The 56,294-nt window shown below is 38.4% G+C and carries 62 protein-coding genes and 5 tRNA genes (2 of these 67 cut by a window edge); 35 read left to right on the forward strand and 32 right to left on the reverse strand.

Annotation, left to right across the window (positions count from 1 at the left end; translation table 11 throughout):
* Both murB and IL355_RS17180 read right to left on the reverse strand, forming a co-directional pair.
* Positions 1-61, reverse strand: the 5' portion of a protein-coding gene (gene murB, locus IL355_RS17175; protein WP_192463336.1) for a UDP-N-acetylmuramate dehydrogenase. Its footprint begins 956 nt before the window's first position; 61 of the gene's 1,017 nt are visible here — the first part of the coding sequence; it begins with the start codon at positions 59-61; the stop codon falls past the left edge of the window.
* Positions 61-1,251 (reverse strand): pyridoxal phosphate-dependent aminotransferase, encoded by a 1,191-nt coding sequence (locus tag IL355_RS17180; protein WP_192463337.1) that lies wholly within the window; start codon positions 1,249-1,251, stop codon positions 61-63. The genes murB and IL355_RS17180 overlap by 1 nt, the downstream gene beginning before the upstream one ends.
* A 171-nt stretch (positions 1,252-1,422) precedes the next feature.
* Between IL355_RS17180 and IL355_RS17185 the strand changes: the two genes are divergently transcribed.
* Positions 1,423-2,730, forward strand: coding sequence for a PDZ domain-containing protein (locus IL355_RS17185; RefSeq protein ID WP_192463338.1), 1,308 nt, complete (start codon positions 1,423-1,425; stop codon positions 2,728-2,730).
* 48 nt (positions 2,731-2,778) lie between these two features.
* On the opposite strand, the gene IL355_RS17190 is transcribed toward IL355_RS17185, so the two are convergent.
* Positions 2,779-3,165, reverse strand: a complete 387-nt coding sequence (locus IL355_RS17190; RefSeq protein ID WP_187458444.1) for a DUF1573 domain-containing protein — start codon at positions 3,163-3,165, stop codon at positions 2,779-2,781.
* A gap of 197 nt (positions 3,166-3,362) precedes the next feature.
* Between IL355_RS17190 and IL355_RS17195 the strand changes: the two genes are divergently transcribed.
* On the forward strand, positions 3,363-5,993 hold the full coding sequence (locus tag IL355_RS17195; protein WP_192463339.1) for a valine--tRNA ligase: 2,631 nt from the start codon (positions 3,363-3,365) through the stop codon (positions 5,991-5,993).
* 75 nt (positions 5,994-6,068) lie between these two features.
* Here IL355_RS17195 and IL355_RS17200 read toward each other — a convergent pair whose 3' ends face one another.
* A complete protein-coding gene (locus IL355_RS17200; protein ID WP_192463340.1) occupies positions 6,069-6,725 on the reverse strand; it encodes a hypothetical protein in 657 nt (218 codons plus the stop codon).
* A gap of 346 nt (positions 6,726-7,071) precedes the next feature.
* On the opposite strand from IL355_RS17200, the gene IL355_RS19400 reads away from it, so the two are divergent.
* On the forward strand, positions 7,072-7,641 hold the full coding sequence (locus tag IL355_RS19400; RefSeq protein WP_192463341.1) for a TetR/AcrR family transcriptional regulator: 570 nt from the start codon (positions 7,072-7,074) through the stop codon (positions 7,639-7,641).
* Between the two features lie 264 nt (positions 7,642-7,905).
* Complete coding sequence (locus tag IL355_RS17210) at positions 7,906-8,490, forward strand: hypothetical protein (RefSeq protein WP_192463342.1); 585 nt, start codon at positions 7,906-7,908, stop codon at positions 8,488-8,490.
* 6 nt (positions 8,491-8,496) lie between these two features.
* On the opposite strand, the gene IL355_RS17215 is transcribed toward IL355_RS17210, so the two are convergent.
* Together IL355_RS17215 and IL355_RS17220 are read right to left on the reverse strand one after the other, a co-directional pair.
* Positions 8,497-8,988, reverse strand: coding sequence for a doxx family protein (locus IL355_RS17215; RefSeq protein WP_192463343.1), 492 nt, complete (start codon positions 8,986-8,988; stop codon positions 8,497-8,499).
* 6 nt (positions 8,989-8,994) lie between these two features.
* Positions 8,995-10,140 (reverse strand): hypothetical protein, encoded by a 1,146-nt coding sequence (locus tag IL355_RS17220; protein WP_192463344.1) that lies wholly within the window; start codon positions 10,138-10,140, stop codon positions 8,995-8,997.
* A gap of 240 nt (positions 10,141-10,380) precedes the next feature.
* Between IL355_RS17220 and IL355_RS17225 the strand changes: the two genes are divergently transcribed.
* The 4 genes from IL355_RS17225 to IL355_RS17240 are packed head-to-tail and all read left to right on the forward strand — an operon-like array spanning position 10,381 to position 14,477.
* The gene (locus IL355_RS17225) at positions 10,381-11,652 is read left to right on the forward strand and encodes a sensor histidine kinase (RefSeq protein ID WP_192463345.1); all 1,272 of its coding nucleotides are present in this window, start codon (positions 10,381-10,383) and stop codon (positions 11,650-11,652) included.
* Complete coding sequence (locus tag IL355_RS17230; RefSeq protein WP_192463346.1) at positions 11,652-12,353, forward strand: response regulator transcription factor; 702 nt, start codon at positions 11,652-11,654, stop codon at positions 12,351-12,353. The genes IL355_RS17225 and IL355_RS17230 overlap by 1 nt, the downstream gene beginning before the upstream one ends.
* Positions 12,354-12,402: 49 nt before the next feature.
* A complete protein-coding gene (locus IL355_RS17235; protein WP_192463347.1) occupies positions 12,403-13,671 on the forward strand; it encodes a sterol desaturase family protein in 1,269 nt (422 codons plus the stop codon).
* 44 nt (positions 13,672-13,715) lie between these two features.
* Positions 13,716-14,477 carry a creatininase family protein gene (locus tag IL355_RS17240; RefSeq protein WP_192463348.1) on the forward strand — a complete coding sequence of 254 codons (762 nt, stop codon included), beginning with the start codon at positions 13,716-13,718 and terminating at the stop codon, positions 14,475-14,477.
* 5 nt (positions 14,478-14,482) lie between these two features.
* Here the strand turns inward: IL355_RS17240 and IL355_RS17245 are convergent, their stop codons facing one another.
* From IL355_RS17245 to rsfS, 6 genes are all read right to left on the reverse strand, one after another.
* Positions 14,483-14,746: an acyl-CoA-binding protein gene (locus IL355_RS17245; protein ID WP_192463349.1), complete on the reverse strand. Its 264-nt coding sequence runs from the start codon at positions 14,744-14,746 to the stop codon at positions 14,483-14,485.
* Complete coding sequence (locus IL355_RS17250; protein ID WP_192463350.1) at positions 14,721-15,404, reverse strand: phosphatidylserine decarboxylase family protein; 684 nt, start codon at positions 15,402-15,404, stop codon at positions 14,721-14,723. Before IL355_RS17250 ends, IL355_RS17245 begins: the two co-directional genes overlap by 26 nt.
* Positions 15,394-16,197 carry a phosphatidate cytidylyltransferase gene (locus IL355_RS17255; protein WP_192463351.1) on the reverse strand — a complete coding sequence of 268 codons (804 nt, stop codon included), beginning with the start codon at positions 16,195-16,197 and terminating at the stop codon, positions 15,394-15,396. Before IL355_RS17255 ends, IL355_RS17250 begins: the two co-directional genes overlap by 11 nt.
* Positions 16,198-16,200: 3 nt before the next feature.
* Complete coding sequence (locus IL355_RS17260; RefSeq protein ID WP_192463352.1) at positions 16,201-16,815, reverse strand: LUD domain-containing protein; 615 nt, start codon at positions 16,813-16,815, stop codon at positions 16,201-16,203.
* A gap of 66 nt (positions 16,816-16,881) precedes the next feature.
* The gene (gene ftsH / locus IL355_RS17265; protein ID WP_192463353.1) at positions 16,882-18,894 is read right to left on the reverse strand and encodes an ATP-dependent zinc metalloprotease FtsH; all 2,013 of its coding nucleotides are present in this window, start codon (positions 18,892-18,894) and stop codon (positions 16,882-16,884) included.
* 9 nt (positions 18,895-18,903) lie between these two features.
* The gene (gene rsfS, locus IL355_RS17270) at positions 18,904-19,281 is read right to left on the reverse strand and encodes a ribosome silencing factor (protein ID WP_187458460.1); all 378 of its coding nucleotides are present in this window, start codon (positions 19,279-19,281) and stop codon (positions 18,904-18,906) included.
* Between the two features lie 96 nt (positions 19,282-19,377).
* Between rsfS and IL355_RS17275 the strand changes: the two genes are divergently transcribed.
* The gene (locus IL355_RS17275) at positions 19,378-20,109 is read left to right on the forward strand and encodes a biotin--[acetyl-CoA-carboxylase] ligase (protein WP_192463354.1); all 732 of its coding nucleotides are present in this window, start codon (positions 19,378-19,380) and stop codon (positions 20,107-20,109) included.
* A 5-nt stretch (positions 20,110-20,114) separates the two neighbouring features.
* Here IL355_RS17275 and IL355_RS17280 read toward each other — a convergent pair whose 3' ends face one another.
* Together IL355_RS17280 and pyrE are read right to left on the reverse strand one after the other, a co-directional pair.
* Entirely contained in the window at positions 20,115-20,507 is a 393-nt protein-coding gene (locus IL355_RS17280) for an SRPBCC family protein (RefSeq protein ID WP_192463355.1), read from the reverse strand.
* Positions 20,508-20,511: 4 nt separating this feature from the next.
* Positions 20,512-21,153: an orotate phosphoribosyltransferase gene (gene pyrE / locus IL355_RS17285; protein ID WP_192463356.1), complete on the reverse strand. Its 642-nt coding sequence runs from the start codon at positions 21,151-21,153 to the stop codon at positions 20,512-20,514.
* Between the two features lie 7 nt (positions 21,154-21,160).
* Between pyrE and IL355_RS17290 the strand changes: the two genes are divergently transcribed.
* The gene (locus tag IL355_RS17290) at positions 21,161-21,748 is read left to right on the forward strand and encodes an NUDIX hydrolase (RefSeq protein ID WP_192463357.1); all 588 of its coding nucleotides are present in this window, start codon (positions 21,161-21,163) and stop codon (positions 21,746-21,748) included.
* Positions 21,749-21,752: 4 nt separating this feature from the next.
* On the opposite strand, the gene IL355_RS17295 is transcribed toward IL355_RS17290, so the two are convergent.
* The 5 genes from IL355_RS17295 to IL355_RS17315 all read right to left on the reverse strand — a co-directional run bounded on the left by IL355_RS17295 (position 21,753) and on the right by IL355_RS17315 (position 27,631).
* Positions 21,753-23,534, reverse strand: coding sequence for a M14 family metallopeptidase (locus tag IL355_RS17295; RefSeq protein ID WP_225621310.1), 1,782 nt, complete (start codon positions 23,532-23,534; stop codon positions 21,753-21,755).
* Between the two features lie 96 nt (positions 23,535-23,630).
* Positions 23,631-24,035, reverse strand: a complete 405-nt coding sequence (locus tag IL355_RS17300; RefSeq protein WP_192463358.1) for a response regulator — start codon at positions 24,033-24,035, stop codon at positions 23,631-23,633.
* Positions 24,022-25,866: a PAS domain-containing sensor histidine kinase gene (locus IL355_RS17305; RefSeq protein WP_192463359.1), complete on the reverse strand. Its 1,845-nt coding sequence runs from the start codon at positions 25,864-25,866 to the stop codon at positions 24,022-24,024. The genes IL355_RS17300 and IL355_RS17305 overlap by 14 nt, the downstream gene beginning before the upstream one ends.
* Positions 25,867-26,111: 245 nt before the next feature.
* On the reverse strand, positions 26,112-26,567 hold the full coding sequence (gene coaD, locus IL355_RS17310) for a pantetheine-phosphate adenylyltransferase (protein ID WP_192463360.1): 456 nt from the start codon (positions 26,565-26,567) through the stop codon (positions 26,112-26,114).
* Positions 26,568-26,647: 80 nt separating this feature from the next.
* Positions 26,648-27,631 carry a D-alanine--D-alanine ligase gene (locus tag IL355_RS17315; protein WP_192463361.1) on the reverse strand — a complete coding sequence of 328 codons (984 nt, stop codon included), beginning with the start codon at positions 27,629-27,631 and terminating at the stop codon, positions 26,648-26,650.
* A gap of 208 nt (positions 27,632-27,839) precedes the next feature.
* Between IL355_RS17315 and IL355_RS17320 the strand changes: the two genes are divergently transcribed.
* The 3 genes from IL355_RS17320 to yaaA all read left to right on the forward strand — a co-directional run bounded on the left by IL355_RS17320 (position 27,840) and on the right by yaaA (position 30,323).
* Positions 27,840-28,427 (forward strand): PASTA domain-containing protein, encoded by a 588-nt coding sequence (locus tag IL355_RS17320; protein ID WP_187458469.1) that lies wholly within the window; start codon positions 27,840-27,842, stop codon positions 28,425-28,427.
* 3 nt (positions 28,428-28,430) lie between these two features.
* Positions 28,431-29,456: an RluA family pseudouridine synthase gene (locus tag IL355_RS17325; RefSeq protein WP_192463362.1), complete on the forward strand. Its 1,026-nt coding sequence runs from the start codon at positions 28,431-28,433 to the stop codon at positions 29,454-29,456.
* Between the two features lie 105 nt (positions 29,457-29,561).
* Complete coding sequence (gene yaaA / locus IL355_RS17330; RefSeq protein WP_192463363.1) at positions 29,562-30,323, forward strand: peroxide stress protein YaaA; 762 nt, start codon at positions 29,562-29,564, stop codon at positions 30,321-30,323.
* Here the strand turns inward: yaaA and IL355_RS17335 are convergent, their stop codons facing one another.
* The gene (locus IL355_RS17335) at positions 30,324-30,452 is read right to left on the reverse strand and encodes a 30S ribosomal protein THX (RefSeq protein WP_192463364.1); all 129 of its coding nucleotides are present in this window, start codon (positions 30,450-30,452) and stop codon (positions 30,324-30,326) included.
* 128 nt (positions 30,453-30,580) lie between these two features.
* On the opposite strand from IL355_RS17335, the gene IL355_RS17340 reads away from it, so the two are divergent.
* The gene (locus tag IL355_RS17340; RefSeq protein WP_192463365.1) at positions 30,581-31,246 is read left to right on the forward strand and encodes a uracil-DNA glycosylase family protein; all 666 of its coding nucleotides are present in this window, start codon (positions 30,581-30,583) and stop codon (positions 31,244-31,246) included.
* A gap of 366 nt (positions 31,247-31,612) precedes the next feature.
* The gene (locus IL355_RS17345; protein WP_192463396.1) at positions 31,613-34,162 is read left to right on the forward strand and encodes a phosphoenolpyruvate carboxylase; all 2,550 of its coding nucleotides are present in this window, start codon (positions 31,613-31,615) and stop codon (positions 34,160-34,162) included.
* Positions 34,163-34,238: 76 nt separating this feature from the next.
* Here the strand turns inward: IL355_RS17345 and IL355_RS17350 are convergent, their stop codons facing one another.
* The 12 genes from IL355_RS17350 to IL355_RS17405 all read right to left on the reverse strand — a co-directional run bounded on the left by IL355_RS17350 (position 34,239) and on the right by IL355_RS17405 (position 43,630).
* Positions 34,239-34,379 carry a hypothetical protein gene (locus IL355_RS17350; protein ID WP_192463366.1) on the reverse strand — a complete coding sequence of 47 codons (141 nt, stop codon included), beginning with the start codon at positions 34,377-34,379 and terminating at the stop codon, positions 34,239-34,241.
* Positions 34,380-34,493: 114 nt separating this feature from the next.
* Entirely contained in the window at positions 34,494-35,015 is a 522-nt protein-coding gene (locus IL355_RS17355) for a DinB family protein (protein ID WP_192463367.1), read from the reverse strand.
* 3 nt (positions 35,016-35,018) lie between these two features.
* Positions 35,019-35,783: a tryptophan synthase subunit alpha gene (trpA, locus tag IL355_RS17360; RefSeq protein ID WP_192463368.1), complete on the reverse strand. Its 765-nt coding sequence runs from the start codon at positions 35,781-35,783 to the stop codon at positions 35,019-35,021.
* Positions 35,780-36,961, reverse strand: coding sequence for a tryptophan synthase subunit beta (trpB, locus tag IL355_RS17365; RefSeq protein ID WP_192463369.1), 1,182 nt, complete (start codon positions 36,959-36,961; stop codon positions 35,780-35,782). The genes trpA and trpB overlap by 4 nt, the downstream gene beginning before the upstream one ends.
* Positions 36,961-37,650 (reverse strand): phosphoribosylanthranilate isomerase, encoded by a 690-nt coding sequence (locus IL355_RS17370; protein WP_225621311.1) that lies wholly within the window; start codon positions 37,648-37,650, stop codon positions 36,961-36,963. The genes trpB and IL355_RS17370 overlap by 1 nt, the downstream gene beginning before the upstream one ends.
* A gap of 11 nt (positions 37,651-37,661) precedes the next feature.
* The gene (gene trpC / locus IL355_RS17375) at positions 37,662-38,450 is read right to left on the reverse strand and encodes an indole-3-glycerol phosphate synthase TrpC (protein WP_192463370.1); all 789 of its coding nucleotides are present in this window, start codon (positions 38,448-38,450) and stop codon (positions 37,662-37,664) included.
* 148 nt (positions 38,451-38,598) lie between these two features.
* Entirely contained in the window at positions 38,599-39,591 is a 993-nt protein-coding gene (trpD, locus tag IL355_RS17380; RefSeq protein WP_192463371.1) for an anthranilate phosphoribosyltransferase, read from the reverse strand.
* Positions 39,592-39,634: 43 nt separating this feature from the next.
* Complete coding sequence (locus tag IL355_RS17385; RefSeq protein WP_192463372.1) at positions 39,635-40,198, reverse strand: anthranilate synthase component II; 564 nt, start codon at positions 40,196-40,198, stop codon at positions 39,635-39,637.
* A 1-nt stretch (position 40,199) separates the two neighbouring features.
* Positions 40,200-41,597 (reverse strand): anthranilate synthase component I family protein, encoded by a 1,398-nt coding sequence (locus IL355_RS17390; protein ID WP_192463373.1) that lies wholly within the window; start codon positions 41,595-41,597, stop codon positions 40,200-40,202.
* Positions 41,598-41,923: 326 nt separating this feature from the next.
* Positions 41,924-42,499, reverse strand: coding sequence for a YceI family protein (locus tag IL355_RS17395; RefSeq protein ID WP_192463374.1), 576 nt, complete (start codon positions 42,497-42,499; stop codon positions 41,924-41,926).
* Between the two features lie 29 nt (positions 42,500-42,528).
* Positions 42,529-43,161: an NAD(P)H-dependent oxidoreductase gene (locus IL355_RS17400; protein ID WP_192463375.1), complete on the reverse strand. Its 633-nt coding sequence runs from the start codon at positions 43,159-43,161 to the stop codon at positions 42,529-42,531.
* Between the two features lie 22 nt (positions 43,162-43,183).
* Positions 43,184-43,630: a MarR family winged helix-turn-helix transcriptional regulator gene (locus tag IL355_RS17405; RefSeq protein WP_192463398.1), complete on the reverse strand. Its 447-nt coding sequence runs from the start codon at positions 43,628-43,630 to the stop codon at positions 43,184-43,186.
* Between the two features lie 182 nt (positions 43,631-43,812).
* On the opposite strand from IL355_RS17405, the gene IL355_RS17410 reads away from it, so the two are divergent.
* From IL355_RS17410 to rplA, 20 genes are all read left to right on the forward strand, one after another.
* Positions 43,813-44,121 carry a rhodanese-like domain-containing protein gene (locus IL355_RS17410; protein WP_192463376.1) on the forward strand — a complete coding sequence of 103 codons (309 nt, stop codon included), beginning with the start codon at positions 43,813-43,815 and terminating at the stop codon, positions 44,119-44,121.
* 75 nt (positions 44,122-44,196) lie between these two features.
* On the forward strand, positions 44,197-45,480 hold the full coding sequence (locus tag IL355_RS17415; protein ID WP_192463377.1) for a DUF2851 family protein: 1,284 nt from the start codon (positions 44,197-44,199) through the stop codon (positions 45,478-45,480).
* Positions 45,481-45,523: 43 nt separating this feature from the next.
* Positions 45,524-45,751: a PspC domain-containing protein gene (locus tag IL355_RS17420; RefSeq protein ID WP_121848075.1), complete on the forward strand. Its 228-nt coding sequence runs from the start codon at positions 45,524-45,526 to the stop codon at positions 45,749-45,751.
* A gap of 2 nt (positions 45,752-45,753) precedes the next feature.
* A complete protein-coding gene (locus tag IL355_RS17425; protein WP_192463378.1) occupies positions 45,754-46,761 on the forward strand; it encodes a potassium channel family protein in 1,008 nt (335 codons plus the stop codon).
* A 112-nt stretch (positions 46,762-46,873) separates the two neighbouring features.
* Positions 46,874-48,943, forward strand: coding sequence for an amino acid carrier protein (locus IL355_RS17430; protein ID WP_192463379.1), 2,070 nt, complete (start codon positions 46,874-46,876; stop codon positions 48,941-48,943).
* Positions 48,944-48,958: 15 nt separating this feature from the next.
* Entirely contained in the window at positions 48,959-49,837 is an 879-nt protein-coding gene (locus IL355_RS17435) for a ComEA family DNA-binding protein (RefSeq protein WP_192463380.1), read from the forward strand.
* Positions 49,838-49,848: 11 nt separating this feature from the next.
* On the forward strand, positions 49,849-51,018 hold the full coding sequence (locus IL355_RS17440; protein ID WP_192463381.1) for an acyl-CoA dehydrogenase family protein: 1,170 nt from the start codon (positions 49,849-49,851) through the stop codon (positions 51,016-51,018).
* Between the two features lie 113 nt (positions 51,019-51,131).
* On the forward strand, positions 51,132-51,326 hold the full coding sequence (gene rpsU, locus IL355_RS17445; protein ID WP_072994512.1) for a 30S ribosomal protein S21: 195 nt from the start codon (positions 51,132-51,134) through the stop codon (positions 51,324-51,326).
* A gap of 138 nt (positions 51,327-51,464) precedes the next feature.
* Positions 51,465-52,355: a tyrosine-type recombinase/integrase gene (locus IL355_RS17450; RefSeq protein ID WP_192463382.1), complete on the forward strand. Its 891-nt coding sequence runs from the start codon at positions 51,465-51,467 to the stop codon at positions 52,353-52,355.
* 38 nt (positions 52,356-52,393) lie between these two features.
* Positions 52,394-52,696 carry a ribosome hibernation-promoting factor, HPF/YfiA family gene (gene hpf / locus IL355_RS17455; protein WP_192463383.1) on the forward strand — a complete coding sequence of 101 codons (303 nt, stop codon included), beginning with the start codon at positions 52,394-52,396 and terminating at the stop codon, positions 52,694-52,696.
* 112 nt (positions 52,697-52,808) lie between these two features.
* Positions 52,809-52,882: transfer RNA gene (locus tag IL355_RS17460), tRNA-Thr, on the forward strand.
* Positions 52,883-52,906: 24 nt separating this feature from the next.
* A tRNA-Tyr gene (locus IL355_RS17465) sits at positions 52,907-52,988 on the forward strand.
* A gap of 87 nt (positions 52,989-53,075) precedes the next feature.
* Positions 53,076-53,148, forward strand: a tRNA-Gly gene (locus tag IL355_RS17470).
* Between the two features lie 81 nt (positions 53,149-53,229).
* Positions 53,230-53,301: transfer RNA gene (locus IL355_RS17475), tRNA-Thr, on the forward strand.
* Positions 53,302-53,357: 56 nt separating this feature from the next.
* A complete protein-coding gene (tuf, locus tag IL355_RS17480; RefSeq protein WP_187458495.1) occupies positions 53,358-54,545 on the forward strand; it encodes an elongation factor Tu in 1,188 nt (395 codons plus the stop codon).
* Between the two features lie 76 nt (positions 54,546-54,621).
* Positions 54,622-54,697: transfer RNA gene (locus IL355_RS17485), tRNA-Trp, on the forward strand.
* A gap of 11 nt (positions 54,698-54,708) precedes the next feature.
* Positions 54,709-54,897, forward strand: coding sequence for a preprotein translocase subunit SecE (secE, locus tag IL355_RS17490; RefSeq protein ID WP_187458496.1), 189 nt, complete (start codon positions 54,709-54,711; stop codon positions 54,895-54,897).
* A 9-nt stretch (positions 54,898-54,906) separates the two neighbouring features.
* Complete coding sequence (nusG, locus tag IL355_RS17495) at positions 54,907-55,458, forward strand: transcription termination/antitermination protein NusG (protein WP_187458497.1); 552 nt, start codon at positions 54,907-54,909, stop codon at positions 55,456-55,458.
* Positions 55,459-55,523: 65 nt separating this feature from the next.
* Entirely contained in the window at positions 55,524-55,961 is a 438-nt protein-coding gene (gene rplK / locus IL355_RS17500; protein WP_072994518.1) for a 50S ribosomal protein L11, read from the forward strand.
* 20 nt (positions 55,962-55,981) lie between these two features.
* Positions 55,982-56,294, forward strand: partial view of a 50S ribosomal protein L1 gene (gene rplA, locus IL355_RS17505; RefSeq protein WP_187458498.1) — the beginning only. Its footprint extends 377 nt past the window's final position; only the first 313 of its 690 coding nucleotides appear in the window; its start codon is at positions 55,982-55,984; the stop codon falls past the right edge of the window.

Consider the following 56,294-nt stretch of genomic DNA (forward strand, 5'->3'; position numbering starts at 1 on the left):
CTTTGGCATCTATTCCAAAGGTATTGTAGGCTTTAAGCGAAAAATTTGATTGTATGTTCATTAGCCTTTATAACTCTTCAAAGCTTCCTTTAGTATGCCAACTGCCCTTTTAAGACTTTCTTTTTCTAGCACGTAGGCAATCCTTACTTGATTTTTTCCGTAGCCTTCGCTAGCGTAAAAACCTGCAGCAGGTGCAACCATGACCGTTTCGCCGTTTATTGAAAAATCGTTTAAAAGCCATTGGGCGAAATGGTCTGAATCTTCTATAGGCAATTGTGCAATGCAGTAAAAGGCTCCTTGAGGTCTTCCAATGGTAACACCCTCAATTTTTTCCAGTTCATGAATCAATAGTTCACGTCTGCCAACATATTCTTCTTTTACCTCATCAAAATAACTTTGAGGCGTTTCCAATGCTGCTTCGCTTGCAATTTGGGCAAAAGTTGGAGGTGATAATCGTGCTTGTGCAAACTTTATGGCTGTCTTTATAAGTGCTTTGTTCTTGCTAACCATGCAGCCTATTCGTGCACCGCACATACTATATCTTTTGGAAACAGAATCAACAACTATGGCATTTTCCTCTAAATCGGGCTCCTGTAAAATAGAATAATGCGAACGATTGTCATAGGTAAACTCCCTATACACCTCGTCTGCAATAAGAAAAATGTCATGCTTTTTAACAATGGCCGCTAACTTGGCAATTTCTTCGGGAGTGTAAAGGTAGCCAGTAGGGTTCCCAGGATTACAAATTAGAATTGCCTTTGTTTTCTCAGTAATAAGTTTTTCAAATTCTTCAATTGGAGGAAGGGCAAAATTATCATCAATCTTTGAGATAATGGGTACTACATTTACTCCCGCGGCCGTCGAAAATCCGTTATAGTTGGCATAAAAGGGTTCTGGAATGATAATTTCATCGCCAAAATCTGTAATGCTGCCAATGGTAAAAGAAAGTGCCTCCGATCCACCGGTGGTTACAATAATGTCATTGGCATCCACATGAATGTCATACTTTGCGTAGTAGGCTGCTAATTTGGTTCTGTATTCTTCTGAACCTTCCGTTCTGCTGTATTCTACAACTTCCAAATTGTGGTTCTTTACCGCGTCCAAAGCCACTTGTGGCGTTTTAATATCTGGCTGACCTATGTTGAGATGTATTACATTAATTCCTCTCTTTTTGGCTGCTTCGGCATATGGAACTAATTTTCTAATAGGGGATTCTGGCATGGAGATTCCCTTCTGGGACACTTTTGGCATAAATCTAAATTTTACACAAAAATGCTAAAACCAATCGGATAAAACTAAATTCTACCATCTCAATTCAATTACTGTAAATTGTTAAAAATCAAGCATATTTGGCTTAAAATTCCTAAATTGTTAGAGGTAGGGCGATTAATATTAGGAAAATTGAAGACTTGGAGCCTAAATATGACATTGTTGTTACTGCTAGCACCTTTGCTGGTTTGTAGTCAGCACTTTAAATTACCACAGGATAAAAGCTTTCAGAAGCTAAAATTTCAGTTGGTAAACAATCTTATTGTGGTTCCCGTTGAAGTAAACGGCACAAAGCTTCACTTTCTTTTGGATTCCGGGGTTAGCCAACCCATACTTTTTAATATCAGTAGCAAGGATTCTGTACAGATCAATAATGTGACGGAAATTACCATACGGGGAGTAGGTCATGGGGAGCCTATTAAAGCTTTAAGTTCTTCGGGCAATACTTTTAAAATTGACCATATAGTAAACCAAAGTCAGAAGTTGTATGTGGTCATGGATAAAGGAATCAACCTTTCACCTTCCTTAGGTATTACCATACACGGCATAATGGGTTATGAGTTGTTTAGGGATTTTGTTGTGGATATAAGCTACGCAAAGAGGACCATCAAATTTTTTGACCCGGAGAAGTATGAATACAAGAAATCAAAAAAAATGGAAACCATGCCATTGGCCATCAGAAATAAAAAGGCTTATGTACAAAGCACTTTGTTTTTGGACGGAATCAAAGGGTTGCCGGTTACCATGTTGGTAGATACGGGTAGTAGTGACGCTGTTTGGCTATTTGAGAATGAACATATCAAGGTACCCGAAAAACATTTTGATGTTTTTTTGGGCAAGGGGCTTAATGGGTTAGTGTATGGGAAACGGACAAAAATTAAGGGTATAAGCTTAGGAGATTTTTTGATTTCCGATGCTAAAGCAGCCTTTCCTGATGAGTTATCCTATAGCGAAATAAATAGTTTTGGTAATAGAAATGGAAGTCTTGGGGGAGAGATTTTGAAAAGATTTGATATCGTTTTTGATTATTCTAAAAATCAAATGGCCTTTAAAAGGAACAAATTTTTTAAGGAGCCCTTTTATTATAACTTGAGCGGTTTGAATCTACAGCATAACGGTATGCGCTATATTGCGGAGAGTATTGCAGACAATAGGGGTATTGTCAAGGAAGATGAAAAACAATTTGGAGATGTACAGCTCATCTTTGAGAATAAGACAAAATTAAGCCTAGTTCCTGAAATTGTCATTTCGGCTATTAGGGATGGAAGCCCTGCTCATGAAGCGGGATTGCGCCAGGGAGATGTCATTTTGGCCGTTAACGGTAAAAGGGTTCATAAATACCAACTGCAAGATGTGGTAAAAATGGTAAATGAAAAGGAGGGTAAAAGAATCAAATTATTGGTAGATCGTTATAATTCAGATTTGTTGTTCACTTTTAAACTTACCAAATTATTCCAATAAAAAACCTCGGTGTAGGCCGAGGTTTTTAAATATTCTTTAAGAAGAATTTTATTTGCCTTCAGAGGCTTTAACTTCTCCTTTTATCTTTAACACCTTGGTAGGTGTATCTGCGTTTGAAATTACGGTAATAGCTTTTCTGATAGGCCCAACACGATTGGTATCGTATTTAACCTGAATTTCACCGGTCTTACCAGGTAAAATAGGCTCTTCTGGCTTTTTAGGGATGGTACACCCACAGCTAGAACTTACTTTACTTATAATCAAAGGAGCTTTGCCGGTGTTGGTAAATTCAAACACACGAACACCATCTGAACCTTTGGTGATTTCTCCGTAATCTACGGTCTCCGTCTTAAATTCAATTTTAGCGGCTTTTTCCTGGGCGGTTAATGTAAAACCCAGTAGGCCAACAAATAATACGAGTACTATTTTTTTCATCTTGTTAAATTTAGGGAATCTCAAAAATAAATCTTTTCAGATGAACCTCCAAAATTCTTTTGTTATCTGTTAACGTTACTTATTTTTGTTTCGTATTTATAAAGTGGCATTTTTGCCATTATTAATTAACACAGAAACTTCATTGGCGGTCTTTTGTTTTTGGACCGACACATACTTGTCAAAAACCATTCCAAAATATGGATATCCCATCAAAATACGACCCCCGCAAAGCGGAAAATCATTGGTATGACTACTGGATGCAGAATAACTATTTTTTTTCAACTCCAGATGAAAGAGAACCATATACTATCGTTATTCCACCGCCAAACGTAACAGGGGTTCTGCATATGGGGCATATGCTGAACAATACATTGCAGGACGTGCTTATCCGAAGGGCAAGACTCATGGGTAAAAATGCGTGTTGGGTACCAGGTATGGACCATGCCTCCATTGCTACGGAAGCAAAGGTGGTTGCCAAACTTAAAGCGGAAGGCATTGAAAAGTCTGACTTGACACGGGATGAGTTTTTAAAGCACGCTTGGGACTGGACCAACGAATATGGAGGGGTTATACTAGAGCAATTGAAGAAATTGGGATGTTCATGTGATTGGGGCCGTACCAAGTTCACCATGGATGAGGATATGTATCAATCCGTTATCAAAGTGTTTGTTGATTTGTTCAATAAAGGATTGATTTATCGCGGACATCGTATGGTCAATTGGGACCCAGAGGCCTTGACCACACTTTCTGATGAAGAAGTTATTTATGAGGAACGCCAAGGTCTATTGTACTATTTGTCATACCCGATTGAAGGTAGTGAAGAAACGGTTACCATTGCAACAACACGTCCAGAAACCATTTTAGGTGATACGGCTATTTGTATCAATCCCAATGATGAAAGGTACTCTCACTTGAAAGGAAAAAAGGTAGTGGTGCCTATTTGCAATAGGGTTATTCCCATCATTGAAGATGAGTATGTGGATATTGAATTTGGTACGGGATGTTTAAAAATAACTCCGGCCCATGATATAAATGACAAAGCCCTTGGGGAAAAACATGGTCTGGAAACCATAGATATTTTTAATGCCAACGCAACCTTAAATTCCTTCGGGTTACATTATGAAGGAAAAGATCGTTTTGTGGTTAGAAAGGAAATAAGCAAAGAACTGGAAGAAAATGGTTTTTTGGTTAAGAAGGAAAACTATGTAAACAAGGTAGGTACCTCAGAAAGGACCAAGGCTGTCATTGAGCCACGTTTGAGCGATCAATGGTTCCTAAAAATGGAAGATTTGGTAAAACCTGCCTTAAAAGCTGTACTTGAGACCGATGAGGTAAAATTTTTCCCTAAAAAATTTGAGAACACCTACCGCCATTGGATGGAAAATATTCGTGATTGGAATATCTCCAGACAGCTTTGGTGGGGGCAACAGATTCCAGCCTATTATTTTGGGGATGGCCAAGAAGATTTTGTAGTGGCGGAAACCAAAGAGGAAGCACTAAAATTGGCACAGGACAAATCTGGGAATACGTCATTGGCCCTAGAAGACTTAAGGCAGGACGAAGATGCACTTGATACCTGGTTTTCATCGTGGTTGTGGCCTATAAGTGTTTTTAATGGTATTATAGAGCCTGATAATAAAGAGGTGAATTATTATTACCCTACTAGTGATTTGGTTACAGGACCGGATATAATTTTCTTTTGGGTAGCCAGAATGATTATTTCCGGTTATGAATATCGGGATGAAAGACCTTTCAAGAATGTGTATTTTACGGGCTTGGTTCGGGATAAGCAACGAAGAAAAATGTCCAAATCCCTAGGTAATTCACCTGATGCCTTAAAGCTCATTGAAAATTATGGTGCAGATGGAGTTAGGGTAGGACTGTTGTTAAGTTCTGCTGCAGGAAATGATTTAATGTTCGATGAGGATCTATGCCAGCAAGGAAAAAACTTTGCCAACAAGATTTGGAACGGATTTAGGTTGCTGAAAAGCTGGGAGGTGGCCGATATTGCTCAACCTGTATCTTCGCAAATTGGTATAGAATGGTATAAGGCCAAATTCAATCAGACCTTGGCAGAGATTGAGGACCATTTTTCCAAGTATAGAATTTCAGATGCCTTGATGGCCATTTATAAACTGGTTTGGGATGATTATAGTTCATGGTTATTGGAAATAATTAAGCCAGACTACCAAAAACCGATAGATAAGACCACCTTTGATTCGGTAATCGCACTTTTTGAGGATAACCTAAAATTGTTGCACCCCTTCATGCCATTTTTAACGGAGGAGGTTTGGCAGCATATTACGGAAAGAACTCCAGATGAAGCCTTGGTTGTAGCAAAGTGGCCAAGTACTGCAACGGTAGATCAAAATTTGATCCAAGAATTTGAATTTGCTTCAGAGGTAGTTTCAGGGGTACGCAACATTCGTAAAGAAAAAAACATCCCTAACAAGGAGGCGTTGCAATTATCCGTTTTAAATGAGGGCAATATTTCTGCTAAATGGGATGTGGTCATTCAAAAACTTACCAACGTTTCTGAGGTGTCTTACGTAGAGAATGGGGTAGATGGCTCCTTATCGTTTAGGGTGAAAAGTAATGAATATTTTATACCCATCTCAGGAGCTATTGATGTAGAGGCGGAAGTAAAGAAAATTCAAGAGGAGTTAAAATACACTCGTGGATTCTTAAAGTCCGTTCAAAAGAAACTTGAAAATGAGCGTTTTGTAAATAATGCGCCAGAACAGGTAATTGCCAATGAGCGCAAAAAACAAGCTGATGCCGAGGCTAAAATTGAAACCTTGGAAAAAAGTTTGGCCAGTTTGGGATAGCAACTTTATTACATTATAGATTGACCGTTGTAAATTGTATTTCTTACAAATAGGAAATTTGGTTTGCAACGGTTTTTATTGGTATTGTTGATTGTAAAAGGGTAGAAGTAGCTTTTTGTCCGCAAATCTACCGGTTGCGTTTTCCTCTATTGGTGTACGAACCAAAACGGTGTTCCATCTGCCTTCAATACCAATGTAATGTTTATTGAAGGTAGTGTTCAATTGGGTCTCAATTAAACAGTCCTCTACCACATCTAAAATATCTTTACGATACTTGGGAGTAATTTTCTTAATATCCTTGATTTTTAAGAGTATTAAAAGCTTTTCACCGTTACTTTTGGAAAAGTAAGCGATATCCTTCATGGAAATACCGTTCACGATTTCCTTGTTCATACTATTTCTAAGAAGACCAGAAATGGAGTCGTTTTCAGCAACCAGCATTTTATCATCTAATTTTTTAAAATCCGAAAGTAACAGGTTGTAATTTGGGTCTTGAATATTGGTTTTTTCATTGGTATCCTTCGATCTTGTGTAAACCCCATAGAGCGATAGAGACATTACAATGGCGAAAAGTACCGTAAGTGCAAGACAGCCGCAACCCTGCCAGAGAGGTCTTTTGGCTGGTGATACTCGTAATAGTGCATTTTTGCTATGTTCCATATCTGCTGTAAACTCTCTCCTTTTAAAATGTCTACGGCAGTGACTGCATTCGGCTGTGATGATCTTGTTCAATGGTAAAATTGGAATCTAAAAAAAGTGGAAATAGTTTCCTTTTACTATCAGCTTAGTAGAATCCTTGGATTTGCAATGTGGACATGTGGTGTTTTTTAGATAATCTTCTTTAAGAACAGATGCACGAATACCAAAGAGAAGTAACATGTTTAAAATTTAAGGTTTGGTTTAATAAATATCGGAATAAGACAAAATTAATTGAGGCAAAAGAAATGTACATCCCTGAAATTGGGGATTTCTAAGTTACCTTATGTGTCATAAGCATCGGTTAAGGTATTGCATCTATAAATCATGTACTTACTCTTAAAACCGAATCTATATTCAGTTAATTCCCTATTTTAGTCGTGTGAGACTAAAGGACAATAAGAAAAAGGAAGCTATTTTTAATGCGGCAATTGAGCTAACAGGGGAACTAGGTCTAAATAAGATTACCATGTCTGCCATTGCCGAGAAAGCTCAAGTTGCCAGTGGAACCCTCTATATCTATTTTAATAGCAAAGAACAGCTATTCAATGAGCTTTATAAACGACTTATTTCAGAAGGTACATTGGCCATTCTTCCGGCAGTAGAACACTTGCCGATCAAACAACAGTTGTCTACCATTTGGTCCAATGTACTTGAATTTCGCACCTCCAATGCAGCCGAGGTGGCCTTTATGCATGAATTTAGGTATTCACCTCTGTTGGATGATGACACCAAAAAAATAGACTCCCTATTTGTTGACCACATTCGCCGACTTCTTGAAGCTGGAAGGGAAGAATTAATTGTTAAAAATTTAAGCGATGATATTCTTATCCCCCTTATGTATGGTTACGTAGATAATTTGGCCAGGCATTTGACTCACAAGGGAATAAAGCTCACCCCTGAAATTGTTAGACAGACTTTCATTATCTGTTGGGATGCCATCAAGGCATAAATTTTAACAATATAAATGAATATGTATTCATTTATAACGTATCTTTAATTACATTTGTGCCAAGTTCAATTGGTTGAATTGTTTGTAGAGTTTAAGTTGTAGCCCCAAGTCTTATTTGTTAAGACTTGTTCTTCTTAAGTTGATGGAAACCCCGAGAGTACGTTTTGACATTTCCCCCGCGTCATTTCGTCAAGGGGTTTCTGCTTTTATAGGTCTTTACAAAATGCTTCCACGTTTTTCGTATCTTTAAAAAAAGCGAGGCCTATGAAATCTTTTGTAACCTTCATCTGTATACTATCTTTTGCTATAAATTATGGACAAGAAATAAGCATAGTGGATCCTGAAATTCAAATTATAACGGCCACTTTACCGCTGCCGGAAAGTGAAAAGGCGGGCGCCATGGTCTATGGTTATGACAAAAGTGGAAATCTAACGGTACTTCAGGAGGGGACGAATAACATGATATGTCTGGCAGATAATCCAAAAAACGAAGGGATTAGCGTTGCATGCTATTCCAAGGAATTGGAGCCGTTCATGAAACGAGGTAGGGAATTGACCGCTGAGGGAAAGAATACAAAGGAAAAGCGTGAAATTCAAGGGGCAGAGGTAGCCGCTGGAAAATGGCAAATGCCCATTGTACCTAGCATGATGTACGTTTATTATGGTAGTGACGAAGCTTACAATACGGAAACAGGTGAACTTTTAGATGGTAAATTCAGGTATGTAATATACACACCTTTCGCTACTGCGGCTTCAACGGGACTGCCTACCAAACCTCATGACAAAGGTATGCCTTGGTTAATGGATCCCGGAACATTTAGGGCCCATATTATGATAGGTCCCAATTAATGAATTCTATCTTAGTTTAAAAAGTTTGATCAAACCCAAAACGGAATGCTCTTCCTCTTCTTTTCTTGTATCCGATACAAGTTTTTTTTCTTCTTCCCTAACTTCAGACCATAGCACCCCAAGTGCTGCAAGAATGATTATGTTTTTAATGATATATTGACCTAATAGCGTAAGTGAAAACACATTTTCCTCAAAAATCAACTGAGGGAAAAAAATTAACGGTGAGAAGGTCAAAATCATATGGACTGCCGTAATTCTGATGGTATTCTTTTTAAATAGATTAAAGAGCAAGCACAGACCAACCCCTGTTTCCCAAATGGCCAAAAGATATATTGATATCTCCATAGGAATCAAAAAATGAGTAAGTTGATTGATGGTGTCTATTGCCAAGTCTTCTGCAGGGCTATGCTTGGAGAAAAACTTAAGTCCTCCAAACCATAAATAGACCAATCCAATGGCAATTTGTAGGTATCTATTTTTATTTTTTTCCAGTTGCATACGTTACTATTTGCTTTCTTCTCGGTTAAAGGTGTTTTTTAGTTCCGGGTTGAGCTTTATTTTATTATTGGAAAATCGATAGGATATACCTAAGTTCACTACGTAATCTGAAAATGCCGCATCTCCATTTCGTGGTTCGCCCGTTAGTTCTTCTGTTTGTCTATCGGTAATACTTTGGGGTCTGTCACGCCTAACGGCAAAGGGAACATTGAGGTTTACCGTAAAGTTGCTTTTCATGTAGCTTAGCCCGGGATCAACGGAAAGAACATTGCCAGGTCTTCTAAAACCTTCATTTCCACCAATAAAATCCTTTACAGGAACACAATCGAACCTACCTCCCAAAGAGGCGGAAATTGTAGGGGAAATGGTATAACTAACCCCCACGCGAGCCGAATATTGATCAGGTACTGCCATAATGGCCTCGTTCTGCAGAATAGGACTAAGGGTTTCCCTAAAGGTTCGTGTGCCGTTGGTTTCCCTCGGGTTAATGAGATAAAATCCACTTGCGTAGCTAAACAAATTATTGGCAAGTTTTTGGTATAACTGAAAGTCGAGGGTGAGGCCAAACCCTCCATCACCCGGCTGTATGGATTGGTCAACAGGTCTCGTTTGAGGTTCCCCTTCCGGCCCCACGTTGTAAAAAATATCGGATGCATTAAAATCTCCCGTCGGTAATTTTACGCCCAAGCCTAAAGCTAGGTTGCCATTTGGATATTTTTCAAGGTCAAAAAGCCAATACCCAAAACCAAATCTGATATCTGCAAGCCCTCTAGAATACGTTGTATTCCTTTCTTCCCTACCATGTTCATACAGTGATGAACGTGTATTAATTACCGTAGGGATTGTCAAACTGGTGAACAATCTGTTGCTAATGGCATAGGTGGCAAAGAAATCCCAAGAATGGGAGTGGTTGATTACTTCAGTGTTATTGCTTAAGCGATCTGGTTCTTCTTCAGTGCCCCTAAAGTGTCTAAAGGATTTAAAATATCTATAATTGGTACCGATTTGAAAATCACCTTTATTCAAAAGGTTGTTTTCTAGACTATTTCCAACACAAGAGGAAAAATGTCTAATAGCTACACACCCTTGGGCTTGTAATTGAAAAGTGGCCGCAAGAAATAGAAGGCCAAAGAAAATTGATTTTCTTAACATTGGTCAGGTAATTAGAGGTTGGTTGGAAAAAACCAACTCCCCGTAGGAGAGGAGCTGGCACTGAAAAAATGTTTTTACACATTAACTGAACTCATGATTAAATCATTTACATTGGTAAACTTAGAAGAAATGGCCCAGAATAAGGTTTAAGCAGATAGTAAGAAAGCTTAATGAAAGTTTAAGGTGCTTAATGAAATATTAAAGTAGATTAAACAGTCTAATTGTTTTGGTTAATTAGTAATGATTTTGAAAAGGAGAAACTTTTATATAATACTGTTCATTGCATCCATTATTGGTTTGGCCTTTGTACAATATCAATACCTAAGAATAGGACTAAACTTGGCCAAAGTGCAATTTGAGTCTAAAATTGAGAAGGCTTCTGTAGTTATTAAAAGTGGTTTGGAAGTAGATAATAAACTGACTTATTTGGTACGTAATGCCATTGAAAAGGATACTTCGTTTTTTAAGGTGAGCACCGATAGTTTAGAAAAAGTAGCCAATCATTTTCTGAGGGATTTTATAGAAGAACAACTTTTTAACCAAGGAATTGAATCGGAATTTGGATACAATTTGCAAGTAAAGGGCACGGATTACGAGTTAAATTCTCCCTCTTTTCAAAAAACCACTGAAGATTCAGATCACTATCCTTTAATGTTAGAAGGATATTTTAACGAAACTTTTGATGCTCCAGTTGTACTGGAACTTCAATTTCAGAATCTTAACAACTATTTTTTAGCAAAACTTAACGGCCTAACGTTTCCCAGTATCTTGTTTCTTTTGGGTATTTGTGTCACCGTTATTTGGGTGTTACGAACCTATTACTGGCAAAGTAATATTATTACCACCACCAATGAATTCATCAATAATCTAACACATGAATTAAAAACCCCTGTTTTCTCCATTGGTTTGGCCACTAAACTATTGGGTGAAACAGCTTCCGAAAAGCAAAAACCTGTACTCTCAATTGTTAGGCAACAGGTAGAACGATTATCTACACATATAGATAAAGTTTTGCAATTGGCAAGTTTGGAATCCGGAAAGGCCGTCATGGAATTGGAGCCGGTAGATTTTAAACCGAATTTAGAACGGTTATGTTCCAATTTTAGAACATTGGTCTCCATAGAAAATGCGCAATTTAGTTATGAAATTAGTGGGGAGTCTCTTCTTTTGAACGCAGAAGTATTTCATCTCGAAAATGCTATTAACAACATCCTCGATAACGCTAAAAAATATGCCGAAGACCCTGTAATTAAATTAGAAGCATATACAGAAAAATCTAAGTTGTTTATTGAAGTAACGGACAACGGAAGGGGAATGTCCCATGAGGAAAGAAAAAACGTGTTTAAAAAATTTTACCGGGGCACTAATGGCAATTTACATACTGTAAAAGGGCATGGGTTGGGATTGAGTTACGTATACAAAGTTATAAAGAGGCATAAGGGAAAGGTCTTAATAGATAGTGAGAAGGGGCAAGGAGCCAAGGTTACAATGGTAATTCCTATTTTAGAATAATGGACAAGAAAAGAAGAATTTTATTAGTGGAAGATGATGAGGCCTTAGGGTACTTACTTTCTGAGTATTTAAAAATGAAAAATTTTGATGTCACTTGGGCCAAGAACGGGGAAGAGGGCCTAAAGCATTCCCAAAGTTCATCTTTTGATTTAGGGATATTCGATATTATGATGCCCAAAAGGGATGGTTTTAGTCTTGCCGAGAAGATTAAAAAGGACTTCCCTAATTTTCCATTTATATTTCTTTCCGCAAAGTCGCTTAAGGTAGATGTGTTAAAAGGATTTTACTTAGGTGCCGTAGATTATCTTAAGAAGCCCATTGATGAAGAAGAGTTGGTCATAAGAATAGAAAATTTATTAAATAGACTAACGCCTTCAGTGAAAAACGAAAACGCTCCAGAACTAATTCAAATTGGTAATTTTAGTTTTAATACCATTAACCAAGAACTGTCCTTTAAAGAAGAAACCATTACGCTTACCGTGAAAGAAAGTGAGTTGCTTTCCTTTTTGTTAGAACGAAAAAATAAACTTTCCAATCACAAGGATATTTTAATCAAGATTTGGGGAAAAAACGATTATTTTAATAAAAAGAGTTTGAACGTTTTTATCACTAGGCTTAGAAAGTATTTGGAACGTGATCCTGCAATTAAAATAGAAAACGTTCATAATAAGGGCTATATTTTAAGACATAAGGAAGATTAGATCACGTTTCTGCTTAATTTATTATCTTAAGTGGAAAATTTTGGAAACTATGGAAACCTATGCAAACGCTCTTTTGTATGCCATTCCATTTTTTGTAGTACTTCTGGTAATAGAAATTGGGTATGGTTACCTCATTAAAAATCAAAAGCATAATGTTTTGGATTCCGTTTCAAGTATAAGCTCGGGCTTTACCAATATTATAAAGGATACCCTTGGTTTAGGTTTAATTTTGGTATCCTATCCTTTTTTGGTAGAGCACTTATCCTTGGTACACATAGAACAGACTTGGCTGGTTTGGTTAGCGGCATTTATTGCTATAGACTTTGCCGGTTATTTGAATCATCTGTTAAGCCACAAGGTGAATTTTTTCTGGAACCAACACGTCATTCACCATAGTAGCGAAGAGTTTAATTTGGCCTGTGCCTTAAGGCAACCCATCTCAAATTTATTGGGTTTCTTTGCTTTGTTTTTAGTGCCTGCGGCCCTCTTAGGTGTGCCAAATAAGGTCATAGCCATTCTTGCACCTGTACATTTGTTTGCCCAGTTTTGGTATCATACACAGCATATTGGTAAATTAGGGTGGTTAGAATATGTTCTTGTAACGCCCAGTCAGCATAGGGTACATCATGCCATAAATCCAGAATATATTGATAAAAATTTAGGTCAGATACTTTGTGTGTGGGATAGATGGTTTGGAACCTTCCAAGAAGAATTGGAAGATGTGCGACCTCAATATGGTGTATTGAAACCGGTCAGGACATGGAATCCTATCCTTATAAATTTTCAACACTTATGGCGAATGGTTCAAGATGCTTGGCGAACTAAAAATATTGCTGATAAATTTAAAATTTGGGTAATGCCCACTGGTTGGCGTCCTAGGGATGTGAAGGATTTATATCCTATTGAAATTATTGAGGACGTATATAATTTTGAACGCTATAAAACCCAAACTTCCGTATGGTTAAATAGTTACATTATTTTTCAGTTGATAGCGACATTACTAATGTTGTGGTTTATGTTTTTTAATTATTCTACTATTGGTGTAGATGGATTGCTAATCTTTGGAGCTTTCGTTTTCATAGGAATCTATGGTTATACGAGTCTTATGGACCGCAATCCAATCGCCGTATTGGTTGAGTCTGTTCGGTCTATTGTAGGGCTTGCCTATATTTATTTAATGGGAGATTGGTTTGGCTTAGACCAATATTTGACTTCTGGTAGCCTATTGGTTGCCTTGTATTTCATGATTACCCTTTTCCTCACCATCTACTTTACGTACTTTGAAAGGTCATCCATATCTAAGGATTTGGTTTTGTAGGTTTTGACAGTTTTCAATCTTATTTTTATAACTAAATTTAATTTATGAGACCCTATATTTTAGCTGAATCCAATTGGGAAGAGCTTAAAGGAGCTACATATGATATGGCTATTTTGCCATGGGGAGCTACCGAAGCCCATAACTATCATTTGCCTTATGCTACGGATAATATTCAAGCCGAGCATATGGTAGCCGAAATGGCTCGATTGGCCCATAAAAAAGGAGGTAAACCTATTGTCTTACCGATTATTCCATTTGGGGTAAACACCGGTCAGTCTGATATTTACTTGGATATCAATCTCAATCCAAGTACTCAACTAGCCATCCTTACAGATATTGTAGAAGTACTTAATAGACAGGGTATTCATAAACTACTAATTTTTAATGGACATGGAGGTAATAATTTTAAGCCGTTGGTACGCGAGTTGGGATTAAAATTTCCGAAAATGTTCATCAGCTTTTGTTTTTTTCCATCGGTGGTAGATAAGACGTTATATTTTGAGGAGGAAGGAGATCACGCAGACGAGATGGAGACTAGTTTAATGCTTTATTTACGACCGGATTTGGTCTTGGGCAAAGAAAAATGGGGTAGAGGAACTGTGAAAAAATGGAAGATAAACGGATTTAATGAAGGTTGGGCTTGGGCCGAAAGAAAATGGTCTCAGGTGAGCGAAGATACAGGAGTGGGTAATCCGGAAAAGGCAACTGCAGAAAAAGGCGAACGTTTTTTTAAGGACGTTACGGAAAAAATGTCACAATTGGTACTGGATATTTGTAAGGCAGATATTGAGGATTTGTATGAATGATATACTTAAATTTTACGTACTTCGGTATTCACCAATTTAATATAAGCTTTCATTGCCTCCTCACGTTTCATATTTTTTGCTTGGATAAGAGCGTTCGCCTTAAAGGCATTAATTAAAGGAACTTTACTGTCCGGACTTCGAAAGTTTTTATTGGCAATCTTGTAGTAGGCGTAGAGTTTTAACAACAAATCTGCTGGTAAAGGATTGGTGTAACTGTTGATAAATTCAACGGCCTTCGCAAAATCAGTATGTAATTTCTCCTTCTTCATCCTTTTTTACAACTGCAGCTATACAAGTTTTTGCGCCTACCACTTTTTGATTCAGTTTAACGGTAACAGCACAGTCCAATGGTAAAAACAAGTCTACTCTTGAGCCAAATTTTATAAACCCTGCGTCTTCCCCTTGTTGCACGCTTTCACCTTCTTCGGCATAATTAACGATCCTTCTAGCCAAAGCACCGGCTATCTGTCTGTAAAGGATATCTCCAAACTTAGGGGTCCTTATGACTACTGTAGTACGTTCATTTTCCGTACTTGATTTGGGGTGCCATGCCACAAGGTATTTGCCAGGGTGATATTTGGAAAATTTTACACTTCCACTAGCAGGATAGCGGGTAACATGTACATTGGTAGGAGACATAAATATGGATACTTGTCTTCTCTTGTCCTTGAAGTATTCCGTTTCTTCTACTTCTTCAATAACAACTACCTTACCATCTACGGGAGCTAAAATTTCATCAAAAGTTTTATTGGCCCTTCTGGTAGGGTTCCTAAAAAACTGTAAAATGAGAATAAGAAAAATAATCGCGGCAATTTGCAATATCCACCGTAGCCATGGCAGGTCTATATAAAATTGAGATACCAGAATAATGGCGCAGACAATAAAAAAAGTGATCAATATAATTTTCTGGCCCTCTCTATGAAACATAGTCAATAATCTTTAAAGTTAAAAAAGCAAAAGGTGCCGCAAAGACCAAACTATCCAATCGGTCAAGCATACCACCATGTCCTGGCAATAGGGCCCCACTGTCTTTTACGCCAGCAGCCCTTTTTAATTTTGATTCCACTAAATCCCCAAGGCTACCTGCCACTACAATAACGACAGCTATTAACACCCATTGTACCGGGGTAATTATAGGTTCATATTTTCCCAAAAAGTAAGCGGTTCCCATGGCAAAAAGCAATCCACCCAATGCACCTTCAATGGTCTTTTTAGGAGAAACTCTGCTAAATAATTTATGACGTCCAAAAGCTTTACCTGTTATATAGGCAAATGAGTCGTTCACCCAAATCAAGATAAAAATACCTATTATAAGGAACTTCACAAAGTCATCATTGGTATAAGGAATCATTGTTAGGAAAATAAAACCGCCACCAATATAAAACAGCCCTATAAGCCATTTTTGAAGCGTGTTGAAAAGACGTTCTTTCTTATAAAAAAGATAAAATAAAAGGGCGAAGTTAGTAGCCAACGTACAAAGAAGTAGGGTGTAAATAGGCCACATATCCGTAACAAAATATATAAATGCCCACCAAAGTACTAGATAGGCAAAGTATATATGTAATCCTTTTAGGCCAACTAATTTTTTGTATTCATTGAGGCAGGCCAGTCCAAATACCATGAAAAGAAAATCAAATGCATCTGAGCTTAGAAAAACAACGGATAATAATAAAACAATATAAACAGCGCCGGTTAAGGAACGCCTTAAAATTTCACTCATAATTTACAGGTCTTCCAAAAGTAAAAGATACAGATTTTTGGAACTACTCCCGTAAGTTAGAAAATCATCTGAGTTTTCCTCGGTTGCCTGAAAATGTTTTAAGGTAGTAATATTGGCAGGTATGCTTCCTGCATATTTTTTCTTAATGACTTTTAGCCCTTCCCCTATGGATTCCACCAGTTGGCTAGTAGTAGCGAATACAATAACATTATAGGGAATCTCATTAAGCTTTTTGTCCATCAATTGATTAGAGCAAACTAGAATAGATCCATTCTGCGCCACCAAATGCTCACACGTAGTAAAGAAAACCTCACTTTGTGAGCTTTTATCAGTAAACTTCACCTTTTCTTTGGAGAATTTCTCTTTTAAGGTAGGGCTTAAGGCAAAGAAGGATTGGTCTTGCCAACTATTCTCATTAATGATATTCTTTAAAGCCTGTGATATTTCGGAGAAAGAATCACAATAGAGAAATTTACCACCGTTCTTTTTAAAGTGGATGGTAAACTTTTCATCAACGGGAATGTTCAAGTCCGGCATATGGGCTCCTCTAGTTTCCGCAGTTTCCTTTGAAACTTTCTTTTTGTTGCCACCGCCGAATAATTTGTCAAATAGCCCCATTTAGTCTTTTAACCTCTGTATAAAATTTCGTTTCCCGAAGATAAAGAAAACGTTAATTTAAATGAATTATTTTTCTTCTCCCTCTTGCGTCAAAGTTCCGGATGTTTCTGAATCTGAAGTACTGACATCCCCTAGCTTTTCTTGGCCTTTTTCGTCAAACTCCTTATCAAAAGGGCGTTTTCCAAAAATCTTCTCCAAGTCTTCTTTGAAGATTACTTCTTTGTCCAAAAGTCTTTCTGCTAAGGTTGTCAACTTATCCTTGTTCTCAGTAAGTACCGTGATAGCTCGCTGGTATTGCTCCTCAATGATCTTAGAGATTTCCTCATCTATTTTTTTAGCGGTATCCTCACTGTAAGGTTTGCTGAAACCGTAGGAATCCTGACCGGAAGAATCGTAATAGGTGAGGTTGCCTATTTCATCATTGAGACCATAAATGGTTACCATGGCTCTTGCCTGTTTGGTCACTTTTTCCAAATCACTTAGTGCTCCGGTAGATATTTTATCGAAAATTACCTTTTCTGCAGCTCGACCTCCCATTGTGGCGCACATTTCATCCAGCATCTGTTCCGGACGAACAATTAAACGCTCCTCTGGCAAGTACCATGCAGCTCCTAGGGACTGACCTCTTGGAACAATGGTCACCTTAACCAATGGCGCGGCGTGTTCAAGCATCCAGCTAACCGTAGCATGACCCGCTTCGTGAAAGGCGATGGTCTTCTTTTCACCTGGAGTTATAATTTTATTTTTCTTCTCAAGGCCACCTACAATTCTATCAACAGCGTCCAAGAAGTCTTGCTTGGTCACGGCTTTCCTTTCTTTTCTAGCGGCAATTAGAGCAGCTTCATTACAAACATTGGCAATATCCGCCCCAGAGAATCCGGGAGTTTGTCTTGCCAAAAATTCTAGGTCTAGCGCTTCCGCAGTCTTAATTGGTCTTAAATGAACCTCAAAAATTTCCTTACGCTCCCTAATATCGGGCAGATCCACATAAATCTGTCTATCAAAACGGCCGGCACGCATTAGAGCCTTGTCCAAAACATCTGCACGGTTGGTGGCTGCCAATACAATTACATTGGTATTGGTTCCAAAACCATCCATCTCCGTTAAAAGCTGGTTCAAGGTGTTTTCGCGCTCATCATTGCTTCCAGTAAAATTATTTTTACCACGGGCCCTACCAATCGCATCAATTTCATCAATGAAGATAATTGCCGGCGATTTGTCTTTGGCTTGTTTAAAAAGGTCACGTACACGAGAAGCTCCCACACCAACAAACATTTCAACAAAATCTGAACCGGACAGCGAGAAGAAAGGTACTTTGGCCTCTCCGGCAACTGCTTTTGCCAAAAGGGTCTTACCAGTTCCCGGAGGTCCTACAAGTAATGCTCCTTTAGGAATTTTACCCCCTAAAGAGGTGTATTTGTCCGGGTTCTTCAGGAACTCTACTATTTCTTCTACCTCTTCTTTTGCGCCTTCCAAACCGGCAACATCCTTAAAGGACGTTCTGGTATCTGTCTTTTCGTCAAAGAGTTTGGCTTTTGATTTTCCAATGTTAAATATCTGACCACCTGCACCTCCGGCACCTCCGCCAGACATCCTTCGCATTAGATATATCCATATACCAATAATTAAAACAAAAGGTAGGATACCAAGTAGAAGGTCCATTAGATAATTGTTGTCCGTATCATAGTCAACAATCGTATCTAAATTGTTTTCCTTCTTAATGTTTTTGATTTCGTTCTCAAAATTCTGAAGATCACCATAATCCAAGACATATTGTGGCGTAGCCCCCGTAGATGGTAGAAAGGGCTGGTCATTTACCTCCTTATGTACATCTTTGGCCAAAGCTTCTTCTGTTAGAAAGACCTTTGCCTGTCTCGTATTGGTGATGATCATGATTTCCTTTACATCACCATTTCTTAAATACTCCTGTAATTCAGAGGTGGTGGTCTTCTTTGTACTGGCAAAATTACCACTACCCAAAAATTGGAAACCTATTAAAAATACCGCTATTATACCGTAAATCCACCATGAGCTGAATTTAGGTTTTTTAGGGTTCGTACTGTTATTATCTTTGGCCATTCTTGTCTTTTACTGGTTTAAACTACTTTCTACAGAGGTAACTTTGGCATCTCCCCAAAGTCCTTCTATGTCATAAAACTCCCTAATTTGTTTTTGGAAAACATGCACAACAACGTTCACATAGTCCATAAGGATCCACTCGGCATTATCTTCTCCTTCTACATGCCAAGGTTTGTCTTTAATAGCTTTGCTTACGGTTTTTCGGATTGATCCTACTATTGCGTTCACATGTGTGTTAGAAGTACCGTTACATATAATAAAGTAGTCACAAACTGTATTTTCTATATCTCTTAGGTCGAGTAAACTAATATCTTGTCCTTTGACTTCTTCAATCCCCTGTAGGATTACTGCAATCAATTCATCTGCGCTGGCTTTGCTTTCTTGCATTCAAAAATTTTAGTTTCTACAAAGTTATTTATTTTTTTGCTCTTTACGGTTCAGTTTTTCGTACAATAGACGTATAATTTACCGAAACCATAGTTTATGTATTTAATCAAACTTAATGCCACGGAGTCCACTAACGATTATTTAAAGGAAATGGCGCTCCGTACAGTACTTACGGATTTTACCGTGGTTACGGCTAACAACCAAACCAAAGGTAAAGGCCAAATGGGCTCTTCTTGGCAGGTTGAATCTGGTAAAAACCTAACTTTCAGTGTGTTGAAAAGCAATTTATCGCTAACTTCAGATTCCTTATTTTTATTAAATGTCATTGTTTCCCTAGCTGTTCATTCAACTTTAAAATCTATTGGTGTGCCTGATTTAAGAGTAAAATGGCCTAACGACATTCTGTCAGGCAGTTTTAAAATATGTGGCATCCTTATTGAATCTCAACTATCCGGGCCCAAATTGAAATCGGCCATCTTGGGAATTGGACTGAACGTAAACCAAACCGAATTTGGTACTTTAGTAAACGCATCTTCATTAAAATTGTTGTTAGGAAGAACTTTGGTACTGGAGGAACTGCTCTTCTCCTTGGTAGAACAATTAAAAAAGTATTTCCAAAAGCTTGAAAAGGATGGGGACCAAGGAATCTGGCAAGAATATAACCAGCTTCTTTTTCGGTTAAACAAACCTTCCACTTTTAAAAATGTAAAAGACCAAATGTTTATGGGCTTTATAAAAGGAGTGTCTCCGCAGGGCAAGTTACAAATAGAACTTGAAGACCGTATTCTCAAAGAGTTTGGTCTTAAAGAAGTGAAACTGCTTTATTAAAGGAATTATATCTTACCTAAATTTTCAGATAGGGTACCCATAAAATTAGTGATGGGTTTTTTAATCATCATGGCCATCATTGCATTGAATTCACCTTCAAAACTTAGGCTGACTTCACTTGATTCATCAGTAATTGATATGATATTAGCTGTAAGTGAAAAAGGTAATTTTTCACTAGCGGCCCCTAATACAATTTGACTATTTGGAGTCTGTTGCTTTCTTTGAAGCACAATTTCTGGCATACCCTTAAGTGCAAATAGAAATCTATCTTCATTGATCACTTGAAATTTGTCAATGTTTTCAGGCATTAATTTTTCGAAATTTTTCAAATCGGTAAGAAATTCAAATACTTCTTTATCCCCTTTAGGTACAATTGTGTTTGGAGTTTCTATATGCATTCGTCTATTTTTTCCATTGGGAAGGATTAGTGCGCCATTCCCTTAGCGTATTTAATTGTTCTTCTTTTATGAAATGCGTTTCCGAAGCTTGTTGAATCAGATGTTCATAATCACTAAGTGTATGTAATTCAATTGCTTTTTCAGCGAAATTCTCATCAGCTACCTGAAAACCATAGGTGAAAACCGCAATCATTCCTTTTACATTGGCACCGGCACTTTTTAAAGCTTCAACGGCATTTAAACTACTTTTGCCGGTACTGATCAAATCTTCAATAACAACCACGGTTTGGTCACTTTCAAGCTTTCCTTCAATCTGATTCTGTCTGCCGTGCTTTTTTGGTTCTGGGCGTACATAAATGAAAGGAAGACCTAAAACGTCTGCCACCAGGGCACCAATACCAATGGCGCCAGTGGCAACGCCGGCAATAATATCCGGTTTTCCATACAGGCTTTCCACCTGTTTCGCCATTTCTTCCTTAATAAAGTTACGAATGGCAGGATAGGACAATAAAATTCTGTTGTCACAATAGATGGGGGATTTCCATCCGGAAGCCCATGTAAAAGGATTTTCCGGTTTCAACTTTATTGCATTAATTTGCAACAGAAGCTCGGCTGTTTTTTTAGCGGTGTTTTTGTCTAAAACCATAGCGCAAATGTATAAAGTTTTTGTGAACGAATTACCGTTGATTCTAACAAATAAACTCTCCGAAACTGGTAATGGAGAATATTTTCCCCTCAACGAAAGTTCTATACAGACTGCCATTAAGGCACTTAAGAAAAAAAAGCTAGAAGCTGCTTATATCTATCACCCCAACCACGAAGAAATTCTAAAGAAATTTACCAAGGAGATACCATTGGTAGTTGCAGCGGGAGGCGTTGTAACCAATAAGATGGGTGAGGTTCTTTTTATTTATAGGAACGAAAAGTGGGATTTGCCAAAAGGCAAGCTAGATAAAGGGGAATCTATTGAAGATTGCGCCGTTAGAGAGGTTATGGAAGAAACTGGAGTTAAGGATTTGCGAATTGAAAATTTCCTTAGGACTACCTATCACGTTTTTAGCAACAATGGCAAATATACTTTGAAGGAAGTTCATTGGTATGCCATGAAAACCGAATACGATGGCAAATTAAAGCCTGAAAAAAAGGAAGGTATCTTTAAGGTTAAATGGAAGGGGCCACAGAAAATTCAAAAGGCACTACAAAATTCTTATCCCAATATAAAACTCTTGTTCGGGGATTAACACCCTACTCTTTTTTTAGTACTCTGTATACTGGGTATTGGTTATGGGCCTGTTCGTTATATCTGGAATTCTTATAAATGTAATCTAGCTGTGCGTACCAATTTTGAGCAAATGTAGGATCATCTTCTTTTTTAGAAAAAAGACTGTCTTTCAATGTTGGGTTCTCTTCCAAAATTTTTAATGCCAAGTCCTCAAAGACGTAAGGGGAAAAACCTTCTTTTTGTTGTAAAATGGAATCGAAGAAATTCCAGTTAAAAAAGGAATCTGCGGTGGTGGGTTCCAAAACTTCCATAAGATACCTTATTCCTTTCTGGTCTGTAGGGATATTGATATCGCCCTGCTGAAATTTTATCTTCTTGGTCGTAGTCTTCAGTTCTGTATCGTCATGTAAATAGTGACCTTCATATGGAGTGTTTCGGGTAGAAAAACTTGATATGGAATAGCTTTCTACGGTAATGATAGTATCTTTTTGGAAGGTAGTATAGTCTATATTGTTTAAATCCAAGAGTTCTGTAACCTTAGACCATCCCCTTTTCAATATATAGGACTCGGGAATCTTCACGGAATCAACGGGTTTGTAAAAATTCTGATAATCAACCTTTTTTTCAAAGGGTCTATTTCTATCGTATTTAAGTCTTTGCAAGTTCGTAACCTCACTCGTTAGTGTGTCCGCCTCAAAACCTAAAAATTTTAATTCTGTTGTCCTGGTGGTGTCAACTGCCCATTGAGTAGGGTAGTAGTCCCAGTTTTTATGACGGTGCAATGCTTCTGTTCGTAGTTGTTTTATTTGATCAAAATTTTCTTCGGCTATGTCCATGGTGTTTTTCATAAGTGCATAGGTGCCTTCTACCCTTTGCTTATAGGGTTTGAGCATGTGTGTTTCTACCATGAGTCCAAGAACGTTCCATAGGGTGGTGTAACCCGTGGAATAGCGGGGATGATCCATAAACTGCGAAAAACCACTCTCGGGCACCTTGTTAAAAACGTTTACGTACGGTGTAATATCCCAATCTTCCTTTTTAAGTTTTCCTTCCAATTCTGGCATAAATTTTTGATGGAGGTAATTTCCTAAATCGCCACCTAGTTTATTATGTTGGGTAAATAGATGTGTTAGCGTATATTGATAATCGGCCCCATTGCTAACGTGGTTATCGATAAAAATATCGGGATTTACCAAATGAAAAATCTCGTAGAAAGACCTTGTATTTTTGGTGTCCGCTTTTATAAAATCACGATTAAGGTCATAATTAAGGGTGTTTCCTCTAAAACCATAGGAAACAGGACCGTTTTGGTTTACCCTAGTGGTGGAGTTTCTGTTTAGTGCCCCACCAATATTATAAATTGGAATAGTCACCAATATCGTTTTTTCCGGTGCTCTTAGTTTACCAATGGCCAAATCTCTGTACAATAACATTGTAGCGTCAATTCCATCGCTTTCCCCAGGGTGAATGCCATTATTGATAAGTACAATTGTTTTTTTATCGTTGATTTTTTGGAAATTAAAGTCCCCATCCGGGTTGTAGGTAATTATGTGAAGGGGGAAACCGCTATCTGTTTGACCAACGGTTTGCATATTAATCTCAGGAAATTCCTTAGCCAATTGAATGTAGAAATCTATAACCTGAAGGTAGGTTGCCGTTTCTGTTCCTTGGGAAGCCTCAAAATGCGTTTCGTACTCCTTGCTATTATCTTCTTTTTCAGATTCACATGAAATAGCAAAAAAGGTAACTGCAATAGCCAGTTTGGTAAGAAATGGGATTTTGGTAAGTGGCCGTATTTTTATCATGCCACAAAATTAATCAAAAGCCTTTTCTTCTTTATAACAAGTTGATAGAAGTGTAGTTAAAGTTACGTTATTGTGTCACCAATAGAATGAATGTTACTAAGCCTTTTTTGTAATTCTGGCTACCTCGGCTTTATATAGCGGTTTTTCGTTGTAATCAATAACGTGGTGGGTCTTTTTTTGATAGAGTTTCCACTTCTCTTTGTCGTGACGGTCAATAGAAGAGGTAATAATATTTACCCTAATTTTTTCCGAAGTGGGTATTTTAACGAATTCATCTAAAAATTGCCATCCGTCCATAATGGGCATGTTGAGGTCCAAAAAGATAACCTCTGGTAGTTTGCCGGTATTCTTAAAATTCTTTTTGATCTCTTCAATGGCCGTTTTGCCATTTACGAATGATTCTACTTGAGGGCAATCCACCGCAAGACTGAGCATTTTTTGCATGCCAAAGACCGTAATAGGGTCATCATCAATAATACAAATGCTATCAATCTTCTTCATTAAAATAAATGTTGAAGGTAGTGCCAGTCCCTACTTCGCTACAGACAACGACACGACCATTCATTGATTCTATTTGGTTTTTTGTAATATATAGCCCTATTCCTCTGGAATCCTTGTGGTTATGGAAGGTTTTGTACATTCCAAACAATTTGTCCCCATATTTTTTTAAGTCGATGCCTAGTCCGTTATCCTCAATGGACAATATGGTCGAGCCAGAGGTTTTTCTGCAACTTAATTTTACTAAGGGGGGTCTCTTGGGGTCACTATACTTAACCGCATTGGTTATGAAATTCATTAAAATGCTTTCTATATAAGGGGGTACCACTTGAATGATAGCATCTATTGGAACATCATTGATAATTGTAGCATTGTGACTTTTGAGAAAGGCGGTTAGGTTTTGCTCTACTACCTGAATTTTATCATAAAGCGCTATAGGCTTTTTTTCCAGCCCTATATTGGTATTGATAGCAACAACCTCATTTAAATTTTCCAAGGTCTCCATTAGATTGTTGGAGGCATTGGTGAGCATGCCCATAATATTTTGTTTCTCTTTTTCATCTTTTTCATCCACCAGAAATTCCAACAACATGGAAAAATTCGCCGTATGGGAACGAAGGTTGTGTGAAACAATATGCGCAAAATTAATTAATTTCTTATTCTGAAGAGAGGCAACATTCACCAAATCCCTTAGTTTGGCCTCATTTTGTTTAAGTTTTGTAATATCATGACTGATACCTACAATACCATTGGCCTTGCCAAACTCATCTTTTAATGGAATTTTGGAGATAAGAAAAGTAGTTGTTTCTCCATTCTTATTTCGGATTCTACTTTCCTTGTTTAGGATAGGAACGAGAGTGTCCATAACTTGCTGGTCCTCCCTGTTCAAAGTCTCTGCAATATCCTTATCGTAAAGCTCAAAATTGTTTTTTCCCAGAATTTCATTCACGTCGCTAATGCCTAAATATTCACATTCCGCTTTATTGACCAAAATTTTTCTGGACTCTTTATCTTTTATATAGATGTTTAAAGGTAAATTATCAATAAGGGTTCGTAACAAAGTTTCGTTTGCCTTTGTTTTGTGTTCAGATTTTACCTTATCGTTAATATCTTGAAAAGTACCTCGGAGGGCTACGATCCTATTGTCTTCATAAACAGGCGTGCCGTTGGCCTGCACCCAAATTTCGTTTCCTTTGGCTGTTATGATCTGCAACTTTTCACTGTAGGGTTTGCCCTTGGTCAAGGCATCGTGAACAGCCATGGAAATTAGATTTTTACTGTAACCTTCTTTGTAAAAAGCAACTCCTTGTTCAAGGGTAGGTTCAAAATTATTCTCAACTTCGTGAATTTTTCGAGTGACACCACACCAAATAACCTTGTCTGCAATAAGGTCATATTCCCAGCTTCCTATTTTTCCAATTTCTGAAATAATATCCAACTTGGAGCGCAATCTACCTAGATTAATTTCTGACAGTTTAAGCTGTGTAACATCTTCCGTCCTAATAATTAAGCCGATAACATTTTCTTTGGAGTCTAACCAAGGATTGCAATGCCATTCAAACCATTTCTTTCCGGAAGGATCGTATTTACATTCTTCAAAAGTGCGATCTATCTTATCAATTATACAATCACCTAAAGTATTTACCAATTGGTTGTTGATGTGGTATAGATAATCAATTCTTTTGCCAAAAGCTTCGCAGGGGTTTTGATTATGTTGAGACAGCCACTTGTCAGATGCATATACCAACTCAAAGTCTGTATTCACAAAGGCAGTTGCCGTTGGCAGCTGTTTAATGAGGTATTTATGGTCGGCTATTTCAGATCCTTTCGGCATACTAACGAAATTTCGTACTAATGTAGAGCGATTAATGTTCTTGGTTAAAGGTTTGTTGTGAACATTAAAAAACCCGTGGTTTGAGTTCCATTTCAAGTGGTTTGCTCGAGAACATTTTTCACTTGAAGGTTATTTCTTACGAATATATGTTAAAAATTTTATTCGTAAGTCCTCTATTGATGGAAATCATCAATTAAAACGTGGAAATATGGCTAAAAATTACCTGACTTAGTGAAAAATTCAGGCTAAGGCACTCTGACCGTCTCTGGGACCAACCCTGTATAGTCTCCTCCATTTCTGATAACGTCCCTAACAATTGAGGAGCTAATGTAAGATTTACCTGACGATGTAAGCAAAAATACCGTTTCTATCTCCGATAGTTTCCGATTGGTATGGGCAATTGCTTTTTCAAACTCAAAATCTCCGGGATTCCTTAATCCCCTTAAAATGAAACTAGCGTTCATCTTCCTACAAAAATCCACGGTAAGCCCCTCGTAGGTGTGTACGAGCACTTTTGGTTCCTCCTTGAAAGCCTTGGTTATAAAGTCCATTCGTTGCTCTAAGGAAAACATATATTTCTTGTCCGCATTCACCCCAATAGCAATTATAATTTCATCAAAAAGGGTAATACCTCTAGTAATAATATCATAGTGACCTAAAGTCAACGGATCAAAAGAGCCAGGAAAAATTGCACGTTTCATATTATGAGGGGTTGGTTGTCTGCTAAATTTTCAGTTGTAATTTAACCATTCTATTTAGCAAAAAGTCCTTTTTATTAAAATTACCCTTTTTTGTTAATTGCCTCCTGTACGGCGCTTTCAAATAATTCTGAAATTGATATACCTGCAACTTTTGCCTGTTGAGGTAAAATACTCTCTCTTGTAAGACCAGGGGTGGTATTCATTTCCAACATGTAGGGTTCGTCTCCCCTGAAAATAAACTCGCTTCGGGTATAACCGCTCATTTTAAGAACTTCGTAGGCCTTTTTTGCAGTGATGATGACGTTTTTTTCTTGCTTTTTTGTAAGTCTAGCAGGAGTGATTTCTTGTGATTTTCCCTCATATTTTGCCTGGTAGTCAAAAAAGTCGTTGTCACTTACAATTTCGGTGATCGGTAACACCTTTATTTCTCCATTATATGTAATAACTCCAACGGATACTTCCGTTCCGTCTAAAAAGGATTCAATAATGATTTCATCATCCTCTTTATACGCTTTTTCAATGGCCGGTATCAACTCTTCCTTAGTGTAAACTTTAGATATACCAAAACTGCTACCCGCCTTGTTCGCTTTTACAAAGCACGGAAACCCCACCTTTTTTTCAATTTCAACTGTATCAATTACGTCTCCCAGATTTAAATAATAGGATTCCGCTGCTTTTATGCCATACGGCTTCAAGGTGCTTAAAAGGTCCCTTTTGTTAAATGTAAGCGCGGATTGGTAATAATCGCTGGATGTATGTGTTATTCCTAAAAGTTCAAAATAGGCCTGCATGAGCCCATCTTCTCCAGGAGTACCGTGTATAGCATTAAAAACGCAGTCAAAATGAACTTTCACTCCATTTTTTTCTACCGAAAAATCATCTTTGTTTACCGGAAACTCTTTATTGTCATCATCCACATATACCCATTTTTCCTCTAAAATATGGATACGGTATAAATTGAAATTATCCTTGTTCATAGATTCATAAACCACATTTCCACTTTTCAGGGAAATTTCAACTTCACTGGAGTAGCCACCCATAATGATGGCAATATTTTTTTTCATCTGCCCGTTTTTAGCTTAGTTCAAAGAAAAGAAAAAAGTAACAATGCGTTTAATTTTTTACTGATGGAAATCCTATTGCGTATTACAAGACGTATCTCTAGTAGTTTTTATAGTTTAATTGGAAAAAGGCAGGTATTTCCAACTTTGATTTAAAAGCTAATTAACAACCAACATCATTACTTATATTTGTTAGGTCAAAACACCTCATATGCGAAATTTCTTTAATTTTCTTAGGAGTAAGGTATTTTTAATTCAATTGGGATTGGCCCTATTGATATCCATAATTTTAGTTTTTGTTGTTCTAAGATGGTTGGATAGCAGCACCAATCATGGAGAATTTGTGGAAGTACCGGATTTTTCCAAAATGTCCGTTCCGGAAATGAGAAAAGCTGTTGAGGATGCCAGTTTGCGCTATGAGGTCTTGGATTCTGCCAATTATAATCCCGATTTTCCAAGGTTTTCAATTATTGAGCAAAATCCGCCAGCTGGAAATAAAGTAAAAGAAAACAGAAAAATTTATTTTACTGTAAATCCATCAGGCTACAAAAAGGTTTCTATCCCTAATATCATTCAAGTGACCCAACGTAATGCGGCCTCTATGCTTAAAGCGGTTGGTTTGGACGTTCAGCGTGTAACTTATATAGACGAACTTGGTAAGAACATGGTCTACCATTTAAAATATAAGGGCAAATACGTTAAGCCGGGTGATAAATTACCTAAAACTTCTAAGATTGAACTCGTATGTGGTAACGGTACCGTAACGGATCAAGCCAGGGTTCAAGCAGATTCTGAATAGCCTATGCAATCTAATGATACTGCTGATTGGAGCGATGATGAACTTTTTGAACATCATAGTTTTATTGCTTCCAAAGGCCAAGACCCTTTAAGGGTAGATAAGTTTTTATTGAACTTTATAGAGTATGCCACCCGAAACAAAATACAACAGGCCGCAAAAAGTGGGCATATTTGGGTAAATGGTAGCATTGTAAAGCAGAACTATAAGGTAAAACCGGGAGATGAGGTAAAGGTATTGTTAGAACACCCGCCGCATGAGTTTCTCTTGGTGCCGGAAGATATTCCTTTGGATATTGTCTATGAGGACGATGTGTTGTTAGTAGTGAACAAACCAGCTGGCATGGTGGTACATCCGGGACATGGAAATTATTCCGGTACCCTTATCAACGCCCTACTTCATCACATACAGGATTTGCCTGTAAACAGTAATGAAAGACCTGGTCTTGTACACAGAATAGATAAAGATACTTCAGGATTGTTGGTTGTTGCAAAAACAGAAGCAGCAATGACCCATTTGGCCAAACAATTTTTTGATAAGACTTCAGAAAGAGAATATGTTGCAATGGTTTGGGGAAATGTAGAGGATGAAGAAGGAACCATCGAAGGTAACATCGCCAGAAATCCTAAAAACCGATTGCAAATGCAGGTTTTTCCGGAAGGAGATGAAGGCAAGGAGGCCGTTACACATTATAAGGTTTTGGAGCGTTTGGGCTATGTTACTTTGGTGTCATGTAAACTAGAGACCGGCCGTACCCACCAAATAAGGGTGCATATGAAGTATATTGGCCACACCTTGTTCAATGATGAACGTTATGGGGGCGATAAAATACTTAAGGGGACCACTTTTACAAAGTACAAGCAATTTGTAGATAATGCCTTCAAATTATTGCCAAGACAGGCATTGCATGCAAAAACCTTAGGGTTCGTTCACCCAGTTACAGGGGAGCAAATGCGATTTGACTCTGAAATTCCGGCGGATATGGTGCAGTGTATTGAAAAGTGGAGACACTATTCCAAGCATAGTCAGTAAATCATAGTTTTACTCAATATTCCTATTGAAAAGTCTTTTTTTTCTTGGTTGATGATCTAAAGTAACATCAGTAAATTTGCTTTATCTTTTAAAGAACGAAGAATAATGAAAATAGTAGTTTCTCCTGCAAAGTCTTTGGATTTTGAAACAGAATTCCCTCAAATACAATCCACACAACCCATTTTTTTAGATCAGGCTGTAAAGCTAAATAAGGTTTTGGCCAAGAAAAAGCCTAAAGCCTTAAAAGACCTGATGTCAATTTCAGATAATTTGGCAGAACTTAATTGGGAACGAAATCAAAATTTTTCTACTCCTTTCAATAAGGAAAATGCCCGACCAGCTATTTATACTTTTAGTGGAGATGTGTACCAAGGCTTGGATGCTTTTAGCATAACTACGGAAAAAATTGGTGTACTTCAAGATACGCTAAGAATTCTTTCGGGCTTATACGGAATATTAAAACCGTTGGATTTAATGCAGGCCTATCGTTTGGAAATGGGAACCAAACTAGAAGTAGGTAGAAAAGAAAATCTTTATCAGTTCTGGAAAAAGGATATAACAGCGGCCTTGAACAATGAGCTAAAAGATGACGAGTTGTTCATCAATTTGGCAAGTAATGAGTATTTCAAAGCTGTGGATAAAAAGTCGCTCAAAGTTCCAGTTGTAGCGCCAGTTTTTAAAGATTGGAAGAATGACAAGCTAAAAGTCATTAGTTTTTTTGCTAAAAAAGCAAGGGGCTCCATGGTACGTTATATTATAGATACCGGTGCCAGTACCGTAGACGATATAAAAGGTTTTGACTACGATGGGTATAAATTTAGTGAAGAATATACCCAAAAAGAGTTGGAGCCAGTTTTTGTGAGATAATTATTTTTTCTTGCTCAGGCTTATTTTTTCCTCTACCGTGGGCTTCCTTTTTATTTTTCTGGGCCTTTTTGAGCCATAAGACCTGTTGGCAATTTTCCCTCTTCTTGATTTTTTGTCTCCTTTCCCCATAATTCTTAATTTTTGGGAAAGTAGTTAATTAACAGATTCAAGTCAAATGGTATTAAATAAGATGTTAGCTTCTTTGACAGGGTTTGCATCACTTCAAACTTGTAAGTTTGTAATCAAAATATGCTATTTTGTTTTTACACACCCACCCCTATAAGTCCTTTTTATTTCCTGAAGCTACTAAGTTAGTAGTAGGTACTTTGCCACCACCTCGGTTTACGGAAGGACAGTTAAAACCTGATGATGTAGATTTTTGCTACGGAAGTAGAAGTGGAATGCTGTGGCCTATTTTGGACCGATTATTTGGTCTTGGATTGGTATATGAAACTACGGAATTTGCTATAAATCAGCGTAAAGACTTTTTGGTTAAGCATAAAATTGGTGTTTGTGATATTGTGGAAAGTGCCGAAAGAGAGAAAATAGACGCTTCTGATTTGGGAATGCAAAATGTACAACTACGGCCCATGATTTCCTATTTGGAAGAATATGAAAAGATAGATACCATTCTGTTTATGGGAGGGAACAGTAAAAATGGTCCTGAGTATTTTTTTAGAAAGCTGATCAAACCTAAAAAAATTAGCCTGGAGACCATAACGGATGTTGTTCCAAGAATTTATAAATTTCAGTTGCCCCGATCAAAAAGGGAGGTTAGGACGGTTTCATTAACAGCACCATCCGGTGCTGCGAACAGAGCTGTGGGAAGTCTACTAGAATACAAGGCAAGAAAGGTAAAAAACCCTTCTTACAACACTCTAGATTTTAGAGTGGATCAATACAGGCAATTTTTTATTCCTTAGAACTTTATTTTTACCCTTCAAATTAGTATGTTCCCGCCCGGCAAATGAAATGTTTTAACCGGAAGTATTATGTTTAAAACTAAAAAGAGCCTTATCAAGTTTTGATAAAGCTCTTTTACGAGAACACTATATGAAAATGAAAAAATTTACTTCTGATTTAATTACATTGTAAAAGTACCCGTAAGCTCTGCACTATTGAAATTATTGTTGTGAACTATGTTGTTTTTGTAGTGTAGCCAGTTATTTTTGTTATAAGTCAATTTCCAACGTTGGCAATCTCTCAAGAATAGCGATATTTATGGTGCTTACGAGAATTGCCAGTACAAAAAAAATAGCTTGAAAAACAACTTTTTATTAAAACAGCCTATGCAACAGCAAGATGAAAAACTAAATGAGTTTAAAAAATCTGTCAATAATAAGTTCAACGTCTATAATAGCCTTTTCTTAAACCTACCATACCGCAATATTGAAAATGTGGGTATTTTGATACCACTTCTTTTGGATCAATGCCAAAAAGGCTTGGATTCTGGACAAAATCCACAGGAGATATTAGAAGCGTTTTTTGATAGCTATGTAGATATTGAATCGGAACAAGAGCGTATTGACTTTATGTTCCGAATTATTCAGTATGTAGAAAGGCAAGTAGTTCTATATGATAGTGTGGAAGATGCAGCTTTCCCAAAAATGCAGGCACATAGAAGGTCTCTAAGTATTAAGGATTACTTTGAATTGGTAGACAAGAACAAAAGCTGGGACAAGGTTTCTAAAAAACTGTCCACCTTTAGTGCACGTATCGTGCTAACGGCACACCCAACGCAATTTTATACTCCGGCAGTACTCGATATTATTGATGATTTGCGATCATTGATTTTAGAAGACCGTATTGATGATATTGATGTTACACTACAACAATTGGGACTTACCTCGTTGTTGAACTCAAAAAAACCCACTCCTTTGGATGAGGCCAAAAATATCATCTATATTCTTAGGCATACCTATTATGAGGCAATAGGGGAGTTGTACCACTATATCAAATCGAATATAAAGAATACCGAGTTTGATAACCATAAAATCATGAAACTTGGTTTTTGGCCAGGGGGTGATAGGGACGGTAATCCTTACGTAACAGCACCTATTACAAAAGATGTGGCTGATGAGCTTCGTATCACTTTGATGAAATGTTATTATAACGACCTTAAGAAGATTCAAAAGAAACTAACATTTAAAGGAGTACAAGAGCCAATTGGGAAGCTAAGAAGCAATTTGTACACCGCTATGTTCGATAGCTCCAAGACTATTGGTTACAATGATATTCTTCAGCCTTTGTTGGACATTAGGGAATTATTAATTAACAACTACCACAGTTTATACCTAAAGGAGCTGGATTATTTCTTGGACAAGGTAAAAATCTTTAAGACCCATTTTGCAACGCTTGATATTCGCCAAGATCATAGCAAGCATTATTTGGCTGTTGAGACCATTTTAAAAACCAATAGTTTAATAAAAGAGTCCTTGGATGAGTTATCACAGGATGAATTGGTAGATATTCTGATCAATAAAAACATTAAATTGGATTCCAAAGATTACCAGGAACCGATTATAAAGGATACCATTGAGAATATTTCCCAATTGCAGGATATACAGGCTGCCAACGGGGAAGAGGGTTGTAACCGTTACATCATCAGTAATTCGGAGGATATTTTCTCAGTGTTATTTGTTTTCGGATTGTTCAGATGGTGTGGTTGGAAAAGCGATGAAATAACATTCGATATCATTCCTCTGTTCGAAACGATGAAGGGAATGGATAGTTCAGAGGAAACCATGCAGACCTTGTTCGATTTACCTATCTATCGTGAGCACCTCGAGAGAAGAAACAATGATCAGACCATAATGTTGGGCTTCTCGGACGGTACTAAAGACGGTGGTTATTTAAAAGCCAACTGGAATATCCTTAAAACCAAGGAAACCCTTTCCAAAGTTTGTAGTAAAAACGGTATTAAAGCCATATTTTTTGATGGACGTGGTGGACCGCCAGCAAGAGGTGGTGGTAAAACGCACCGTTTCTATGCTGCCCAGACCAAAGAGGTGGCTAATAATGAGATTCAATTGACCATTCAAGGGCAGACCATTACCAGTACCTACGGTACCAAGGAACACTTTATCCATAATAGTGAGCAGCTATTGACTGCGGGCTTGTCCAACAACCTTTTCGGTAAAGAGAACGTGATTTCAAGACAACAACGCAAGTTAATCGAAGAACTTTCAGAGTTGAGTTTTGATAAATACGATGCCCTTAAACAGCATGAAATGTTCATACCGTATTTGGAGAACAGAAGTACGCTTAAGTACTACCAGAAGGCGAATATTGGCAGTAGACCGGGGAAAAGAGGAAATAAAAAGCAATTGGAACTCTCCGATCTGCGTGCCATTTCTTTTGTGGGTTCCTGGAGCCAGTTGAAGCAGAACGTTCCCGGATACTTTGGTTTGGGTACGGCAATAAAAAAATTAAAGGATGAAGGTCGCCTAAGTGAGATTAAAAAACTCTATAAAGAGGTTCCGTTCTTTAAGGCTTTAATGCTCAATAGTATGATGTCGCTCTCAAAATGTTATTTTGAATTGACAAGCTATATGAAGGAGGATAAAAAGTACGGAGCGTTCTGGAATATTTTACATGAAGAATACGAGCTTTCCAAAAAGATGTTGCTAATGATTTCTGGAAGCAAGATTTTAATGGAGAACGAGGCGGTTTCACGTGAGTCCATTAGAATACGTGAGAATATTGTATTGCCGTTGCTGGTAATCCAACAATATGCCTTGCAGAAAATAGGCCAAGAGACTGAGTACAATGAATTATACGAGAAAATTGTTACCCGATCTTTATATGGTAATATCAATGCCAGTAGAAACTCGGCTTAAGAATTTCATAGGTCAAAAAAAAATCCCCGAAGATTTGCTCTTCGGGGATTTTTGTTTTTAAATTATTTAGAATCCATTATTTTTTGTTCTGCTGATTTTTGATGGTCTTTTCATCAATATCAAACTTATTGATATCCACTTGGGTATTACCCGTGGGGTTCGTTGGATTCGTTTGCTCCGTTTTTCTTCTTAACTTTTTATCTTTTATTATTCCCATTTCTATTTCTTTTTTTTTTTTTGATTCACGTTAATGTAAGAAACACATGGGCAAAAGGGCGTTAAGGGCTTTGTAAGTCTTTGTTAGCCTCTGTTAAAGCGGCAAAAATGGTATTTATTCCACACCTTTTAGAAGGCTTGCAGTAACCAAAAGTTGTCCGGTATGCCGTTGTGAGTGCTCTGCGGCATGAAATAGCAAACCGATAACAGTACTGGGGAGTTTCTTTCTGCCTACGGTCCGTTTTTCAGTGAGAATCTCCTCCGGTAAGGTCTTAAAATAGGCGAGGGCCTCGGCAAGTTTATTATCAAAATCGCTGATGAGGTTTTCTATGCGGATGGCACTACTTTCTTTTCCTTCGGCCTTTAAGTATTCAAATTGACTTTCGGTCAAATTTTCGCCTTTGGAGTAGGTCATCATTCGGTCTAAAACCCCGGTGATATGTTGTAAATGAAACCCGATGGAAGCTCTACCCACAGGCTTTTTCCAAAGTTGCTCAGGGGATATTCCCTCGGTATATTTTTTTAGTTCTTCCGATGTTTGCAGCAGGGCATGGGCCGCAGGTTGAAGTAATGCCGGAATTCCCTCTACCGGGCCCCTTAGCCACACTTCATGTTGCGGATTGGAATTAGATGACATTAGTTACCGAATGTTATTTACAAAGGTGTCAAACTTATCGGCACCAAAAGCCGTTAAGTGCTTGATGAAGGCCGAACCAATAATCGCTCCTTTAGCCTTCTCCGTGGCAGCGATAAAAGTTTCCTTATTACTAATTCCAAATCCTACGATTTGTGGATTTTTAAGCTCCATGGCCGCTATTCTATCAAAATATTGGGTCTGTTCGTCACCAAAGCCACTTTTGGCACCGGTAACACTGGCAGAACTTACCATATAGATAAACCCGTTGGAAACGGAATCGATAAAGCGAATACGCTCGTCCGAGGTTTGGGGCGTAATCAAAAATACGTTGACAAGGCCGTGCTTCTCGAAAATGGACTTGTATTCTTCATTGTAAACATCTACTGGTAAGTCGGGGATAATGAGCCCGTCAATACCAATTTCCTGGCATTTTTGGCAGAACGCCTCCACGCCATATTGCAACATGGGATTGAAATAGCCCATAATAATCAGCGGAATGGAAACCGTTTTTCTAATATCCTTTAATTGGTTAAAAAGAACTTCGGTGGTCATTCCGTTCTTAAGGGCTTTTGTAGAACTTTCTTGAATGGTGGGGCCATCGGCTAGAGGGTCGCTGAATGGCAGACCTATTTCAATCATATCAACCCCGTTTTTTTCCAATCCTTCAATAACGCTTACGGTATCGTTCAAGGAAGGGTACCCTGCCGTAAAATAGATGGAAAGGAGCTTTTTGTCTTCTTGAAGTTTTTGGGAAATTCTGTTTGTCATAACTTAAAATAATCAATGTATGTATTGAGATCCTTATCTCCACGCCCTGAAAGGTTGATGACCACCACATCATCGGATTCAAATTTTCGGGTTTCCAGAATGGCAAAGGCGTGCGATGATTCTATAGCGGGAATGATGCCTTCTAATTTAGAAAGTTCCAGTCCCGCTTTCATGGCATCCACATCGGTAATGGAAATAAATTCTCCACGGCCAGATTTAAACAGGTGGGCATGCATAGGGCCTACACCGGGGTAATCCAATCCCGCACTTATGGAGTAGGGCTCTGTAATTTGTCCGTCTGTAGTTTGCATCAACAAGGTTTTGCTTCCGTGAATGATACCCACTTTTCCCAAGGCAGACGTAGCGGCACTTTCACCGGAGTCAATGCCTTTTCCGGCAGCTTCCACGGCGATGATACCCACCTTGGGATTATCCAGAAAGTGATAGTAGGCACCTGCGGCATTGCTTCCTCCACCCACACAGGCCACCACATAGTCAGGGTTTTCCTTGCCTTCCTTTTCCTTTAGTTGCCATTTGATTTCCTCCGAAATAACCGACTGAAACCGTGCTACCATATCAGGGTAGGGGTGTGGCCCCACCACAGAACCGATAATGTAATGGGTATCCACCGGATTGTTGATCCAGTCCCTAATGGCTTCGTTGGTCGCATCTTTTAAGGTTCGGCTACCCGATTTTGCTGGGCGTACTTCTGCACCCAACATTTTCATGCGCGCCACGTTGGGGGCCTGACGTTCAATATCAATTTCACCCATGTACACCACACATTCAAGGCCCATTAAAGCACAGACCGTTGCCGTAGCTACGCCGTGTTGTCCGGCACCTGTTTCGGCAATAATGCGGTTTTTTCCCAAGCGCTTGGCCATTAAAATTTGACCGATGGTATTATTGACCTTATGGGCGCCAGTGTGGCAAAGGTCTTCACGTTTCAGGTAAATTTTAGTGTTGTATTTGTTGGATAACCGCTCCGCAAAATAAAGTGGGGTAGGGCGGCCCACATAATCTTTTAGCAATTGCTGAAACTCCTTTTTAAAGAAATCCTCTTGCATTACCTGAACGTAATTTTGCCGTAATTCTTCACAATTGGGGTAGAGCATTTCGGGAATGAAAGCGCCCCCAAATTCGCCGTAATACCCTCTGCTATCTGCGTTGTAAGACATTATTGTATATGTATTTTATTGAGCAATTCTTTAAAGGCCTTTACATCGGCCGTATTTTTAAGTCCCGGTTCTATTTCAAATTTACTGTTCACATCAATGGCGTGGCAGTATTTGGCTTCCGGGCGTTGCGTGAATTCTTTTATGTTATCGATATCTTCCAGACCAATGCCTCCACTTAAAAAATAGGGCTTGGTAGAAGGATAGTTTTTAAGAACGGACCAGTCGAAAGCGTAGCCATTTCCACCCGGTAATTTTCCTTTCGTATCAAACAGGAAAAAATCACATACGGATTCATAAGGTTCAAGAACGGCAAAGTCAAATGCATCCTTAACAGAAAACACTTTTATAATTTGTATTTGTTTGGCTTTTGATTTTAGTTCATTGCAATACTCCGGACTTTCATTGCCATGCAGCTGTACCAAAAGCAAATTATAATCCTCTATTCTTTGCAATACCGTTTGAATACCGGCATTAACGAACACTCCAACTTTTTTAATCTTATGGGGTACGGGCGCTAGGTCTCCTTTAAAGTTACGTTCACTTTTATCATAAAAAATAAAGCCCAAATAATCTGGCTGTAAAGAAGCAATTTCTGCGGTGTTGTGCTTCATACCGCATACCTTTAAATGCAAACGCCCATTGGCGAGGGTGCTTGGCTCTTCTTTGGGTGTGCTGTAATGATAATTCATAAAACGACCGTTTATAGACTTTTTAACTCCTCTATGAATATTTTGGCGTTTTTCCCCGGGTTGTCAGTTTTCATAAAATTCTCACCGATCAAAAAGCCTTGGTAGCCATACTTTTTTAATTCCTTTATGGCCGATGTATTACTGATTCCGCTCTCGGAAACCTTTACGAATTCCTCTGGGATTTCCGCGGAAAGCGATTTACTGGTTTCTAAACTGACCTCGAATGTTTTTAAGTTTCGGTTGTTAACACCCAACATATCCAAACTGGGCATAATGGACTTTTGTAGTTCCTCCAAATTATGCACCTCCAAAAGTACATCTAAATTCAGGCTTTTGGCAAATTCCGAAAGTTGCCTGATTTCTTCTTTTGAAAGGATGGCCGCAATGAGCAGGATAACATCAGCACCGTAGGCCTTGGCTTCCAAAATTTGGTATTCGTCAATTACAAATTCCTTTCTCAAAAGCGGAATATCTACCGAAGCGCGAGCGAGAAGCAAATCATCCAAAGAACCGCCAAAATACTTTCCGTCTGTAAGTACGGACATGCCACAAACACCAGCCTTGGCATAACCTAGGGCCACATCCTGTACATTTTCATTTTGATTGATGACCGATTTGGAGGGGGAACGTCTTTTGTGTTCCGCGATAATTCCTGTTTGACTAGCACGGAGCGCTGACGCCAATGAAGGCGAAACCCGATTAAAAAGCACCGAATTTTCCAATTGCTTTACGGGAATTAGCGCTTTGCGCAAATCAACTTCCTTACGTTTATCGGCAACTATTTTATCTAATATGTTCATTTCTTATTATAATAGCTTTTTCTTTTTCCATGGATGAAAAAAACCAATTATGTTAGCTTACCATCAACCATCAACCATCAACCATCAACCATCAACCATCAACCATCAACCATCAACCATCAACCATCAACCATCAACCATCAACCAATCACCTGCTCAACTCCTGCAACTTTTTTAAAGCTTTTAATCCGCTGCCGTTTAAAAGAGAATCCTTGGCTTTTTCAAAGCCTTCTTTCGGACTTAAATTTTTAACCGTTGCAATGGCCACACCGGCATTGGCGCACACCACATTGTTTTGGGCTTCCGTACCTTTTCCTTGTAAAACGTTGAGGAAAATTTGAGCGGATTCTTCAATGGAGTCACCTCCCACAATCTGGGATTGCAAAATTGGTTCCACCCCAAAATCTTGAGGCTTCAGCATGCTTTCCGTATGGTTACTGATGGTTTTGGTATTTCCGGTCAATGATATTTCATCGTATCCGTCCAGCGCGTGCAAAACCGTAAATTTCTTATCGGTATTCTGATAGAGATAGCCGTACATTCGGGCCAGTTCCAGATTAAAAACGCCCACCATTTGATTTTTAGGAAATGCCGGATTCACCATAGGGCCCAGCATATTAAAGAAGGTCTTTACGGCCAATTCTCTTCTAATGGGCGCTACATTTTTCATGGCAGGATGGAATAGCGGGGCGTGCAAAACACAAATACCCGCTTCATCAATGGATTTTTTAAGGAAATCGGCCTCGTTGCTGAACTTGATTCCCAAGAATTCCATCACATTACTACTTCCGCATTTAGAGGAGACCCCGTAATTACCGTGTTTGGTTACATTTACTCCGGCACCCGCTGTTACAAAAGAGGCCAAGGTAGAAATATTAAAGGTATCCTTACCATCGCCACCCGTACCACAAAGGTCAATGGGGTCATATTCGCTTAAATCTACCGCTAGACAAAGTTCCAGCAGGGCATCGCGAAAGCCTTCCAATTCTTCAATGGTGATGCTACGCATCATATAAACCGTAATAAAAGCGGCTATTTGACTGCTATTGTATTCCCCTTTGGCAATATTGACCAAAACCTGTTTGGCATCTTCCTTGGAGAGGAAATCATGATTGATCAGTTTGTTGAGTATCTCTTTCATTTGCGTATGTCTTTCTCTTATTCCCGCAAAGGCGGAAATCGATTTAGCTATTCAACCAATTTTTTAGAATTTGTTTTCCCTCTGGTGTTAAAACTGATTCTGGGTGAAACTGCACCGCAGAAACATCGTATTCTTTGTGCCTCAGGCTCATAATTTGGCCATTTTCATCTACGGAAGTAGCTTCCAAGCTTTCCGGTAAATCTGGGGCAACTACCCAAGAATGGTATCGTCCAACCTCAATTTCTTCTGGCAAGCCTTCAAAATTCGCATCCTCTTTTGTCAGCTTTATTTTTGTAGCGATACCGTGATACACTTCATCCAGATTGATCAAGCTACCACCAAATACCTCCCCAATGGCCTGTTGTCCTAGGCAAACCCCAAAAATACTTTTGGTAGGGGCGTATTTTTCTATAATCGGCTTTAATAAACCGGCTTCATCAGGAATACCCGGTCCCGGGGAAAGCACTATTTTATCAAAGGCTTCCACCTCTTCCAACGTTAGCTGGTCGTTTCTTTTAACGACCACTTCACAATCCAAATCTTCTAGATAGTGAACCAAATTATAGGTGAAACTGTCGTAATTATCTATTACTAAAATCTTCTTCATCTTAAATGGTTTTGGCTATTTCCAAAGCCTTGGTAAGGGCGCCTAGTTTGTTATAGGTTTCTTGTAATTCATCATCTGGGTTGGAGGCGGCAACCAATCCGGCGCCGGCCTGATAATGTAGGGCATGGTTTTTACTTAAAAAAGTACGGATCATAATGGCATGGTTAAAATTACCGTTAAAGTCCATAAAACCAATGGCACCCCCGTAGTATCCCCTACTTGTTTTCTCATACTTCTCAATGAGCTGCATGGCCATGTGTTTTGGTGCGCCGCTTAATGTACCGGCAGGAAAAGTGTCTGCCACTACCTTCATGGTGGTGATATTCTCTTTCTTCTTTCCGGTTACCTTGGATACCAAATGTATGACGTGCGAAAAGAACTGAACTTCCCTGTAGTTGGTTACCTCTACCATATTGCCGTTTCGGCTAAGGTCGTTCCTGGCGAGGTCAACGAGCATGACATGCTCGCTGTTTTCCTTATCGTCCTCAGAAAGTTTACGGGCCAAAATGGCATCCTGTTCATCGTTTCCGGTACGTTTAAAGGTGCCGGCAATGGGATGGATTTCGGCTTTTCCGTCCTTAACGATCAGTTGTGCTTCGGGAGAACTTCCAAAAATCTTAAAATCGCCATAATCAAAATAAAATAAGTAAGGCGATGGATTAATGGAACGAAGTGCCCTATAGACGTTAAATTCATCCCCTTTAAAACCTTGGGAAAATCTTCTTGAAAGTACCAGTTGGAAAACGTCTCCGCGGTGACAGTGTTTTTTTGCCAAACGCACATGCTCCTTGTATTCTTCATCTTCCAGATTACTGGTGGCTTCACCTTGCAATGAAAAATTATAGGTGGCGAAGTTCCTTACATTCAATAGTTGCTCTATTTCCGCTATGTTCTCTTCTTTTTCATAGCTATGCGCAAAGAGGTAAGCTTCATTCTTAAAGTGATTGATGGCTATGATGTTCTGGTAAACGGCATAGTACACATCAGGAATAGCTACGGAATTATCTTTTTTAGAAATTTCAACGTCTTCAAAATAACGCACGGCATCATAGGCCATGTAGCCAAAAAGCCCATTATTAATGAATTTGAAATTGTTATCCTCCGTTATAAAATTTTGACCAAATTGATGTATTTCCTCCACTACATCCGTACTAGGGTCGATAACTTTTGAAGATTTTGAACCATCTGGAAAAGAACAGCTAATTTGTTCATTTTCAATTTTTATGGAGGCAATAGGGTTACAGCAGATATAGGAAAAGCTGTTGTCATTGGCATGATAATCACTACTTTCTAAAAGAATACTATTGGGAAATTTGTCCCTAATCTTTAGATATACGCTTACCGGTGTAATGGTATCCGCAAGTATTTTTTTGTAATGTGTCTTTAGTTCGTACTTCATTTTGATTGGGTTGAAAAGCAAAAGGCTTGTCGTGATTGACAAGCCTTTTATATTGTTTTACTACAACGGGGTCTGCTCACGAATTGATTTGCGAGTTTTTCCACCACCAAGTATTTACGTTATTTCTGTACATAGGTCCAAATATAAAAATCATTTTTTTAAACCCCAAATCAAAAAACGAAGAAAATAAACGCTTGGTGAAACTACTCACAATTTAGGTGGGTATTGGTAGATGGAAGGAAAAAAAATCCCGGCTTAAGAATTTAAATTCCTTAAGCCGGGAGAAACTTGTGAGGTGAAGTTTATTATGCGTTATCAATCAATTCCTAGAATTCCAAGTCTACAACAAGATCAAACTCATCGTAGATAGTTTTATCACCAAGATTTTCAAAAAAGCTTCCAGAACCATATTTAATATCATATTTGGTTCTATCAACCTTTACGTTGGCGGTAGCCTTGCTACCATACACAGAAACATCAAAAACAACCGGTTTGGTGATTCCTTTAATCGTTAGGTCTCCAGTAACTTCGTATGAGTTTTTTCCAGTCGACTTTACATTGGTGAAAACCAGTTTTGAAGTCTCATGCTTTTCAACTCCAAAAAAATCATCCGCTTTTAAGTGACCTTCTAATTTTGCTTTGCCATCGCCTTCCATGTCGGTAGAAATCAGGCTGGTCATATCGGCAACAAATTCTCCTCCGGTTAACTTATCCCCATCAAAAGTCAAAGATCCTGATTTTAAAGCTACAGTTCCTTCATGTGATCCGGTTACTTTGTAAGCCTTCCAAGTTACGGTACTGGCCTCAGTCTTTACTTCTTTTTTTTCTTCTGCAATTGGTTCTGTTGCAGTTGCTACACCAAAAACCAAGGCCAAAGCCAAGCTAAATACTCCTTTTTTCATAATTGTAATAAATTTAGTTAATGTATTTGTTATATATGCGTGATTAAATCTTCATTGGATTTTCTTACCTTCTTAAAATGTTGGGTTTGGTCTTCTTCTGACCTATAACCCACTGCTGCCAAAACTACGGCATTTAGGTTTAATTCGTTCAGTCCTAATATTTCATTGAATTTGGTAGCATCAAACCCTTCCATGGGGCATGTATCTATTTTTAGGTCTGCCGCTGCCGAAAGTAGATTTCCCAAAGCAATATAGGCCTGTTTAGCAGTCCAATGGGCTTTTTGCTCATCTGTTAAAGGAATAAGGTTGGCTTTCATCATCTCTGCGTAGCTTTCCAGATTCTTTAGGGGAATGTCTCTAGTTTCACTTACGTTTTGTAAATAATCATCTACCAATTCCTCACCAAATGATGTTTGATTGGCAATAACAATAAGATGGGAGGCTTCCGTGATTTGCGATTGGTTCCAGGCAAACGGCTGCAGCTTTTCCCTTATCTCCGCATCTTTTAGGACTAATATCTTATAAGGCTGTAAACCATAGGAAGAAGCGCTTAAAGAAGTTGCTTCCAATAATGCAACTAGGTCTTCTTCCGAAATGGACTTATCCTTGTCAAATTTTTTAGTGGCATAGCGCCAGTTGAGGTTTTCGATATACGTACTCATGTAATAAATTTAGTATTAAGATTTAAAACTTGTTTAAAAGTGTATTCAATTCTTTAAGTTGCTTACCATCAAAATTTTTTAAGATTTCTTCTTCAGCGAGCGCCATGGCTTCGTCTAACTCTTTTAAAATAGACTTGCCTTCAATAGTTATGCGTATTTCTACCTTTCTTCTATTGCTAGGACAAACAGAACGTTTAACATACCCCTTCTTAATCAATTTATCCACTAGGCGCGTAGTATTACTCATTTTATGAACCATTCTTTCATTTAGGGTAGAAAGATTGGCAGGCTTATCTTTTTGACCGCGTAGTATTCTTAGAACGTTGAATTGTTCCGGAGACATTTCAAACGGTTTCAATGCAGAGCTTACGATCTCATTAATTTTGTTCATTACCAAACTTAAATGAATAATTGTCCTGCTTGCCAAGGGAATTTCCTTTTCGGTTTTGATAATCTGTTCTACATTCATGTCTCTACAACAATTGTATATACAAATATAAAGTGTTTTAAAGTTGTTTTCCTTGTAGTAGGTCATAAACTTTTGTTAAGGACGGGGTGTTGCCTTTTTTAAAAAAATGTATTTTTGGAGAGTAAATAGAAACAACAACAAGAAACCAATCTATTATTGGTCTGGTTTTAATTTTAAATAATATGGATTTATCACAACAAGAGTGGGAAGAGCAACTGGAGAATGATGACAATTCCTTTATTTTGGATGTACGAACTCCTGAAGAGGTTGAGGATGGGTATATTCCTGGGGCAAAAAATATTGACATTCATTTAGGGCAAGGGTTCTTAGATGAATTGGATAAACTGGATAAGAGCAAATCATACTATGTTTATTGCCGATCGGGAGCCAGAAGTGCCCAAGCTTGTTCTATCATGAACAGTGTAGGCTTTGAAAAAGCCTACAATTTGGAAGGTGGTTTCATGAATTGGGAAGGAGAGGTCGCAGAATAAAAGACAAATTTTTTATATCTTAAGAAGTTCAAATACAACCCGTATTTGAACTTTTTTTGTTTTACTAATTGCTTTATGAAGGAAGATTTGCTCCATTTTATCTGGAAGTACAAAAAGCTTGGTTTAGACAATCTTGTTACCACAGATGGGGAGCAAATTGAAATTATTAAAACGGGTACCCATAATCATTTGGCTGGTCCCGACTTTTTAAATGCCCAGGTGAAGATTGGCCAGCAACTCTGGGCGGGAAATTTGGAAATACATTTGAAGTCTTCGGATTGGTACGCCCACAGTCATGAAAAAGATTCCAATTATCAAAATGTGATATTACATGTGGTATGGGATCATGATACCGAAGTGTTTGGAAGTGCAAATATGCCTTTACCGACCTTAGAGCTCAGGCATTTTATTTCAAAAAATTTACTGGCAAATTATCAAAACCTATTTGATAGACGTAATGTAAAATTTATCAATTGTGAGAAATCCATAAGTGCCGTAGATCAGTTTCATTTAGATAACTGGATGGAGCGCTTATATTTAGAGCGGCTAAGGAGAAAATCCAAGGAAATTGAAAGATTACTCAAAATATCCCAAAATAATTGGGAACAAGTTTTGTTTGTTTTATTGCTCAAAAGCTTTGGGTCCAATATAAATGGTGAAGCTTTTGTTGGTCTTTCAAAAGTTGTGAGCTTTAAAACCGTTAGAAAATTACGAGGCAATATTTTGTCTTTGGAGAGTGTTTTTTATGGGGTGCTAAAATTGTTGGAAAATGATACGATTACAGATGAATATTTCCTTGCTTTAAGAGAAGAGTATACGTATCAAAAATCAAAATTCAATATACAGGATGAAGTGGTCTTAAAACCTGATTTTTTCAAATTAAGACCTGTCAATTTTCCAACAATAAGACTTTCCCAATTAGCGCATCTTTATCACAAAGAAGACCGCCTTTTTAGTACTCTCATGGATTTAGAGGATGTGGGTCAAGTGTATGAATTTTTGAATGTTTCGACCCATCCCTATTGGATTGATCATTATACTTTTGGAAAGCAATCCGCAAAAAGGGTAAAAAAATTATCCAAGAATTTCATGGACCTGTTGATAGTTAATGCCATTATACCTTTAAAATTTACCTATCTTAAGGTAATTGGTAAAACGGACAATGATGAATTTTTTTCCTTTCTCACCAAGATAAAGTCAGAAAAGAATACCATTATAAGCAATTTTGAGAATGCAGGGATTAAAGCCACTAATGCCTGGCAGAGTCAATCCCTCATAGAATTGTACCAGAATTATTGCTCCAAGAACGAATGCCTGCAATGCAAGATTGGATCGCTCTTATTATCCGGAAATGATTAATTTTGGGTATTGTTTCAATTTCTTCCTTTAAACCAAAATAATTATGAACCTCTTTTACCAACTACTATATTATCTGCAAAAGAGGGGTTTTGAAGTTTGTGGTAGAATTGCGGATCGACTAGGGATAAGGGCTCGTGTGGTGCGCACGTCATTTATTTATCTCACCTTCGTAACTTTAGGTTTTGGTTTTGCACTTTATTTATTCCTGGCATTCTGGCTAAAAATAAAAGACTTGCTCTATACCAAACGTACCTCCGTTTTTGATCTCTAAATATGCTGAATCTCTTTCGTTCCAGGATTTACTTAGCCATCACTTTAATGTTGGCAGTTCTGTTACTGGGAATTTTTGGTTATTGGTTTATAGCGGATTACACCTTGGTAGAAGCCTTCTACATGACCATCATTACCGTGACAACCGTTGGTTTTGGGGAAATTAGACCCTTAAGTACCGAAGGGAAAATATTTACGGCATTTTTAATTGTTCTTAGTGTATTTATTTTTGCCTTTGCTATTTCGGTTATTTCAGAATACATTTTAAGTAGAAACTCGCTACAACTATTAAAAAAGAAAAAAGTGAAAAATCAAATAGACCAACTCCAAAACCATATTATAGTTTGTGGTTTTGGGAGAAACGGAATGCAAGCCGCAGAAAGGCTCAGAGCATATGAAAGGCCATTTGTAATTATAGAAAGAGATCGGGAGGTTATTGAAAAGCATGAGGAGGAAGCTCTTTTTGTAGAAGGTGATGCCAACGAAGATGAGGTTTTGGTGAGTGCGGGTATCGAACGGGCTAAATACCTTATAGCGGCGCTTCCTGATGATGCCGTGAACCTTTTTGTGGTACTATCGGCCAGGCAATTGAATAAAAAATTGTTTATCATCAGTAGGGCCTCCCTTGCAACTTCTCAAAAGAAACTGAAATTAGCGGGGGCGGATAAGGTTATCATGCCTGATCGCATTGGGGGAGACCATATGGCCTCCTTGGTGGTTATGCCAGATTTGATAGATTTTATGGACAAGCTAAGCACCGAAGGAGAAAATACGACCAACTTGGAAGAAGTAGCCATTGAGGATTTTGGAGACCAGAGAGAAGGAAGCTCCCTTCGCGACCTGGATTTGAGAAGAAAAACCGGATGCACTATAATTGGTTATGTGGAACCAGGTGGTAATTATATCATTAATCCGGAAGCGGATTTAAAGTTGCAGTCTAGGGGTAAAGTAATTGTCCTAGGAAGGCCGGAACAAATAAGAAAGTTGAACGAAATGTTCCATATTGATTAGTTCATTCTTGCGTTAATTCAAGGTTATTATTTGATTGTGTTGCTATTTTTTAAGATATTGGCACCCATCATAAAATAGGACAACTTAGATACCAAACCCTATAAAACAAAATATGAAGAAACTTTTAAGTTTATTTTTTGTGCTGCTAGGTATAGTGGCAAATTCCCAAGATCTTACTGTTAAACCGGCAATTTTTAATCCATCCAAGCAAATAAACGATGGGGTTATAGATTTACAAGTGCTTGGCGGTACGCCCCCATATAGTTACAAATGGAGCAACCAAAGTACCCCGCTTAGCTCTAATAAAGCAACCGGGTTAATAGAGGGTATACCGTATACGGTAGTTGTCTCGGACTCTCAAGGTAATTCGGTAACCAAAGTATATAAGGTGGAAACAAATGCCATCGCCGAAGTTTTCAACGGAACCATGACACCTGCAGTACAGGCGCTTGGTTCCGTTTTGTTTTGGGACCCTTTTGCCGCTATTGGTATTTATGACCCCGTTGCCTATGCAGACAAAAAGCTCATAAGTACCCCTGGTTGGTCTGCGGAAGTCCAAGACAAATTTGTACTTAAGAAATGGCTAAAAGGAGAGGATGCCAAAGTAGTTAAGGGTGATCAGATAGCAATTATCTCCAGTGATAAGAATGGAGAGAGAACCGTAGTGGCTTCGGCTTCCGGTACCTTAAATTATTTGGTAAAAGAAGGCAATGTCATTTATAATTCGGACAATGCGGAGCATGTAATCGAGCAGGGAGCTCATTTTCTTGCGGAAATTGTATATGATGATCCAGTAGTTATGACGCACCCAAATGGTGATCCGTTAACCAAGGATATTCCGTTTATTGTAATCTGGTTGGTGTTGGGGGCTTTGTTCTTTACCATAAGAATGGGCTTTATCAATATTAGGGGGTTCCGTCATTCTATCGATTTGGCGAAAGGAAAATATGATGACCCTGATGCCCCGGGTCAGGTTACCCATTTCCAAGCATTGGCTACAGCCGTTTCCGGTACCGTAGGTCTTGGAAATATTGCAGGAGTGGCAGTTGCGGTTTCATTGGGTGGGGCAGGAGCTACTTTCTGGATGATTGTTTGTGGTCTATTGGGGATGTCTTCCAAATTTGTGGAATGTACCTTAGGGGTTAAGTATAGGGATATACTACCCGATGGCCGTGTGTTTGGTGGTCCAATGAACTACTTACGTTACGGACTTGAAAAAAGAAACCTGAAAGGTTTTGGGAAAGTTCTGGCAGGTTTATTTGCCGTTCTGGCTATTGGAGCTTCCTTTGGCGGGGGAAACATGTTTCAGGCAAACCAATCATTTGAACAATTGGCAGGTCAATTTCCGGCATTGGCGGGTAACGGTTTCTGGTTCGGTGTTATTACGGCTATTTTGGTAGGTGTGGTAATTATCGGGGGAATCAATAGTATCGCAAAAGTAACAGGGCGGGTAGTGCCAATTATGGCTTCCATCTATATTGTTGCTGCCTTGGCGGTTATTATCATGAATATACAGAATATTGGTCCGGCATTTGCAGCCATAGTAGATGGTGCTTTTAGCCCCTCGGCATTAAAAGGAGGTGTCATTGGTGTGTTAGTGGTCGGCTTCCAGAGAGCAGCTTTCTCCAATGAAGCAGGTGTAGGTTCTGCGGCTATTGCACATAGTACGGCCAAAACAAAGCATCCACCTTCTGAGGGTTTTGTGGCACTTTTGGAACCTTTCATTGATACGGTAGTAGTTTGTACCCTAACCGCTCTTGTTTTAATTTTTACTGGTATGCACGAGGTAGAAGGAATGGCCGGTGCCCAGTTAACTTCCGATGCTTTTGGGAGTCAGATTTCTTGGTTCCCTTATGTACTGGCATTGGCGGTTTTCCTATTCGCCTTTTCTACCATGATTTCCTGGTCATACTATGGAATGAGGGCTTGGACCTATTTATTTGGGAAAAGCAAAAAATCGGAAATGATCTATAAAATTTTATTTTTGGTTTTTGTTGTTATTGGAGCTTCGGTAAGTTTAGGAGCAGTTCTTGATTTTTCAGATATGATGATTCTAGCAATGTCCTTTCCTAATATTATAGGGCTGTATATAATGTCTGGAGAAGTAAAAGAGGACTTAGGGGAATACTGGAGAAAATTAAAGGCCAACCAGTTATTTAAAAAGCAGCGCTTGGCCAAGTAACTCTTTGTAAAATAAATGAACAAATTTAAGTCCCACTTCAGGTTCAATAAACAGGAACGAAGTGGGATTTTTTATTTGCTGCTCGTTATAGTCTTTCTTCAATTGACCTATGTAGCTCTTGACTATTTACCTGTAGGGGAAAAGGAGCCAAGTTTTATCAAAAACAAGGAATGGCAATCTCAAATTGATAGTCTTCAAAACCTGGACTCAAAAGAAGAATCTAAAATGTATCCTTTTAACCCTAACTATATAACCGATTATAAAGGATATACACTGGGGATGTCCAACGCAGAAATAGACCGGCTTCATGATTTTAGGTCCAAAGGCAAGTTTGTCAATTCAGTTTTGGAATTTAAAAAGGTGACCCAAATTTCTGATTCCTTATTAAACATTATTTCTCCGTATTTTAAGTTTCCGGATTGGGTAAAAACAGAAAACAATAGTACTTCTAAAAAGGTTGGTGTTTCAAAGGAAGAAAATCAAGGGGCTTCTGAGGTACTAAGGGATTTAAATAAAGCTACAGCCCAGGATTTGCGCATAGTGAATGGAATAGGAGAAAAGCTTTCAGCAAGAATAATTAAGTTTAGGGACCGTTTAGGTGGCTTTTTGGTAGATGAACAATTATATGATGTTTATTATTTAGAACCAGAAGTTGCGGCCAGGGTATTAGAGCGATTTAGGGTGTTGGATAAGCCAGTGGTAAATAAAATCAACATTAACGCATCCACAGCAGAAGAACTTTCCAAATTGGTATATATAAGATATAATGTCGCGGAAGCTATAGTGCGGCATAGGATGGAGAACGGCAACATTAAATCCTTTGATGAATTAAAGCATATTGATGGTTTTCCATCGGATAAGATAGATAGAATAGCTTTATATTTGTCCTTATAAAAAAATGAGCTATGCATGGTATGTGCTTCACTGAAGAACATCAATTATTTAGAGAAAGCCTTAAAGATTTTTTAAAGAAAGAAGTAGTCCCACATATAGAAAAGTGGGAAGAAACGGGTCAAATAGAATCCTTTATTTGGAGAAAATTTGGCGAAATGGGTTATTTTGGGCTTGCCACTCCCGAGGAGTATGGAGGTTTAGGATTGGACCTTTTTTATACCATCATTTTTGTTGAAGAACTTCAAAAAATTAATTCCGGAGGATTTGCCGCCGCCATGTGGGCTCATGCGTATCTGGCCATGACCCATCTTAACAAGAATGCCAGTCACCAGCAAAAACAGCAATATTTGGAACCTAGTGTTTTGGGTGAGAAAATCGGTTGTTTAGGAGTCACCGAACCTTTTGGGGGTAGTGATGTGGCAGGTATAAGGACCACTGCGGAGAAAAAAGGGGGCAATTATGTTATTAATGGCTCCAAAACCTTTATTACTAATGGTGTTTATGGGGATTATATTGTCTTAGCCGCAAAAACGGACCCCAAGGCAGGAAACAAAGGAATTAGTTTATTCATAGTAGACCTGGGAAGTAAGGGGGTTTCTGCTAATAAATTGAACAAATTGGGATGGAGGGCCTCAGATACCGGAGAACTTGCTTTTGATAATGTAGAAGTACCTGCAGCAAATATCATTGGGGAAGAAGGTATGGGTTTTGGCTTCATCATGGAAGCTTTTGCCTTGGAACGATTGATTATGGGCGTCAATGCACATGCAAGAGCAGAATATGCATTGGAATACGCTTTGCAATATATGGATGAAAGAGAGACTTTTGGCAAACCCATTAGCCAATATCAGGCCTTGAGGCATAGGTTGGTAGACCTCTATGCAGACATGGAACTTTGTAAAAGTTACAATTACGGCGTAACATATAAATTGGATAAAGGTGAATATGTGGTTAAAGAAGCCACTATCTCTAAGCTAAAATCTACAAAAATGGCAGACGAGGTCATTTATAACTGCCTACAATTTTTAGGGGGGTACGGTTATATTGAAGATTATCCAATGGCCCGTTTAGTTCGAGACAGTAGGTTGGGGCCCATAGGAGGGGGGACCTCCGAGATATTAAAAGAGATTCTTTCTAAAATAATAATTGATAAGAAAGAATATAAAGCACCTAAAAAATAGCTTTGAGGAAGCTGATCGTAAAAGCTTCAAAATTTAAATGAAATTATTTGTTAGGGTTTGTAAATTAGTTATATATTTGCAACCTTAATTTTAAAGAAAGGAGGTTGTAGCCAATGTTAATTATACCAGTAAAAGAAGGAGAAAACATCGATAGGGCTTTAAAGCGTTTCAAGAGAAAATTCGATAAAACGGGAACGATGAGAAGATTGCGTAAGCGTCAGCAGTTCACAAAACCCTCCGTTGAGCGTAGAGCTCAAATTCAAAAAGCACAATACATTCAGAGCTTAAGGGACAAAGAGGAAATCTAAAATCCCTAAAAACGGTGTACAAATATAATTATCAAATCCCATCCTTGTGATGGGATTTTTTATTTCTGGCTTTTCTGTAATTTTTTCTTCCTTTTTCACGTTTAAGATGTACCATTAAATCTTTATAATTTAGCTTACATGGAGCTAAAAGCCTTTTCCAATTATCTAGCACTTGAAAAAAAGTATTCTGCACATACTGTAAAGGCGTATATTAAAGATGTTGAAGAATTCTCAATCTTTTGTAAAAACGAGCTTGACGAGCAGAATATTAACACAGTTTCTTACCCTGTGATAAGGAGTTGGGTGGTATGTTTGGTGGAGAACGGTGTTTCCAACAGGTCTATTAATAGAAAAACAGCTTCTCTAAAGGCCTATTATAAATTTTTGCAAGGTGTAGGGCTTAATGATTCTAATCCCTTGCTAAAACATAGGGCGTTGAAAACCTCTAAAAAAGTTCAAATTCCTTTTTCTGAATCTGAAATGGATTCCTTGTTGTCCAATATACAATACCCAGATACTTTTGAAGGAACCAGAGATCGATTAATGATTCAATTAATGTACGAAACCGGCATGAGGCGTGCAGAGTTGATTCATATGAAACTTTCCGGTGTCGATTTAAATAATGGACTAGTCAAAGTGCTGGGAAAAAGGAATAAAGAACGTATAATTCCCTTGCTTCCAGATACCTGTGAATTAATGAGGGTATATCTTGACCAGCGTAGGCAAATGCCTGAAACGGAAGATTCAAATTATGTAATGGTGTTAAAATCGGGTTATAAATTATATGAAACCCTTGTTTATAGAACAATAAATAGGTACCTTAGTAAGGTGTCGCTTAAAGTAAAAAAGAGTCCTCATATCTTGAGACACACCTTCGCTACCCACTTACTAAATAAAGGTGCGGATATGAATTCAGTGAAGGAATTACTTGGGCATTCAAGCTTGGCCTCTACCCAGGTTTATACGCACAATAGTATTGCCGAGTTAAAAAAGGTGCATGCCAAGGCTCATCCCAGAGGAAAGAAATGAGGATACGCTTACATTGTTTAACCTAAAAATTACGACCTATGAAGGTAAATGTGCAATCAGTAAATTTCAATGCCGACAGAAAATTGATAGATTTTCTACAAAATCGGATGGACAAGTTGGAAACTTTTTATGACAAGGTCATAAGTTCTGATGTTTACTTAAAAGTACAGAACACAAGTGCAAAGGAAAACAAGATTGTTGAGATAATGCTCAATGTGCCAGGCGATAAGTTCATGGTAAAGAAACAATGTAAAACTTTTGAAGAGGCCATAGATTCTGCCCGTGGATCTCTTGAAAGGAAATTAATCAAGCGAAAAGAAAAACTTCGTGTGCATGCATGATGAAAATTTTTTCGATTTTGTTTTGAATAAATAAAAATATCTCTACATTTGCAGTCCGTTAGAAATAGCGGACTTTTTTATGCCTCAAAAGAGGTGTGGAAATGGGCAAAAAGCCGATGTAGCTCAGCTGGCTAGAGCAGCTGATTTGTAATCAGCAGGTCGTGGGTTCGAGTCCCTCCATCGGCTCTGAAATACTGGAAAAAATAAGGCGGGGAGATACTCAAGCGGCCAACGAGGGCAGACTGTAAATCTGCTGACTATGTCTTCGCAGGTTCGAATCCTGCTCTCCCCACTAAAAATCGGAAATTAAATTCCGTAGATTGACTGAAAATCGTTACTTTTGCGGTCAATTTTTTTGAAATATTGAAAAGTAAGTAACGCGGGAGTAGCTCAGTTGGTAGAGCGTCAGCCTTCCAAGCTGAATGTCGCCGGTTCGAACCCGGTCTCCCGCTCTAAATTGGCAGTCGTGCCAATTCTGCGAAGGCAGGCATCTCTTCCTTTTTATTTAGGGATGAAGATACTAAACACTTTACGCCGACGTAGCTCAGGGGTAGAGCGTTTCCTTGGTAAGGAAGAGGTCACGGGTTCAATTCCCGTCGTTGGCTCAATTAAGGCATTATTTGTACACTAATATATAAACTAAGATTAAAATTCATTTAAAATGGCAAAGGAAACTTTTGATCGTTCCAAACCGCACTTAAATATAGGTACTATTGGACACGTTGACCACGGTAAAACAACTTTGACCGCTGCTATTACTACTGTATTGGCAAATGCCGGTCTTTCTGAGCTAAGAAGCTTTGATTCTATTGATAACGCTCCTGAAGAGAAGGAAAGGGGTATTACTATCAATACTTCACACGTTGAGTACCAAACTGCCAATCGTCACTACGCTCACGTTGACTGTCCTGGTCACGCGGATTACGTAAAGAACATGGTTACTGGTGCCGCTCAGATGGATGGAGCTATCTTGGTTGTTGCTGCTACAGATGGTCCAATGCCACAGACTCGTGAGCACATCCTTTTAGGTCGTCAGGTAGGTATTCCTAGAATCGTTGTTTTCTTGAACAAGGTTGATATGGTTGACGATGAGGAGCTTTTGGAATTGGTGGAAATGGAAGTGAGAGAATTGCTTTCTTTCTATGAGTACGATGGTGACAATGGTCCTGTAATCTCTGGTTCAGCTTTGGGCGCACTTAATGGTGAACAAAAATGGGTTGATACGGTAATGAGCCTTATGGAGGCTGTTGATGAGTGGATCGAGTTGCCACAGAGAGATGTTGATAAGGATTTCTTGATGCCTGTTGAAGATGTATTCACTATTACTGGTCGTGGTACTGTTGCTACCGGTCGTATTGAAACAGGTGTTGCAAATACTGGTGATGCGGTTGATATTATTGGTATGGGTGCTGAGAAATTAGCTTCTACTATCACTGGTGTTGAGATGTTCCGTAAGATTTTGGATAGAGGTGAAGCGGGTGATAACGTTGGTATCCTTTTGAGAGGTATTGAAAAGTCCGATATCAAAAGAGGTATGGTTATCTGTAAGCCAGGTTCTGTTAAGCCACACGCTAAATTTGAGGCAGAGGTTTATATCTTGAAGAAAGAAGAAGGTGGTCGTCACACTCCATTCCATAATAACTATCGTCCTCAGTTTTATGTAAGAACTACGGATGTTACTGGTAACATTAGTCTTCCTGATGGTGTTGAAATGGTAATGCCAGGTGATAACTTGACAATTACTGTAGATTTGATTCAGCCAATCGCATTGAGCGTAGGTCTACGTTTCGCTATCCGTGAGGGTGGTAGAACTGTAGGTGCTGGACAGGTTACCAAAATTCTAGATTAATATCTTATAGATAAAGTCATAAAATTGTTCTTAAGGGTGTCCTTCTTTTGTTGGGCACCTTTAAGTGCAATTATATACGGGTGTAGCTCAGTTGGTAGAGCACTGGTCTCCAAAACCAGGTGTCGGGAGTTCGAGTCTCTCCTCCCGTGCCAAATATAATAGCATGTTGACATATATTAAGGAATCGATAGAAGAGTTGCGTAATAATGTTACGTGGCCTACAAGAGCAGAGGCTTCCAATCTTATGGTTGTGGTAGCTGTTTTTTCTGTTTTATTTGCTTTGGCAACTTGGGGTGTCGATACGGTCTTCAGTAAATTGGTGCAATTGTATTTCAACAACGTCTTAAACTAGTCAAGGGCAATGTCAGAAGTATTGGAAAAGAAATGGTATGTGGTGCGCGCGGTCAGTGGCCAAGAGAATAAAATCAAAGGTTATATTGAGTCCGAGGTAGAGCGTCATGGCTTTTCTGATTATTTGGAGGACGTTTTGGTGCCTACCGAAAAGGTAGTACAGATTCGAAATGGTAAGAAAATAAACAAAGAAAGAGTTTATTTTCCGGGTTATATAATGATAAAGGCCAATTTGGGTGGAGAAATGATTCACATCATTCGTTCCATTACCAACGTTATTGGCTTTTTGGGGGAAACAAAAGGTGGAGACCCTGTTCCTTTAAGGAAAGCAGAAGTTAATCGTATGTTAGGCAAGGCGGATGAGCTTGCGGTAAATACGGATACAGTAGCTATTCCTTTCGTTCATGGTGAAACGGTAAAGGTGATCGATGGTCCTTTTAACGGTTTCAATGGAACGGTTGAGAAAATCAATGAGGAAAAACGCAAGCTGGAGGTAATGGTTAAAATTTTCGGTAGAAAGACACCGTTGGAGCTCAGCTATATGCAAGTAGAGAAAATATAAGTAAGTGTTACATATTTAAGTTGTGTTGCTTCCAAAATAATACAACTTCAATTTAATTTAATACAATGGCAAAAGAAGTAGGTAAAGTAGTTAAGCTACAAGTTAGGGGAGGTGCTGCGAATCCATCGCCACCGGTTGGACCCGCCTTAGGTGCTGCCGGTGTTAACATCATGGAGTTCTGTAAGCAGTTTAATGCTAGAACTCAGGACAAACAAGGTAAGGTATTGCCTGTTGTTATCACCGTGTATAAAGACAAGTCGTTCGACTTTGTTGTAAAGACACCTCCGGCGGCCGTTCAATTGATGGAAGCAGCTAAGATTAAAAAAGGATCTGGCGAACCTAACAGAGTAAAATCAGGTAATGTTACTTGGGATCAAGTAAAGGCTATCGCTGAAGACAAAATGGCGGATTTAAATGCCTTTACCATAGAGTCTGCCATGAGTATGGTGGCCGGTACCGCAAGGTCTATGGGTCTTAAAGTAGCTGGTAAAAGACCTTTTTAAAATCTTATAAAGCAATTTAAATGGCAAAGTTGACAAAAAAACAAAAAGAGGCCAGAGCTAAAATTGATAGTGATAAATTATACTCTATCAACGATGGGGCCGCTTTGGTAAAAGAAATTACCAATGTTAAGTTTGATGCATCTGTTGATTTAGCGGTTCGTTTAGGCGTGGACCCTAGAAAAGCCAATCAAATGGTTCGTGGTGTTGTGACACTTCCTCATGGTACTGGTAAAGATGTGAAGGTTCTTGCATTGGTTACTCCAGATAAAGAGGCAGAGGCTAAAGAGGCCGGTGCTGATTTTGTTGGTTTGGACGAATATTTGGATAAAATTA

It is taken from the genome of Euzebyella saccharophila, from assembly GCF_014855495.1.
In the GTDB taxonomy this organism is placed as follows: Bacteria; Bacteroidota; Bacteroidia; order Flavobacteriales; family Flavobacteriaceae; genus Euzebyella; species Euzebyella saccharophila.

Bases quoted from the DNA above. Each gene is read 5' to 3' on its own strand.
- IL355_RS17180 (WP_192463337.1), bottom strand. From the start codon at position 1,251: ATGCCAAAAGTGTCCCAGAAGGGAATCTCCATGCCAGAATCCCCTATT.
- IL355_RS17185 (WP_192463338.1), top strand. From the start codon at position 1,423: ATGACATTGTTGTTACTGCTAGCACCTTTGCTGGTTTGTAGTCAGCAC.
- IL355_RS17190 (WP_187458444.1), bottom strand. From the start codon at position 3,165: ATGAAAAAAATAGTACTCGTATTATTTGTTGGCCTACTGGGTTTTACA.
- IL355_RS17195 (WP_192463339.1), top strand. From the start codon at position 3,363: ATGGATATCCCATCAAAATACGACCCCCGCAAAGCGGAAAATCATTGG.
- IL355_RS17210 (WP_192463342.1), top strand. From the start codon at position 7,906: ATGAAATCTTTTGTAACCTTCATCTGTATACTATCTTTTGCTATAAAT.
- IL355_RS17215 (WP_192463343.1), bottom strand. From the start codon at position 8,988: ATGCAACTGGAAAAAAATAAAAATAGATACCTACAAATTGCCATTGGA.
- IL355_RS17220 (WP_192463344.1), bottom strand. From the start codon at position 10,140: ATGTTAAGAAAATCAATTTTCTTTGGCCTTCTATTTCTTGCGGCCACT.
- IL355_RS17225 (WP_192463345.1), top strand. From the start codon at position 10,381: ATGATTTTGAAAAGGAGAAACTTTTATATAATACTGTTCATTGCATCC.
- IL355_RS17230 (WP_192463346.1), top strand. From the start codon at position 11,652: ATGGACAAGAAAAGAAGAATTTTATTAGTGGAAGATGATGAGGCCTTA.
- IL355_RS17235 (WP_192463347.1), top strand. From the start codon at position 12,403: ATGGAAACCTATGCAAACGCTCTTTTGTATGCCATTCCATTTTTTGTA.
- IL355_RS17240 (WP_192463348.1), top strand. From the start codon at position 13,716: ATGAGACCCTATATTTTAGCTGAATCCAATTGGGAAGAGCTTAAAGGA.
- IL355_RS17245 (WP_192463349.1), bottom strand. From the start codon at position 14,746: ATGAAGAAGGAGAAATTACATACTGATTTTGCGAAGGCCGTTGAATTT.
- IL355_RS17250 (WP_192463350.1), bottom strand. From the start codon at position 15,404: ATGTTTCATAGAGAGGGCCAGAAAATTATATTGATCACTTTTTTTATT.
- IL355_RS17255 (WP_192463351.1), bottom strand. From the start codon at position 16,197: ATGAGTGAAATTTTAAGGCGTTCCTTAACCGGCGCTGTTTATATTGTT.
- IL355_RS17260 (WP_192463352.1), bottom strand. From the start codon at position 16,815: ATGGGGCTATTTGACAAATTATTCGGCGGTGGCAACAAAAAGAAAGTT.
- ftsH (WP_192463353.1), bottom strand. From the start codon at position 18,894: ATGGCCAAAGATAATAACAGTACGAACCCTAAAAAACCTAAATTCAGC.
- rsfS (WP_187458460.1), bottom strand. From the start codon at position 19,281: ATGCAAGAAAGCAAAGCCAGCGCAGATGAATTGATTGCAGTAATCCTA.
- IL355_RS17275 (WP_192463354.1), top strand. From the start codon at position 19,378: ATGTATTTAATCAAACTTAATGCCACGGAGTCCACTAACGATTATTTA.
- IL355_RS17280 (WP_192463355.1), bottom strand. From the start codon at position 20,507: ATGCATATAGAAACTCCAAACACAATTGTACCTAAAGGGGATAAAGAA.
- pyrE (WP_192463356.1), bottom strand. From the start codon at position 21,153: ATGGTTTTAGACAAAAACACCGCTAAAAAAACAGCCGAGCTTCTGTTG.
- IL355_RS17290 (WP_192463357.1), top strand. From the start codon at position 21,161: ATGTATAAAGTTTTTGTGAACGAATTACCGTTGATTCTAACAAATAAA.
- IL355_RS17295 (WP_225621310.1), bottom strand. From the start codon at position 23,534: ATGATAAAAATACGGCCACTTACCAAAATCCCATTTCTTACCAAACTG.
- IL355_RS17300 (WP_192463358.1), bottom strand. From the start codon at position 24,035: ATGAAGAAGATTGATAGCATTTGTATTATTGATGATGACCCTATTACG.
- IL355_RS17305 (WP_192463359.1), bottom strand. From the start codon at position 25,866: ATGCCGAAAGGATCTGAAATAGCCGACCATAAATACCTCATTAAACAG.
- coaD (WP_192463360.1), bottom strand. From the start codon at position 26,567: ATGAAACGTGCAATTTTTCCTGGCTCTTTTGATCCGTTGACTTTAGGT.
- IL355_RS17315 (WP_192463361.1), bottom strand. From the start codon at position 27,631: ATGAAAAAAAATATTGCCATCATTATGGGTGGCTACTCCAGTGAAGTT.
- IL355_RS17320 (WP_187458469.1), top strand. From the start codon at position 27,840: ATGCGAAATTTCTTTAATTTTCTTAGGAGTAAGGTATTTTTAATTCAA.
- IL355_RS17325 (WP_192463362.1), top strand. From the start codon at position 28,431: ATGCAATCTAATGATACTGCTGATTGGAGCGATGATGAACTTTTTGAA.
- yaaA (WP_192463363.1), top strand. From the start codon at position 29,562: ATGAAAATAGTAGTTTCTCCTGCAAAGTCTTTGGATTTTGAAACAGAA.
- IL355_RS17335 (WP_192463364.1), bottom strand. From the start codon at position 30,452: ATGGGGAAAGGAGACAAAAAATCAAGAAGAGGGAAAATTGCCAACAGG.
- IL355_RS17345 (WP_192463396.1), top strand. From the start codon at position 31,613: ATGCAACAGCAAGATGAAAAACTAAATGAGTTTAAAAAATCTGTCAAT.
- IL355_RS17350 (WP_192463366.1), bottom strand. From the start codon at position 34,379: ATGGGAATAATAAAAGATAAAAAGTTAAGAAGAAAAACGGAGCAAACG.
- IL355_RS17355 (WP_192463367.1), bottom strand. From the start codon at position 35,015: ATGTCATCTAATTCCAATCCGCAACATGAAGTGTGGCTAAGGGGCCCG.
- trpA (WP_192463368.1), bottom strand. From the start codon at position 35,783: ATGACAAACAGAATTTCCCAAAAACTTCAAGAAGACAAAAAGCTCCTT.
- trpB (WP_192463369.1), bottom strand. From the start codon at position 36,961: ATGTCTTACAACGCAGATAGCAGAGGGTATTACGGCGAATTTGGGGGC.
- IL355_RS17370 (WP_225621311.1), bottom strand. From the start codon at position 37,650: ATGAATTATCATTACAGCACACCCAAAGAAGAGCCAAGCACCCTCGCC.
- trpC (WP_192463370.1), bottom strand. From the start codon at position 38,450: ATGAACATATTAGATAAAATAGTTGCCGATAAACGTAAGGAAGTTGAT.
- trpD (WP_192463371.1), bottom strand. From the start codon at position 39,591: ATGAAAGAGATACTCAACAAACTGATCAATCATGATTTCCTCTCCAAG.
- IL355_RS17385 (WP_192463372.1), bottom strand. From the start codon at position 40,198: ATGAAGAAGATTTTAGTAATAGATAATTACGACAGTTTCACCTATAAT.
- IL355_RS17390 (WP_192463373.1), bottom strand. From the start codon at position 41,597: ATGAAGTACGAACTAAAGACACATTACAAAAAAATACTTGCGGATACC.
- IL355_RS17395 (WP_192463374.1), bottom strand. From the start codon at position 42,499: ATGAAAAAAGGAGTATTTAGCTTGGCTTTGGCCTTGGTTTTTGGTGTA.
- IL355_RS17400 (WP_192463375.1), bottom strand. From the start codon at position 43,161: ATGAGTACGTATATCGAAAACCTCAACTGGCGCTATGCCACTAAAAAA.
- IL355_RS17405 (WP_192463398.1), bottom strand. From the start codon at position 43,630: ATGAATGTAGAACAGATTATCAAAACCGAAAAGGAAATTCCCTTGGCA.
- IL355_RS17410 (WP_192463376.1), top strand. From the start codon at position 43,813: ATGGATTTATCACAACAAGAGTGGGAAGAGCAACTGGAGAATGATGAC.
- IL355_RS17415 (WP_192463377.1), top strand. From the start codon at position 44,197: ATGAAGGAAGATTTGCTCCATTTTATCTGGAAGTACAAAAAGCTTGGT.
- IL355_RS17420 (WP_121848075.1), top strand. From the start codon at position 45,524: ATGAACCTCTTTTACCAACTACTATATTATCTGCAAAAGAGGGGTTTT.
- IL355_RS17425 (WP_192463378.1), top strand. From the start codon at position 45,754: ATGCTGAATCTCTTTCGTTCCAGGATTTACTTAGCCATCACTTTAATG.
- IL355_RS17430 (WP_192463379.1), top strand. From the start codon at position 46,874: ATGAAGAAACTTTTAAGTTTATTTTTTGTGCTGCTAGGTATAGTGGCA.
- IL355_RS17435 (WP_192463380.1), top strand. From the start codon at position 48,959: ATGAACAAATTTAAGTCCCACTTCAGGTTCAATAAACAGGAACGAAGT.
- IL355_RS17440 (WP_192463381.1), top strand. From the start codon at position 49,849: ATGCATGGTATGTGCTTCACTGAAGAACATCAATTATTTAGAGAAAGC.
- rpsU (WP_072994512.1), top strand. From the start codon at position 51,132: ATGTTAATTATACCAGTAAAAGAAGGAGAAAACATCGATAGGGCTTTA.
- IL355_RS17450 (WP_192463382.1), top strand. From the start codon at position 51,465: ATGGAGCTAAAAGCCTTTTCCAATTATCTAGCACTTGAAAAAAAGTAT.
- hpf (WP_192463383.1), top strand. From the start codon at position 52,394: ATGAAGGTAAATGTGCAATCAGTAAATTTCAATGCCGACAGAAAATTG.
- tuf (WP_187458495.1), top strand. From the start codon at position 53,358: ATGGCAAAGGAAACTTTTGATCGTTCCAAACCGCACTTAAATATAGGT.
- secE (WP_187458496.1), top strand. From the start codon at position 54,709: ATGTTGACATATATTAAGGAATCGATAGAAGAGTTGCGTAATAATGTT.
- nusG (WP_187458497.1), top strand. From the start codon at position 54,907: ATGTCAGAAGTATTGGAAAAGAAATGGTATGTGGTGCGCGCGGTCAGT.
- rplK (WP_072994518.1), top strand. From the start codon at position 55,524: ATGGCAAAAGAAGTAGGTAAAGTAGTTAAGCTACAAGTTAGGGGAGGT.